Consider the following 57,671-nt stretch of genomic DNA (forward strand, 5'->3'; position numbering starts at 1 on the left):
GTGTTGAAGACGGTAACGGCGAAACCCGCCTCTCCCGTGAGAAAGCCAAACGCTCTGAAGCTTGGGAAGTGCTGCAGAACGCCTTTGACGCTGAAGAAACCGTTAAAGGTTATATCAACGGTAAGGTTAAAGGTGGCTTCACCGTTAATGTAAACAACATTCAAGGCTTCCTACCCGGCTCCTTAGTCGATGTTCGCCCAGTTCGCGATATTGATCACTTAGAAGGTAAAGAACTCGAATTTAAACTGATCAAACTAGACCCTAAGCGCAACAATATCGTTGTCTCCCGTCGTGCGGTACTACAGGAAGCCAACAGCGCCCAGCGGGACGAACTACTGGCAACATTACAAGAGGGCCAGCAAGTTAAGGGGTACGTTAAGAACCTAACCAACTACGGTGCCTTTATCGACCTTGGCGGCGTTGACGGCCTACTGCATATCACCGATATGGCCTGGAAACGTATTGCCCACCCAAGCGATATGCTTACCCCTGGAGATGAGATCACCGTTAAGATCATCAAATTCGATAAAGAGACTAACCGTCTATCTCTCGGTTTAAAACAGCTGAGCGGCGATCCTTGGTCATCGATTAAAGCACGCTACCCCGCTGGCGCAGTCGTGCAGGCGACGGTGACCAACCTGACCGATTACGGCTGCTTTGCATCCATCGAAGATGGGGTTGAAGGTCTGGTCCACGTATCAGAAATGTCATGGACTAATAAAAACGTACACCCCTCGAAAGTGGTTCAGGTTGGCGATGCCATTGAAGTGATGATTCTTGATGTCGATGAAGACCGTCGGCGTATCTCTCTGGGTATCAAGCAGTGCACTAACAACCCTTGGACAGCCTTCGCTGAACAGCATTCTGCTGGCGATAAAGTCAGCGGCGCGATTAAAACCATCACCGATTTCGGCATTTTCATTGGCCTAGAAAATGACCTGGACGGATTGGTTCATATGTCGGATATCACTTGGGATACTGATGCCGAAGTGGCGCTGCGAGAATTCAAGAAAGGCGATGCGGTCGAAACGGTGATACTCTCGATCGATGCCGAGAAAGAGCGTATCTCGCTGGGTATCAAGCAGCTGCAAGGCGATGCTTTCTCTGAATACACGTTGGCACACCCTAAAAATACCATCGTCACCGGCACCGTTAAGTCTGTCGATGCGAAAGGAGCCAACATCGAATTGGCTGAGGGTATCGAAGCTTATCTGAAAGCCGCTGATATCAGTATCGATCGTATCGATGATGCCTCAACAGTGTTTAAAGTAGGCGAAACAGTCGAAGCGAAAATCATTAACCAAGATCGTCGTAATCGCTCAATCAGCCTATCGATCAAAGCCAAGGATCAAGCCGACGAAAAAGCCGCAATCAAAGCGATGGCGGATGCTCCAATTGAAACCGCTGGACCAACCACCATTGGCGATCTGATCAAAGCCCAATTGGCCGCTAAAAAGTAAAACGCGTCAATTAGCAATTAAATTGATCAAAAAAGGAGCGTCACCCGCTCCTTTTTATTTTTCTGATTAACTCACAAACTAATTAATCGAGCAGATAATCAAAATACTCATCATCACTTTTCAGCTTATCATCGGTAATTTCATACCAATCTAGCACTGAAGCACCCGCCTCTTTTACCGATTCACGACGTCCACTCACCAACGGATGCCACTCGGGAAGATCCTTACCTTCATGCACTAAACGATAGGCGCAGCTCGGCGGCAACCAATGAAATTCCTGTACATCTTCAGGGTGCAGCTTGACGCACTGAGGCACCAGCGAACAACGTTTCTCATACTGAGTGCAGTACAACGTTTCCATATCCAATAGATGACAAACCACACTGGTGTAATGCACCTGGCCGGTATCTTCATCTTCAAGCTTATGTAAACAACACAGTGAACAACCATCACAGAGTGATTCCCACTCCGGTTCGGACATCTGCTGCAAGGTTTTAGAACGCCAAAATACCTGATCAGCCACTAACGCACACCTGTTTGTGGACGATCCTTAAACAGATCGAGTAGATAATCATCTTTAGGCGGCGGCATCTGCAGGAAATAGCCCTTTTCACGGATATCATCCAACACCTTAGCCGCATCGACCCGAGACAACTCTTTTTCAGGGGTTAACAGCATATCAAACACATGAATCGGCGCACCAAACATCTCTTTTAGTGTGTCGGGCACACGCTTCAACTTGTCCGTTTTATCAACGTAAAGATACATTTCATCTTTTTTTGAGCTTCGAAACACACTACAAATCTTTTTCATAGACACTCTGCTTAAATATCCAGGCTCTGCAGTTTTTCCAACAGTGCATCACCAATCACCTCTTTACGCCAACCTGACAGGCTGGGCGGGAGGCTGAATTGACCCTGATCTTCCGTTCTAATCAGAGCATCGAGATCGCGTTTCCGCAGCAGAATCTCCGGCGCTATATTAAGCGCCTCGGCTTTGCTACGTGCCATCGCCTTCAACACCTTAAGTGGTTTATTCCACTGATAACTTAAGGGACGTTGAATTGGCGCTGGCGGTTTTTCGGCAGCGGATTGGGCGGCCATTTTAAGATAACCTAAAATAACCTCACCATCCTGCTTCACCTGTTGCATCCTGACCTCAGGCACCCGGGCAAGTTCACGGGCATCTTTAGGCCAACGATTAACAATTTCCAGCAGCGCATGATTTCTCAGCACTCGGTTGCGGGGCACATCCCGCTGCCGGGCGATTCGCTCCCGCCAGGCGGTCAAATCACGCAGGGCAGCCATTTTTTCTGGCGGCAACTTCCAGGCCTGACTAAAGCGCTGGTAATAACACACCCCGTCCGGGTCATCATCCGGAACATGATCCAGCAGCAGCGCCGTTTCTTCCTCTGCCCAACGGCTCATGCCTCGTTCGGCTAACTCAGCCATCTGTTGCTGACAAAGCACGGGCAAATAAGCAACATCGAGGGCCGCATAGTGCTCCTGCGATGTGGTTAAAGGACGCTGCAACCAATCGGAGGTTGTCTCGCCCTTTTCCAGCTGCACATCCAGTGCATATTCCACCAAGCGCTGATACCCCATTGAGAACCCCCACCCCAGAAAACCGGCGGCGACCTGAGTATCAAAAATGGGCTGGGGCATCTCGCCTAACATATAGAAGAATAGTTCCAGATCCTCATTGCCAGCATGCACTATTTTAAGCACGCTAGGATCACGAAACAATTGCACCATGGGGGCATAATCTTCGATCTTAAGAGGATCGATCAGATAACAGGCTTGATCATCGGCAATCTGGATTAAACCGGGCACCGGGTAAAAGGTATCTACCCGGATAAACTCCGTATCCAGCGCAATCAACGGCAAAGCCTGCCACTGCTGACAGTAGCGAGCCAGTGTTTCATCATCCGTAATCCAGATCGGCTGATCTGCAGCGGCTTCCAGTCGTTGCCAATTATACGCGTGTGTCATGATTCCCTCAGTTCATCGACCGACGACCGGCCATCGCATGGGCCAAGGTGCCGCCATCAACATATTCAAGTTCGCCCCCCACCGGCACACCATGGGCGATACGAGTCACCCTTATATCAAGATGCTTAATTTGTGCGGCGATAAAGTGCGCGGTCGCCTCACCTTCAACGGTTGGGTTAGTGGCCAAAATAATCTCTTTAACCGCTCCGGATTCGAGACGACTAAATAGCTTATCGAGCCCGAGATCATCCGGCCCTACCCCATCAATCGGTGACAGGTGGCCCATCAGCACAAAATAACCACCGTTAAAGCCGCCGGTCTGTTCAATCGCCAACATATCCACCGGTGATTCTAATACACAGATCTGACTTTCATCCCGACCAGTGTCGGCGCAGATTTCGCACAGTGTATTTTCAGACAGCGTGCGACAACGATCACAATGACCAATCTTATCTACCGCCTGAGTCAGCGCTGAAGATAGAGTATTGGCGCCATCACGATCCCGCTCCAACAGATGAAATGCCATCCGTTGTGCGGTTTTCGGCCCCACCCCCGGCAATACCCGGAAGGCGTCAATTAATTCCTGAATCATCGGGCTAAACGACATAGTCTAACCGCCTCAGAATGGCATATTAAAGCCGGGAGGCATCGCCATACCACCGGTTACTTTAGCCATCCGTTCCTGAGTTGTGCTCTCAACCTTGCGCACCGCATCATTGATCGCAGCGGCAATCAAATCTTCGAGAATCTCTTTATCTTCTTCCATCAGACTATCATCGATGGCAACGCTACGAACATCATGACGACCATTCATCACAATCTTCACCAGACCCGCGCCCGATTCACCGTTGACCTCAGCCTTAGCGATCTCTTCCTGGGCTTTCTGCATATCAGCCTGCATCTTCTGGGCCTGCTTCATCAGGTTACCCATACCACCTTTCATCATACTCTTCCTCGTCTGTGTTAAAGACCGGCAATCATATTGCCGATAACCAGGTTGTTGTCATCGTATTAATCGATCGGCTGAACCGACTCAATATCGATTCTGGCGCCAAACCGCTCAATCACGGTTTGTACCACCGGATCATTCTGAATAGAGCTCACCGCCTCAGCCAAACGCTCGGCCCGTTTCCGGTCGCGATATTGGCTGGGGGTTTCGCGGCTATAATGGCCAAGGCTGAATTCTACCTCAACCGGGGTATTAAAATAATGACCAATCGATTCGCGAATGCGGCCGATATGGGTTTCGTTCACCAGCGCTTTTTGCTCATGCATATAATGAAAACGCCAACAATTCCCCACCGCTTCCAGTGAGGTATTCGAGGCAATGCTATAAGTCATACCACTGAGCCCAATCAACTCGACTAACAGAACCCACTGATCGGGATTAAATTGCGTAATATCTTGACTGACATTCGCCGCCGGTTCAATCACCGCCTCAGCAATACCACTCGCCATCGTCGCTGGCGACTGCATGGTATTGTTGACTACAAGGCTTTGTCGCTCGCCGTTTTGTCGTTCTGCGCGTACCTCTGGCTGGGCTACTGGAGCGAGCGCAACAGACGGCACTTCCGATTGCGGTGGCGCTGCGCTTTGAGCTTCGCGACGTTGCCTGTCTACTTGTTGCCCCGTCACACTGGGCGGCGGCTGATTCGTATGACGCTCACCTGATGTCTTAGCCGATGAAGTATTATCTTCCCAAGGCAGATCAACCGGTGCGTTTTGCGTTACAGCAGCCGACCCCGCAGCCCCCCGCGGTTCAGAATCAGCGTCAGGCTTTTTTCCGGGAAGGTCCTCAGAAGGACCTTGGAGATATGACTCATCATAATCCGGAGGTGATGCCTGATGTTGTGGTGGTGCATCCGGATAAGCGTTGGCGGAGATATTAGTGGCCGGCCCAGACGATGCCATTGCGCCATGATTTTGAGTCTCAACCGCTGCCGCGACTGGCTGCGCTGGCTGGGGCACAGCCGATACTGGCTCAAATGCTGGTGCCGCCAGCGCAACGGGTTTGCTGTCGGCATTTGGCTGACTTAACCCTTGATGGCTCACCGATACCGGACGGAACGCCAGCATCCGCATCAGCGTCATCTCCAGTCCTTCACGGGCATCCGGCACAAAGGGTAGGTCTTTGCGTCCCATCAATGCGGTTTGATAGAACAGCTGCACGTCTTCAGCGGTTAATTTACCCGCCAGATCCAGCACCAGTTCTCGATCGCCCAAGCCATTGTCCACCGCATCCGGCACAATCTGCGCCAGTGCGATACGATGCATTAAACTAATCAGGTCGCCCAACACCGCATTGTAATCCGGTGAATAACGGGCCAGTTCGTCCACCGTTGCTAACAAGGCTCGTGCATTATGAGCCGCTAGGTTATCCACCAAGCTATAGACTAATCGCTGATCGATCGTTCCCAGCATCGCCCGCACATCGGCTTCGACAACGGCGCCTGCACCAAAGGCAATCGCCTGATCCGTCAGACTCAGAGCATCACGCATCGATCCATCAGCAGATCGGGCTAACAGCCATAATGCGGGTTCTTCGTAAGGAATCGTTTCCGCCGTCAACACCCGACACAGGTGCTCAACGATCCGCTCAGGGATCATATTTTTCAGATTAAACTGTAAACAACGGGACAGGATAGTAACGGGTAGTTTCTGTGGATCGGTGGTTGCCAGCAAAAACTTAACATGCGGCGGCGGCTCTTCTAAGGTTTTCAGCAGCGCGTTAAATGAGTGTGTGGACAGCATGTGCACCTCATCGATGAGATACACTTTAAAGCGTCCATGAGTCGGCGCGTACTGAACATTTTCCATTAGCTCACGGGTGTCTTCCACCTTGGTGCGCGATGCCGCATCCACTTCGATCAAATCAACAAAGCGACCTTCACTGATTTCACGGCAAGCAGAGCATTCACCACAGGGCGTCGACGAAACACCTTTCTCGCAGTTAAGTGACTTAGCAAAAAGCCGTGCAATCGACGTTTTACCTACACCACGGGTGCCGGTAAACAGATAAGCATGATGCAAACGATCGTCATCCAGCGCATTTACCAGAGCCTTGAGCACATGCTCCTGACCGACCATTTCTTGAAACTTTGCGGGACGCCACTTACGCGCCAGTACCTGATAACTCATCGCTGCAAATCTATATGAGAGGGGTGTTTATTCATGGCTACCAATGCTAACGGGAACCGCCTGATATCGCCAGCGAAACCGGCTATTTAGTGGCAACTAAATTGCGATGACTCATGCACATCGGCTTTTACATGAAAACTGTTCTTCGCTAACTCAGGATTAATGAACTAACTTACATAGACAACAACAATCTTCTCACCGACGAGGATAAGAGGATGGAAAAAGCAAACAGTGCCAACCAATACGCCGTCAGGCGTCACCGACTGATTGAACAAGACGAGATCATTCACTTTCAAGATCAGCACTGCCCTATCCAGGTCCTCACCGAAGAGGCGATCAATTGGGTAACGGTCAGTGATGAGATGATCTCACTGGAAAGCAGTCACTTCAATTCTCACTAACCCGCTACACGAACACCCACCGGAGGTGCAAACGCATCTCCGTCTATAGCATCCCGCTGCAAATAAAACATGCGCGACATCCCGCTGCTGATGAAAACTCATATAGTCCATCGTAAAAATAAAAAAGCTGGCGGCATTTCCAGACGCTATAAGTCGTTTCAACACGCTCACCGCGCCCCGACAACAGGACTTTCCATTAACGCCTTTACCCAATTCGACCATAAAAACGTCAAGAATAAGACACATAGCTGGGCTACCCGATGTCGCAGCAGCGTTTAAAAATGACATTTTGGGTACTTTCAGTCTAATCCACAATAAAAGTAAGACTTTTTCCTATAGGCAGACAAAGTGCTTATCTATACCCTCGCATGCACATAGACCATTGATATAAAAAGATTTTATTTTCGCTTAAAGGACTTATCATGCGAACCAAAGGGATTTCTAAACCCGCTTCACTTCTTTTCTCCGCCATTTTACTAAGCGGCTGTAACGCCATCCAGACAAAACAAAAATCCGCTGATTTTGATCAGCAGTTTGAGGCAGGCCAATTTCAAGCCGCTGCTGACACCGCCTTAAGTGCAGGTGAAATAACACCAGACGGTGAATCGAATAGCCTGCTCTGGTCGCTGCAAAGCGGTTCAGCACTCAGCGCCGTGGGTCAATATGAGTTTAGTAACAAGGTCTTCGACTCGGCTGAATTAATGATGAAAGCTGAAGATACTGAGAGTCTTGGCCGAAAAGGGGTGGAAAGAATCTCCGCAGCATTCCTCAATAATAGTGTTAACCGTTACTCCCCCACTGTGTACGACGGTGTCATGACGAATACCTACAAAGCCGTTAATGACATGTTCTTACATGATTTTCAGAATGCCAGGATAGAGTTCAACCGCGCTGCAGATCGCCAACGGCGAGCTGAAGAGGCCTTTAAAGAGAAACTGGCAGAGAAACAGAAAGAACTCGCAGAAAAGGAAGCCGAAGCCAAGAAATCGGGCGCTTCTAAAAATAAAAGCAACCCTTTCGATTATCAAAAAAGCAGCGCCCAATCCGAATCAGCTGTTTATGAGCAATACCCCGAGCTAAAAGAGTGGCAAGCCTACCCCGATTATGTAAACCCCTATACTGATTACCTGCATGGCCTCTACTTTATGCTCTCTAGTCAGGACAAATCAGATCTCAGCAAAGCTCGCACCTCAATGCGCAGAGTTGCAGGCATGAGCCCTAATAACCCTGCAGTGAAAACAGACCTGAAAGTAGCGGATAAATTACGCCGAGGACAGTGGAGTAAAAAACGCTTAAACCCCGCCGTTTGGGTTATTTTTGAAAATGGCCTAGCCCCGACCGTCGAAGAAACACTCATCCCTATTCCCCTTTTCCTAGTTAACAACGATATCGATTACGCCCAGATCGCCTTACCAAAGCTAAACCACCGGCCTAAAGCCTACCCCTATCTGGAACTTTTCGATGGTAAAAAATCATTAGGTAAAACAGCACAATTAGCCGACATCGATCGCGTTATTCAAACTGAATTTAAAAAAGAGTTTCCACTAAAAGTGACTGAAGCGATCAGCAGTTCGTTAGTCAAAGCATTGATCCAATATCAGGCACAAAAAGAAGGCGGCAGTCTCGGCGGATTAGTCGCAGCAATTTATCAAGCCGCCACCACCCATGCGGATACCCGTAGCTGGAGTGCCTTGCCAAAAGAGGTACAGCTCGCACGGGTCAAAAAGCCCAAAAACAACACCATAAGCATCAATGCTCCTGGCTTCACCGCCCCTATAAACATAGACCTACCTGATAGCCGCTTTACCGTTATCTATGTTAAAGCAACCACGCCAGGCAGTACTCCTGCTTACAAACTTACCAGCTTCGAAGCCTGAGAATAAGGAACCCAATGAAGACATTAATACTGACTGCCTTGCTCCCGTTAATACTCTTAACGGGCTGCCAAACACAGCAGGTCAAATCACCTAATTACCCACAACTCGTCTTTGGCCAAGGAGCAAAAAGCTTTTTAGCCGTCGAATCTGTCGTCGATGGCTATACCTCAGGGCAGTTATTACGGGTCTCTATCCAAGCCTTTAATACCAGTACCCAAGTTAAAACCTTACGCTATAAATTCACTTGGTTTGATGAAAATGGATTTGCAATAGATAGCCTCACGTCACGTTGGGAAGCACTAAAAGCCGGTCCTAAAGAACCGATATCTATCCAGCGTATCGCCACTAGCCCGAAAGCCCTCAGCTATAAAGTATTTTTATCTGATGCTCACGCCGCATCCCCTCAACCTCAAGGAAACAACCAATGAGAACACTATTCTCAGCTCAAAAAACTAAAGTTATTGCTCTGTCAGCATTGGTACTACTCGCCACTGGCTGTACACCAAAAACGCAGATGCTAACGCCTGGTGCGGTAGATGAACCCATCACCATGGGGCTGAGCGGAACAGACTTTGAGCAAGCGTCTGTCGATGCGGTGCAATCTATGCTGTCCTCTGGAGCAGTAGATCGTAACGATGGTAAAAAGAACATCATGGTGGTCTCTTCGATTATTAATGACACCATGCAGCGTATCGACACCGATCAGCTGGTCAAGAAAATTCGTATTGAATTATTAAGAAGCGGCAAGGTAATGACAACAACAGCCATCGGCCTGCACGGCGCTGAGGACGAAATGAACTCGGTCTACAGTGAACTAAGCCAATCAAAAAAAGTTGATCGTAGCAGCGTTGTTAAACAAGCCTTTACCGCACCGAATATGAGTCTTTCAGGCAAGATCATTCAACGTAACAACCGCGTCGATAATGACCGCCAACTGGTTGAGTATTACTTCCAACTATCACTCACAGACCTCAAACATGGCCTAGCTGTATGGGAAGGCGAAACACCGATTCGCAAAATTGGTAGCGCCAAAGGAACCTCTTGGTAAGTAAGGTAAAGGAATACGATGATGAAAATGCTATTCAAACAAACCGCACTAGCACTGGCCATCAGTAGCATAGCGGTCGTAACTCAAGCACAAACAGACGCTAACCAACCAGAAATCGAAACAACAATCCAAGTAGAAACAGCGCAGTCAATGGATCAGACTGAAGCAGTTGATCTTGCAGTGGCAGAGGCCGCTGAACTGGCACCGGTCGACTCAGGCATGATGCTGATGGAACAGATCGAAAAGTGGAAACAAGGTGCAGGCGCAGGTTTGGCTCAACGGGCTGAAAATGGCGATATTTTTATGGCGGAAGGAACCTCCTTTGTAAAAGTTACGCCAGATGCGGCTGACTGGGCCGACCATCGACTATTGGCCTATAAAGAAGCGCTGATGAATGCACAAGCACAATTTATCGAGTTTGAAGGGATCAGCTCTCGAGCCGAAACCGTCAGTAAACTCTTTGAAGATAAGAGTCAAATGCCATCATTCTCGCCTGAGGAGCTACAGAGCTCGAACAAGCTCGAAGAGGTGCTTAATAAAGCCGTCGCATTGGCCGGTGGTAAACTGGATGAACAACTTAATGAATTGGGCATAAACCCGGATGAATTTAATGCCGCACCTCCCGCGAAACGTGCCCGCCTATTTGAGAACTCCATCAGCGAACAAATTACAACACGAGCACGTGCTAGCCTGACAGGCTTAGTACCGGTTAAAACCTTTGAAGCCAATGATGCCGAAGGCCGTCATGCGATCGCTGTCATGGTGGTTGCCTCGGATAAGATGCGCCAATTTATTTATGATATGACACAAAGCAAAGGCGACTTAGCCCCTAACCCTAAAAAAGTGGGCGGGCCATCCCTGCGTGAACGCTTCACCGAGAACAAAGCCGCCCTAATTAATGAGTTCGGCATCCGCAAAATATATGATGAAAACGGCTACCCTGTGTTGGTATCTTTTGGTCAAGCAGGAACAGGTTATAACGGTGCCGACTTCAATCGTAAGATGAATGCCCGCAAAGGAGCCTTTTTATACGCAAAAGCAGATGCTTACGCCAACTTTGCTTACCTTTTGAATGCCGTCGGCAATGCTGAATCTAGCACCAGCAAAAAAAGCACGGATGTAACTGAAGGTATCGTGCAAGCCGAAAAAAATGGCGTGCTGACATCTGAAGAAAGCCGCATTGAGATGGTGAAATCAATTAACAATGAAATTTCAGCCCGCGCCAGCATCTCAGATCTAGCAGGCACCCGTCAGCTACTGCGCTGGACGGCTAAACACCCTCAATACGGTAACGAAATCAACGGTGTTATCTATGTCTGGCACCCGGTTTCAGAGCAAAACGCTCGCAATATGCGTAACTTCAAACCCAAACATCAAGCACAGGCTAAGTCTCAGGAGCGCAACAGCAAGGCTCACTCAACCGGCACGAGTCAAAGTCGCGACCTAATGTCGGCCGATGATTTCTAAGGACAGAAGAATGCACTCATCATTACTGAAAACACTACTGGTATTAACCGCTCTGCTCTGGAGTAGTTGCAGCTTCTCCGCTGAACAGGTTGTCGATACTGTTGGTTATGGCAACAATCGCAATCAGGCGATCAGCGATGCCTTAGTACAGGGTCTGCGGCAAGCTACCGGTGTCAGCATCGACAGCCGTGAGGTTATGCAAACCTTATCGGGTCATGCCAGTAGCAGCAACAATGAAGGCGAGCAGTTCAGCAACTCGTTCGAGGTCGCTCATCGTGGCGACCTCAGCCTCAAAACCAAGGGACTCATTTCACGCTATGACGTCCATTCGGTAGAGCAGGAAGCGGATGGCATCTACCGCGCCGATGTTAGTCTGCATGTGCTCAAGTACGACAAACCGGGCCTGCCCACTGATAGCCGCCGTACACTGGCGATAATGCCCTTCCACAGCGATAAGGGCAGCTACTCACTCTTAGGAGACCGCACCTCTGCGACCAAAATTGAATCAGAGCTGCGTAACCGCGCGCTGGATCAGTTTATTCAGTCCCGCAAGATGAACGTGTTAGATCGTGAGTTTGGTGCCGAGTTTCAACAAGAGAAGGCTCTCTGGCTCAGTGATGATGCTGCACTAGCTGAAAAAGCCAAGACCGGTAATGTCCTAGGAGCCGACTACATCGTTGTGGGTAATATTCGCAATGTACGCAGTACTCGGCATACAAAAACCTTGCAGCTAACCGGTGAAACTATCGTCAGCTATAGCGGTAGTGCTCAGTTGGATTACAAAATCATTCTCGCCTCTACCCGCCAAGTAAAATGGTCTGATTCCATCAACCTCAAGTTCAGCGATCGCGACATCCGCGCTATGTTGAAAAAATATGGCTCATCCCAAGCAGGTATCATCGCTGAATTGGCTGAACAATTAGCACAACAAGCCTTGGCGAATATTTACCCTATGCGGGTAGTGGCTGTTAAAGGCAAAACCGTGGTGATCAATCAGGGAGGTAAAACCTTAAAAAAAGGCGATGTGCTGAATGTTTTCTTGCTAGGCGATGAGATGTTTGATCCCTATACCAAGGAATCACTGGGTCAGTTAGAAGAACAGATTGCGACCGTCAAAGTGTTACGGACCACCGCAAAAATTTCCTATGCGACCACTCTCTCAGGAGAACCCGAGCTGATTGAGCCAAACTTTATACTGCGACGTTAGGTCATTGCTATCACCGCTGACGATTAGGCCTTTCAAGCCTAATCGTCAATCGTCTCTGCTTGATTAAGCAGCAGTGTAATTACAGCGCTGCTACCCTAAGGGGCGCTGACAATACCTAATATCTTATCTCTGCTGGATACCCACCAAGTGATGTAAGACCAGTCGTTTAACCATATTATTGATCAAGAACCAGACGATCGCATAGCCCCACACGATAAATGCTAATGTCCAACCGATCGGCTCAACAAACCAGCCATAGACGGCAGCGAAAGTCCCCACCACTTGAGTCAACTCGGTGGTGATAAACAGTTTCAAACTTGGGAACGGACGATCCCAGAAATGACCGTCATTACGGGTCAGATAGATAGTCAGATGACCCGCGACTAGTAATTTAAGGAAGATCAGTGTTTGAATTGTCGGACGCGGTAATTCCCAGATTGATTCTGCTATCCAGAACATCCCGAAGCTCGAGATAACACCCAGTGTACCGAGAACGCTCGCCAGAATAAGCACCCTGCGCATATCCCAGCGCACCGGTCGTGGCGCAGGCCGCGCATTGTCATAAGCAATCATCATGATGGGGAAATCATTCAGCAGCGCCAGCAACACTATCATTGCCGCCGTGACCGGATAGAAATCAAACACCAGAATAGATAGCGTCATAAACAACAGCACGCGAACGGTTTCACTGATACGGAAAATAGCGTAGGCCGTCATACGCTCGAAGATACGGCGTGCCTCTTCCACCGCGTGACGAATAACCCCCAGTCCCGGCTCAGTTAACACCAGATCCGCTGCCGCTCGTGCCGCATCGGTTGCCCCACTGACCGCAATCCCCACATCCGCCTGACGTAATGCCGGAGCGTCGTTCACACCATCCCCAGTCATACCCACCAGATGATCACTGGATTGCAGTGTCTCGACAATCTCGAACTTATGTTCAGGAAAAACCTGGGCGTAGCCATCCCGCTCAAGAATCTCGCTGGCGGTCATTTTATGTTCTTTGGCAAACGCTTTATCGGCAGTGATAAAGTTAGATCCAATCCCCAATTGTCCAGCGATCTGCCGAGCAATAGCGATATGATCACCAGTCACCATTTTAACCGACACACCCAACTTCGTTAGCGCAGAAACCGTCTCCGCACTGTCTTCACGCGGTGGATCGTACAATGGCAGCAAACCCAATACTTCAGCAGGCTGATCACCGATACGTTCAGCCACCGCCAAGGCACGATAACCACCCGCCGCTAAAGTATCAATCTGCACCTCAACCGCCGCCTGTGTTTCTGACGAGGCGTTAGCCCAGGCTAAAATTGACTGCGGCGCCCCCTTAGCGATATACCGCGCTTGGCCATCCAGCGTCACTTCCACTTCGGCGATTTTACTGACCGGATCGAAGGGCGTGAACTTATCAATCTGTGCCCTTGCTAGGTTATCAACCCCTTTAACCGCAGCCAAAATTGAAGTATCGATCGGGTCATTACTTTCCGGCTCGCACGCCAGCGCAGCGGCAAACAGTACCTGTTCAGTATCCTTTGCCTCGATTAATGCGAGAGTACCCACCACCAATCGGTTTTGCGTCAAAGTGCCGGTTTTATCCGAGCAGAGCACATCAATCCCAGCCAACTCTTCAATCGCGGCAAGGTGTGACACGATCGAGCCCAGACGACTCAGCGTCATCGCCCCCACTGCCAGTGTCACCGACAGTACTGCGGGCAATGCCACGGGGATCGCTGCAATGGTTAAGATCAGGGCAAACTGCATTGTTTCCAGGAGTGGATCCCCCCGCAACCAACCGTAAGCTAAAATAATTGCCACCAGCACCAAGGTGGCAACAATCAAGGCATTACCAATTTTCAACACCGCTTGCTGAAAATGCGATGGCGCACCAGCCCGTTCGACCAGCGCGGCGGTCTTACCAAAATAGGTGTGCATCCCGGTCGCGGTTACGACTGCGGTCATCTCGCCAACCCGCACGATTGAGCCTGAATAGGCTGGATCAGATGCACTCTTTTCAACGGGAAGTGATTCACCGGTTAATGCGGACTGATCAATTGAAAGGCCTGATCCCTTCAATAGTTCAACATCGGCTGGCACTACATCACCCAGTTTCAAATGGATCAAATCCCCCGCAACCAGCTCTCGGGCAGGCAGGTCCTGCCATCTGCCATCACGCAATGCCCGCGCCCGCGTGGCGAGTTTTTTCTTCAGTAATTCAACCGCATTATCGGCCTTACGTTCCTGCCAAAAAGCCACCCCAGCGTTAACCGCCAGCATGGTCAGGATGATAAGGAAGTCAGGCCAGTCCCGCGCTAACGCCGACAACACCGCCGCCGCTTCAATCATCCAAGGGATTGGCCCCCAGAAATAGGAGAGAATCTTTTTCAGCGGCCCCTCCCGCTGTTCAACGATTTCATTAGCCCCTTGCTCAGACAGCCGACGCGCAGCCTCTTCAGAGGATAGCCCGCCATCGCGTTGTTCGGGGGCTGGGCCGGTATTCGCATCATTAAGCATCATAGTTCCCCTCAATCCTGCATAACATAGGTTCCAGGTGCGTCACAGATAGGCTTCAGCCCACGTTGAGTGGCGTCAGATGGCACGGCCGTTTGATCGCCCGAACGTTGTTTTAACCAGCCAGCAAACTCAGGCCACCATGAACCCTCTTGGGCATCATTGTCAGCAAACCAAGTATCAGGGTCCTGATAGCGGTCATCATGTTTCTGAGTGGCGATACGATAATGCCGCCGGGGATGGCCGATCTCAGAGACAATCCCGGCATTGTGACCACCACTGGTCAACAGAAAGGTGACTTCGGTATCAGCCAGTAGGTTAAGTTTATAAACCGAACGCCAAGGCGCGACATGGTCTCGCTCCGTGCCCACCATAAAAATAGGCGCGCGAATATCTGACACAACAATTGCCCGACCATCCACGGTATAGCGACCTTCGGCCAGCATATTGTTAAGAAATAGCTGACGCAGATACTGTGAATGCATTTTGTAAGGCATACGCGTTGCATCACTGTTCCAAGCCATCAGATCATTCATTTTGGCTCGCTCACCCATCAGATAATCGTGCACCATACGGGACCAGATCAAATCGTTAGAACGCAACAACTGGAAAGCACCCGACATCTGTTTGGTATCGAGATAGCCCTTTTCCCACATCATATCTTCGAGGAAAGTCACCTGGCTCTCATTGATAAACAGCATCAACTCTCCGGCTTCGGTGAAATCGGTTTGGGCGGCAAACAATGACAGAGTTTTTAAGCGTTCATCACCGTCACGCGCCATCGCTGCAGCAGCAATAGACAATAAGGTGCCGCCCAAGCAATAACCAACCCCGTGCACTTGCTGCCCACCCGTAATAGTCTCGATAGTATCGAGTGCATCCATAATACCGAGGGTACGATAGTCATCCATACCCAAATCACGATCTCCCACATCAGGGTTCTTCCATGACACCATGAAGACAGTAAAGCCCTGTTCGGTGAGGTATTTAACCAGTGAATTTTCCGGTGATAGATCAAGAATGTAATACTTCATGATCCAAGCAGGGACGATGAGGATAGGCTCAGGATGAACCGTTTCAGTGACCGGGTCATACTGAATCAACTCGATCAAGCGATTGCGATACACCACCTTGCCGGGGGACACCCCTAGATTTTTACCGACCTGAAAGGCTTCAGTACCGACCGGTTTTTGACCTTTAATTGCGCGCTCAAAGTCATCAATAAAGTTTTTCATGCCGCGCTGTAAATTCAAGCCCCCCTCTCTTTCAGTTTGCTCAAGCAGCTCAGGATTGGTCAGCAGGTAGTTCGATGGCGACAGCACATCCAACATCTGGCGTGCAGCGAACTCAACCACATTTTCATGCTGTTGCGTTACCCCGCGTACACCCGTGGTGGCGTTGTACCACCATTGTTGGTTAAGTAGGAAAGATTGATATAACACATTATATGGCCACTTCTGCCAAGCCTCGCCTCTAAAACGTTTATCCTGAGGCAAAGGTTCGATACAAGGCATCGACGTATCTTGGGCAATACCGGTGGCACAAAAGCTCGCGTAATTAGCCAGATTGAGTGCTTTCTTAATCGCTTTTTCAAGAAGCTGAGCCTGTTTCCCGGGGGCAGTCGCAAGATGTACTGCCCAATCGGCATAAGCGCCGGCTAACCCACCCGGCGACAATCCCCCAGTAACGCGCGCCATGGTGGCATTAACCGTCCTATCCATTGTTTCCTGCAGCGAAACCGGCGTCGAGGTATCTCGCTCAAACAGATGGGTTAGGTACTCAGCCACGCTCGCCGGCAACTTGAGCGTTTGCACCCCATAAGATGGGTCAGCAGCACTTGCCTGTGATTTAACTGGGGACGGTAATGTTTTTGTTTCATGCACATCAACTGAATCAGCTTGATTATTATCTGCATGTTCTAAGGGTTGCGATTCCATCCTAAATCCCTCTCATATTAATGATATGAACTACTCTCTTTAATACTTAGAGTATAGCCTAAATGCTGCAGCGCAGTATTGATCCAAACTGTCTTTATAGAAGATTCTATTGCTTATTAAAAACAATTTTTTGTGCACAGCAGCATGAGATGATCAATACGCTGATATCAACCTGACAGAGCAAAGCTCTAACCATCCGTTAAAGCTATACTGGACGACAGAGATCGATAATCTATGGACGCTTGAGCAAGCAGCCTAGCTTGCTCAAACGATTTAATGACTGACGGCAATTGATCGTCTGAATAAACCAAGGCTGGCACTGAAGAACACCACCCCTAGCCCTAGAATATTCAACAATTCAGGCCAGACGATACTGAGATCCGCCCCGCGGAAAACCACCGCCTGAGCAAATGACATATAGTGTCGCGATGGCAGAAACCAAGTAAGCGGTTGAATAATCTCAGGCTGACTCTCAATCGGCGTTAAGCCACCGGACAGCATGATAATCGGCACGATCGCCATGATCATCAACAGCGCAAACTGCGCCATGGTGCGGGCGATGGTACCCAAAAAGATCCCAATGGCCGCCGCCGCAAACAAATACAGCGTCGTCCCCACCAACAGCAACAAGCGCGAGCCACTGATCGGCACATCAAGAATCACTTCCACCACAAACCACATCGCCAAGGCAAAGGCGACCAGAATAATCAGCCCATTAGCCCAGACTTTCGACATCACAATTTGAAAGGAACTCAGCGGCATAACCAACAGGTGTTCAATCGTACCGTGCTCCCGTTCCCGCAGCAGCGCGGCTCCGGTGAGAATAATGGTAATCATCGAAATCTGATTAATCAGCGCATTAATCGCCCCAAACCACATCCCCGTGCCGTTTGGGTTAAAAGCGCGCCGCTGAACCAGTGTCACGGCATAATCGCTGGTTTCGTCCGAACGATTGATAAAGTGGTTAACCTCATCAACCACGATATTTTGAATATAACTGTTGCCAAGGCTAGCCTGAGTAACGGCAGTCGCATCAATATTGATCTGCACGCTTGGCTGGCGACCACGGCGTATATCCTCTTCAAAGTTTGGCGGAATCTCCAGCACAAACATATAGCGATCTAAATCCATCCCCTCATCCAGCTCGGCAGGCGAGATCTGCTCTGGGGTCTTAAAATAGGGCGGATAAAGCGCATTCGCGATGGCCCGTGAGAGCGCCGAATGATCCTCATCGACAATCGCAATCGACGCGTTATTGACCGATTCACTGGTCGCGGTGGCTTGGGAGTAGATTGCCAGGCTGAACGAATAAATAATCAGCACCACCATCACCACATCGCTAAAGACGCTACGCAGCTCCTTAGTGCCAAGCCAGAAGATATTGATCCAAGTTCGCATCACTCAGACCTCCTGCTTTTTCAGAAATGCCGCTGCGATAACCACTAAAATGGGGCCGAACAGGGACAGCACCATGATATCCCCCATCAATTCGGTAAAGCTCAAGCCTTTGGTAAAGGCGGCAACACTGAGATGCATATAATAGGTCGCTGGCCATAAAACACCGATAAGATAACCGCCCCCCTCCATGGTTGAGGTGGGCTGTACCAAGCCGGAAAAGTTAATGGTCGGCATGATTAACAGAATCGCAGTCGCAAACACGGCGGCAACCTGAGATTTAGTGATCGTTGATACCAACAAACCAAAACTGGTTGAGGTAAAAACATACAGCAACGCACCGAGGGTTAAACCCGCCAAACTCCCCTTCAAAGGCACATCGAGCAAAAAGACCACCAGCAAGGTCAAAATCACGAAATTGACCATACCGATTGCGATATAGGGCAGCTGTTTACCAATCAAAAACTCAAACCGGTTGGTCGGGGTCACATAGAAATTGGTAATCGTGCCGATCTCTTTTTCCCGCGCCAGACTCACCGCCATCAGGATCGCCGGAAATAACAACAGCAGCATCGCCGGTGTTTTCGGGCCGATCGAATACATGGTTTCGAAGGTCGGGTTGTAACGATAGCGAGATTCCTGTGACACCTTGCTCATGGCGCTGGCATCGATGCCGACATTGGTCGCCAGTTGGGTCAGGTAGTGAACATGGGCGCCGTTAACATAACCGGCAATCGTATTCGCCCGGGTGGTGTTAGCGCCATCGATCCATGCCGAAATACTGGGGTTCTCCCCCTTTTTCAACTGCCGACCAAAGCCCGACGGTATCTCAATCGCAAGGGTGATATCGTTCGATCTCAAGCGTCGCTCAAGTTCCTCTTTACTCTGTAACGCAGGCTGTTCACTAAAATAGCGAGAACCTTCAAAATTACTTAAATATTCGCGACTCTCGGGGGTACGATCGTTATCTAGCGCCGCATAGGTGAGGTTTTCAACATCCAATGAGATCCCGTAGGCGATCACGATCAGCAGCATCGAACTGCCGAGAAAAGCAAATGCCATCCGTACCGGATCACGCATGACCTCCATGATTTCACGATAGCTGTAAGCCAGCAGTCGATTAAGACTGAAGCCATGCAGTTGCTCAGTTGTAGCTTGAGGAGCTAGCGCTTCGGTGTCTTCTTCAGCACCCGCTGTCAACGTTGTTGTGATGGCCGTTTGATCGGCCTGCACCGCAACATTCGACTCCTTCTCAGCAATAGCATCTTCAAGGTAGCTAATAAATGCATCTTCCAAAGAGGCAGCACCCTTGGCTTCCACCAGATGTTGCGGCTCATCATAGACCAGCACTTGGCCGGCATGCATCAGAGAGATCCGGTCGCAGCGCAGCGCTTCGTTCATAAAGTGGGTCGAGATAAAGATTGTCACCTTATCTTTCCGAGATAGCTCAACCAATAGCTCCCAGAAGCCATCTCGGGCAACGGGATCGACACCGGATGTTGGTTCATCAAGAATCAGCATTTCCGGCTCATGAATCACCGCCACTGCCAATGAAAGTCGCTGACGCATCCCCAAGGGCAATGATGAGGCCAAGGCATCCATATGCTCACCTAGGCTAAAACGCTTAACGAGGGCAGCAATACGGTCGCTGGCTTTTTCCGGCGGCAAATGAAACAGCCGAGCATGCAAGGTTAGGTTTTGCGCAACCGTCAGCTCGCCATAGAGGGAAAAAGCCTGGGTCATAAAGCCAACCCGTTTCCGCGTTTCTAAATCACTGGCATTGACCGGCTTGCCGAACAGAAACGCCTCACCCTCGGATACCGGTAACAATCCGGTCAACATCTTCATGGTGGTGGTTTTGCCGCAGCCGTTTGAACCGAGGAAACCAAAGATCTCGCCGGCTTGAATCTCAAAGCTAACGTTATCCACCGCGGTAAAGCTACCGAAGCGACGGGTTAAGCCTTTTGCGACAATCGCCGGGGTCGCTGCACTTTTTTCCAGCGGTGGGATGACCAGTTCAGTCATATCGCCGCGTTTGTCTTCCGGCAAAAGCCGCACGAAAGCGGTTTCTAAATCATCAGCACCTGTACGTTCCTTAAGTTCTGCTGGTGTACCAGTATCGAGCACTCGCCCAGCATCCATCGCAACCAGCCAGTCAAAGCCTTCAGCTTCATCCATATAGGCGGTAGACACCAACACACTCATACTTGGCCGTTCTTGACGAATCGTCGCGATCAGTTGCCAAAACTGCCGCCGAGACAGTGGATCAACACCGGTGGTTGGCTCATCTAAAATCAACAGGTCAGGGTCATGAATCAATGAGCAACAAAGCCCCAACTTCTGTTTCATGCCCCCCGATAAATTGCCCGCTTGGCGTGACAGAAACGGATCAAGCCCCGTCGCTTGAGTTAACCTAGCGATACGAACCTTGCGTTCAGCCGGCCCTTGGCCAAATAGCTTGCCAAAGAAATCAAGGTTTTCCTCAACACTGAGTTCGGCATAAAGGTTCTTGCCAAGCCCTTGGGGCATATAGGCAATCCCAGGACCAACCAGATTACGATGTGCAGCCAATGCCATATCACCGCCGAGCACCTCAAGATGACCTTGCTGCAGTTTGCGCGCGCCAGAAATAAGCCCCATCAGGGTCGATTTGCCAACACCATCCGGCCCTAGCAGCCCCACCATCAAGCCTGCGGGAATATCCAGAGTAATATCATCGACAGCGGCGACCTGTTTATAGGTGTGCGTAACACCTTGAAGCCGGGCGATCGGGCGATCTTGTTGAGCCATTATTGGCACCCGTTAGTTATTGCTAGTGGCTGGATTGACCATCGGGGGCAGCTTCTGAAGAAATTCGGGCCATTCTGAAGACTGTTCACCCGATAGCGGAGCAAGACGAATATACGCCACCCCACGTACGCCGGTTTTAACACGATCGATATAGGCCTGTACTAAGGCTTCTGGCACCCGAACCTTGACCCGGAACATCAGTTTTTCCCGCTCGCTTGCGGTTTCGACCTCTTTCGGAGTGAATTGTGATTCCGGTGACACGAAGCTAACAGTGGCGGGAATAGCCACATCGAGAATATCCAGCTTAACCCGAGCCTCGGCACCGATAGAAACACGATATGCTTGGGATGAGGGTAAAAAAGTTTCCATATAGACATCGGCTAGATTTACCAGTGTTAGCACCTTACCGCCGCTGCCCAACACTTCACCGGGCTCCGCAAGACGATATAGCACTCGGCCAATACTCGGAGCAACCAGTGTTGCATCGTCAATCTGTGTTTGAATGCCTTGAGCATCCGCCCGCGCAGCATCCACATTGCGTTGTTGCGAAACCAAGGTTGCCTCAGCCGCTTTAAGGTTAGCCTTCGCCACAGCCACCGCACTCACGTTGGTATCATATGATTCCTGACTAGCGTGGCCTCTTTTCAGTAATTCCCGTGCGCGAGCGAGTTCTTGTTGCGCTAACACCAGCCTAGCCTTAGCCTGAGCAATCGACGCTTCAGCGGCTGCCACCTGACTTTCAGCACTAGCGATCTGAGCATCCGCCCGTAACCGCTGCGCACGTAACTGTGCGGTATCAATCATGGCAACCGTTTGCCCTGGCTGGACTAGATCACCCTCTTGTGCCGATATAGACTCTACACGACCCGCAATCTTTGTTGAGATATCCATTTGCACCGCTTCAATGCGTCCATTACCCGAAGCGATATCCGCCGGTAAGCCAGGCGCTTGAAAGTACTGCCACAGCAGCCAGCTTGCAGCAACGGCCAGTATTAAACACACACCGATTATGACTCGCTTCACGTTATTCTCCATTATCCAAACATCGCCAACTGATTATCGTTGAACCTGCTGTCCATCAACCTAGCAGCCATTGCCATGATTCAATCGCCCACCAGCCATATTTAAACCATACAAAGGGGCGTATAAATCTATCCCAACTAGCATTCAAACATACATAACACACCGTCTGAGATGCTGTTATGCGAGCTAATACCCGCCTCTGTTAACTCATGTGAATAGAATATCAACAATCTAAGGGGGATTTCATCGACCTCAATCAACCATGGGCCCAGTAAACGCTAAACCACTGCCCCATATCGGTGATAACGGTAAGTTGTGACAGAAATTTAAATTAGCATACTCTAAATTAGCATTCAAACCATACTAATAAGCGATTCATAGCAAAAGATTCACCTAGCAGACAACCATGACCCAGTGAAACTCGCTAATTAAAGGATTAGTGAAAGGGTTAGCCGAAAAAAGTAGAGCGACCAGCCCCGATTACCCATCACTTTTACAGTTTGATATTTCCTTGATGTTTCCTTGATACTGGCATGACGATACCTCTTCGATAATCCCACTTCCAATCTTACCTCTGCGGTAAGACAACTATGAATGTGGGTTTTCCAGCTATGTCGTTCGCCATTAAAAAAATCTTCCAGAAACTGCCTAACCAATGCTCCAGTTGGCTAATGACGCTACTGGTATCAACCTATTTAATGGTGATGTTCAATGCCAGCTTCTTTTCCGCTGTCTACGAAATCCATGGCGTCAACAGCCTTAAAGACCTGCTTTTTATGGTGGGTTTATTCTTTTTCTTCATGGCGATTTTTAATTTATTTCTGACTTTATTAGCGCTTCCCTGGGTGTTGAAACCGGTGCTTATTACGCTGTTAATCACCGCATCAGTAGCGACTTACTTCATGCAGACTTACAACATCATGATCGATAAAACCATGATCATGAATATGATGGAAACCGATGTTAAAGAAAGCACCGAGTTATTCAGTATCAGTCTATTGGTCTACGTTACTCTGACGGGCGTCTTACCTGCCCTATGGGTTTGGCATGTACAGATCAACTATGGCTCGCCACTACGGTTCCTGCTAACGAAAATCACGACATTCGTTACCATTACTCTTGTTATTGGTCTTATCGCAGTGACCTTCTACCAGGACTACGCCTCACTTTTTCGTAACCACCGATATGTGCGAGACCTGATCGTCCCCCTCAACTATGTGTACTCTTTGCAATCCTATGCGCAGCATTTTCTGCCGAAAAATAAACGTGAATTTCAAACTGTCGGTAGCGATGCACACCTAGGCTTGAGTTGGCAGTCTAAGGCACAGAAAAAGGTAGTCACTATTCTGGTTGTAGGTGAAACGGCGCGTCGGGCTAACTTTTCACTGTACGATTATCAACGGCAAACAACACCTAAATTGAGTCAGCAAAATATTGTCAGCTTTAGTGATTTTTCATCTTGCGGAACATCCACCGCGGTCTCTTTGCCCTGTATGTTTTCCAACATGGACCGCTCCAATTATGACCATGATCAGGCAATCAATTCCGACAATTTATTAGATGTATTACAACGGTCGGGACTTAGCGTTATCTGGGAAGATAATAATTCAGGCTGCAAAGGCGTTTGCAACCGTGTTGAGAGTATCAATTTAATGGACGCCGATAACCCGAATCTGTGCCATGACGGTGAGTGTTACGACATGATTCTACTGGAAAAACTAGAACAGACGATCAGCGCAGCAGCTAACAATGTGGTCATTGTCTTGCACCAAAAAGGAAGTCATGGCCCTAGCTATTTTATGCGCACCCCTGAGGCGTTTAGAAAATTTTCACCTATCTGTGACACCAACCAACTGCAAGAGTGCAGCCAGCAGGAAATCATCAACGCCTATGACAACACCATTCTCTACACCGATTATTTTCTTTCTGAGGTGATCAACTTTCTAAAATCGAGAAGTGATCAATATGACGCCAGCATGCTGTATCTCTCTGATCACGGTGAATCACTGGGTGAAAACAATCTGTACCTGCACGGAGTGCCCTATATGTTGGCGCCAAAAGAACAAACCGAGGTGCCATTCATCTTCTGGATGGATGATGGTTTCGCCAATCGCTTTTCAATCAGTAAAAGCTGCGTAGACGGCAAACGTAAACGTCATTTTAGTCACGACAATCTGTTTGATTCAATGCTGGGATTACTCGATGTGCAGACTGACGCTTACCGCCAAGAAATGGATATTTTCAGCAGCTGTCGACCCGTTAACAAAGCATCCACCATTGCCGCCACATCCCATGAATAGAAGAGTCATCATGTTAAAAACTGAACAACAGCCGCTAACCACAGATGCATCGGCTTTTAAAGGTATCAAAGGCGTCAAGCGGTTAGTGTTAGCCACAGGCTATTCCATCAAAGGCTTGCAAGCGGCATGGCAGCATGAGGCAGCCATTCGACAAGAAACACTCTGTGCACTGGTACTGATCCCTTTGGCACTTTATCTCGGTCAGGATTCCATCGAACGCATTTTATTGATCGCCAGTGTTCTCTTGCTGATCCTTGTTGAGCTACTGAATTCGGCGATCGAAGCTGTCGTTGATCGTATCGGTGTCGAACTCCATGAACTTAGCGGCAGAGCAAAAGATATGGGTTCTGCTGCGGTTTTGCTGGCATTAATGATTGTACTCATGACATGGGGGCTAATCATTCTATGAACAGATCTTTGTCTTATCACTGGGTCATGCCTCTGCCGCTGTTACTGATCGCGACCTACCTGCTCGACGTGCAAGGCTTAGATTTACGGCTAGCCGATGCCATTTACGCTTTCGAGGGAAACAGCTGGAACCTGCAAGATAGTTGGTTATTAGAAACGGTTATCCATAAGGGGGGACGAATGCTCGTCGGCGCTCTCATTCTTTTAAATCTAGGGGCGCTAGCCAGCACTTGGCTAAGTCAAAGTATGCGCTCCTATCGGGCAGGCCTAGGGTACCTGTTTGGCGCGGTGATAACCTCTTTGCTGATCGTTTCTGGTTTGAAAGATATTACCCATATCTCGTGTCCGTGGGATTTCCAACGCTATGGCGGAGAGCAGTTTTATGCCCCGATCGTTAATGCTATATTCGGCTCGGGCACTGTTCGCTGCTTCCCGGCGGGACATGCTAGTGGCGGCTATGCCTGGGTCGCATTGTATTTCTTCTGCCGTCTCTATAAGCCCCAATGGCGCATGGCGGCACTTTCTGTTGGCTTATTACTGGGTATGGCGTTTGGCCTGTCGCAACAATTTCGCGGCGCTCACTTCCTTTCCCATGACCTTTGGACATTAGCAATCTGTTGGTATACGGCCTTAGCAAGCTATCAATGGCTGTTTCGCCACCGTACAGCCGCAGCTTAATATGCTATAAGAACATCTCAGCATCACAATGCAGATTACCCCTGAGCTATATAAATTTATCCGTCTTCTGACCCACGAGAACAGCGTTATGACACCGCCATCGAACAATGCCAAACGAAGATTGCTTATCGTTGAGGATAATAAACGACTGGCGGAAAACCTCTTTGAATATCTAGGCGAAGATAATTATGAGCTTGATTATGCCGCTGATGGTCTAACAGCACTCCACTTACTGGCGAGTCATCCCTATGACGTGATCATTCTCGATATTATGCTGCCGGGGGTAAACGGGTTAACCATTTGTCGCCGAATAAGAGAGGACCTAAATTCTTCAGTTCCCGTGTTAATGCTCACGGCGAGAGACTCGATTGAAGATAAAACCCAAGCCTTTGATAACGGCGCAGATGACTATTTGGTCAAACCCTTTCATATGAAAGAGCTGGAGCTGCGCATACAAGCATTATGTCGCCGCCGGCAAACGAATAACGACTGTTTAACGGCGAACAATATCCGCTATTACCCCGGCACCTTAACCGTCAAACTGCAGGATCAACGCGAACTGAAATTAATAGGTTATGCCGCAACCATCTTTGAAACATTGATTAGAAAGTATCCCGACTATGTGACTTATCAACACCTCAGTACGGATATCTGGGGTCATCCGGATGGGGATATTAATGTCATTCGAACCCATGTCTACGTGTTACGAAAAACGTTAAAGAACACTTATGGCCAAGACATGATCAAAACACTTCATGGACGCGGGTATTGCCTTGATCCCGCCTAGTGCATAGGTAGCTATATGGAACGCTCGATCTCCAGCCGCATTAAAAAACTGTTTTTCTGGACCTATACACTCAGCGTCCTAGCAGTACTCTTCACCGCTTGGCTCTTTCTGGAGTTTATGGAAGGCACCATGATGAAAATGGACAAGCAATCGGAAATAGAGCACCTACTGAGCCGCCACGATACAGATCAAGTGGTACACGTAAAATCAGCGATGTTAACCCTAACCTACCTGCCAACCCATACGTCTGAAATAGAAAACCTCCCCATCATTTTTCGCAATCTATCCATCCCTTATGAAGGTGAAGTCGAATTTTTAGACAAAGAGTATATGGTTATTATCGATAAGGTCCCTGGAGGTACTTTCTTTCTTGCAAAAGACCAGTCACTCTTTGGTCAATATGAAGCCCTGATGATATCTGTCTTATTGAGTCTGCTGGTGATAGCCATCCTATTGGGATATGGCCTATCGATAATGATTAGCCGTATGGTCTCGAGCCCCGTCACCCAACTGACACAAGACATTCAGTCTATCGATAACCTCACCTGTCTGCCGGAAACCTATAAAGATGCAGAATTAAACCGGATCTCCGCTTGTTTCAATGCCTTTCTGAGTAAGATCGATGCCCTGATCAAGCGAGAACGCTCCCTTATCACAATGGCCAGTCACGAACTAAGAACCCCCGTCGCGGTTATTCTTGGCGCCGCAGAGGTCATTGAACATAGACAGCAATTACAGGCCGACGATCAAAAAACGCTGCAGAGAATCATCAGTTCAGCAGAGATAATGTCTGATAATATCAAAGCACTATTAACCATCGTACGTCAGACAAAAGACACCGCCGTTAACGAATCTTTCTCGCTACTAACACTTGCAAATGATGTAACCGCAAGCATCGCGGATGCCACACCCAACGCAAAAGAACGAATAGAGATTCAATCTCTGAAGGGCGATACCTTAATCGAAGCCGACAGTAGTATTGTGAGAATTTTACTGAGCAACCTCATCAATAATGGGCTGAACCATAATGAGGGGAAAGTCATTGTCGTCATCTCTGATCAATTTATTGAGGTGTGGGATGAGGCCGAAAAATCAGTCGTCAACACGCTGGACAGCGCATTAGTGAGCGATGCAAAAGAAAGCCATGGACTAGGTCTCTATATTGTCACACTGATCTGCGAACAACTGGAATGGAGATTCACCTTGGAACACACGCCAACCCGAGGCACCTATGCCCGCATCGTCTTTCAACCGTAAAAACCGATGCTCTCAACGCAGGAATTTTTTGCTAATTGCATACAGAGAGACAAACAAGCTTAAAAATGGTGCAGGAAAAACAGTTAACAGATCACGACATAGCGCCGAAACGGATTATCTTCAAACTAGACAGAATGATGATTTAGACAAATAAACAAGATGAGGTAATGGGGGCAGCCCCACCAGCCACATCCCGGCACACGAATCCACCGCTGTGGCTGCTCCCTTCCAGGCCTGACCAGGTTCACGGTTTATCGTTGCGGGAGGACCAATGGAGCCACCATAACGTGACCATTAAGGTCGTCTCGAACGAGACAGGCGGGCAGTATAACAGCCTGTTCGGTAGATGCAAACCCGATTATAGCCGCGACCGAAAACTAATGGCGCAGGCTGTGAAATATGTTTAGAAAACAACCATTAATCATCGGATTTAAACTCTTTGGTAATACGCCGTACATACAGCCAAACTAATAACACCACCGCCGGTAATGAGTAACTTAGCCAGTGAATAGCCGTATCCTGCGGCGCGCCGGTGGTTAGATGACGAATGGTGCGTTCAACCAAATCAAATACATAGTAGGTCACAACAATAATTGAGAAAGTTTCTAGCTTCGCCTGCAGTGTCAGTTGACGACGGGTGCGTTTATTCATCGAACTAAGCAAACCGTGGATTTTCTGTTCGGTCGACAGATCGATCCGCGAACGTAATAGGTTGCTAGCCCGAGCGATACGCTGGGATAATCGCTCTAGCCGTTGAGCCGCCGACTGCCAAGTACGCATGGCGGGATCGACCCGACGCTCAATAAACTGTTCAAAGGTTTGTAGCCCTTCGATACGCACCTCCTCCAATTCAGAAATACGCATACGTACCAATGCATAATAAGCATCCGATGCAGAAAATCGGTTAACCGTATTCGCCGAGATCTCTTCCGCCTGTGCCGATAAAATCATCAGGGCATCTAGGCTATCAGATTCTTCACCCTTCTCCAGCTCACTTAACTTAACGGTGATAGCCGCCAGCTCACGATCCAGTAACGAAACTTGTTTCATCGCTTGGCGGGCCGGCTCTAAACTGAGTAATGCGACTGTTCTATAAGTATTAATTTCACACAGACGCTGTATCAATCGACCACATTGATAACCGTGCAGATCATTATTCTTCACTAACACTCGATCCAGCGCGAATACGCCTTCGGCACGAAAGTCGGTCCAAACCCTCGCAGCACCCCGCATCACATCGGAACCGACCACTTGGCGGTTGTGAAATAGTTGTTCAACCTGTGTGGCATCCGATTGATCACCGGCATCAAGCATCTGTATCTGCACACCACTGATCAACTCACCGGGAAGCTGTTCATGCCAGTTATCAGGTAAGCCTGGTAGGCTTTGCTGCCAATGCTCATCCAGTTGAATATGATACAGGGTCAAGGTGTAAAACTCTGTGTGCGCCTCCCACCGGAGCGCCAACGCGCCCAACTGCTGATAACAGAAGCTGGCCATCGGATCTAACCGCTGACCGCCACAGAGTTGGTAAAATGCCGAGATCTCGTCGTGTATGTCGGCGATGCTCTTATCCCCTAACATCAGCGCAAAGTGCAGTACTTTTAACGGCGCACTCAATTGCTGAAACGGCCGAGCATGAACTTCATCGGCTACCATTTGACGCTGTGTATGAAACTTCACGGTATTCACTCCACTGTACGCTGATGCAACCGACGCTGGCCTTCATCCACCATGAAAGGGTTTGCGACTCTGCCCTCTTACGCCGAAACCCTGATAATATTGCCCTAGTCGCAACGCGGCAGGGATTCAAACGTCAACATCAGACTAAAGTCTAAAGCGGTCTAATATACAGGAGCATTATGCAACAGGATAGCAGCCGACGTTTTATCGCTCGCCTCTTTACCCATCTCACTTGGATTATCATACTGGGGCTGTTTTATCTGTTTTTTCAGGATAAATGGCTACAGCAGAATGATCCCAATCATGGGCTGATGAACATCAACAACAATGCGCCTGTGGTATTACAGCGTAACCGTCAGGGACACTATGTAGCTCCGGGCAGAATTAATGACCACCCGGTACGCTTTTTACTGGATACAGGTGCTACCAACATCAGCATTCCGGGGACGCTGGCCGACAGTCTCAAGCTCACTCCCGGCCGAGCCGCCTATGCCAACACCGCTAATGGCACAATTAAGGTCTATGCCACCCAATTGGATTCCGTTGCACTCGGAGGCCTTTCGCTAAAACAGGTGTCGGCCCATATTAATCCCCATATGCAGGGCGAGACAGTTTTACTCGGCATGAGCTTTTTACAACACCTCGAACTGATACAAAAAGGCGATACTCTGACACTTAAATATTAATAATGTCGTTAATCGCCCTATCTTTTACAAGGCTGTCTTGCGCGAAACCCGCCATTGCCTTAAAATTGCGGCTGAATTCGTTTTTATACATTTTTTCAACATCAAGAGAAGGGCTGACGTCCTCGCCAACCTGCCTGCCTGGGTAAGGTGGTTGTTTTGCTGCTGATTTATCGCAAAACGATGTGGTCATTACCGACAATTTCAGGTAACCCCCACGCACAACGTCAGCTCTCATGAAAATGGGAGCAGATCCATGTTTGAAGCACATATTTATACAGAAGCGGCCAACCCCGACGCGGGTTTGCATCAGCGTTCTGTTAAACCTAATACACCAGCAAACTGTTGGCACACTATCTATCAGTGCAATGTTCGTTATTGGATGGCTGAAGGTAAGCGCCAAACTCGGCCAACACTGTTTCTCTACATTGAGTACTGCAACAAAGATAACAGCCACGGCTATAAGCTTATTGAGATACCACAAACCTCCTTAACGGTTGAGGATGCACAGCGGATTATCTCTCAAGCCTTACTCAGCCCTCAGCTAGACCCGATTAAGACAGAACAGTGGTGTAAAACGCTTTAACCATCGCTACCCCGAAGCTGCCTGAGACCTTCGATAGGCAGCTTATCTCTGTGTGCTTTCATCGTTATCTCGTTTTAAAAGCCTCGCGCTGAAACAGCCAGCTGCACTTATTAGTCCGATAAATGACTTTATAATCAGCCCCTTTTACCGATACTATGAATTATTCGCTCAGCAATAATCAGGTTGGCCATGCGCGCTATACGTAAACTGACGTACGACACCCTTGAGACGGGTAAAAATCACCACGGCTTTGGGAATATCATTCAGATTTTTCTCGTCGCACTGATATCCCTCAATGTCCTCTGCGTCATACTAGAAACCATGCCCTCAAACAATATCGAAGAGCAGCGTTGGTTTAGTCAATTTGAGATTTTTTCGGTCATCATTTTCAGCATTGAATATCTGGCTAGGGTCTGGAGCAGTGTTGAAAATGAAGAGATAAAGCATGGCCACCCGTTATGGAGCCGGCTACGTTATATGCTCACCCCCCTAGCACTGATCGACCTATTAGTTATTCTGCCGTTTTATCTCAGCATGATGATGATCGTCGATCTACGTTTTATGCGGGTACTACGTTTACTGCGGGTATTCAAACTCACCCGTTATTCAGCCTCGATGTCTCTGTTATTACAGGTGTTGCGGCGCGAAGCCCGATCAATCGGTGCTGCGCTATTTGTGATTTTAATGCTGATTATTCTGGCTTCTAGCCTGATCTACTATGCCGAACACCAAGCCCAGCCAGAAGTGTTTAGCAGTATCCCGGCGGCGATGTGGTGGGCCATTGTGACCATGACCACCTTAGGTTATGGCGATGTTATTCCCATCACCGTGGTCGGCAAAGTTCTGGCGTCCATCATCAGTATCATGAGTTTGGGTATCGTCGCCCTCCCCGCCGGTATCCTCGCATCGGGTTTTAACGAAGCGATTCGAGAGCGGCGTACGACCTATGAGAAGATGGTGCATATGGCCATTCAGGATGGCAAGATCGATACCATTGAGCAAAATGCACTCAATCAAATGCGTGAAACATTGGGTATCAGTAAAGAGGATGCGGCCAACATTCTACATGCCAGCCTAAATCGGAATATGGAAAAAGACTTAGAGCGAGATATGGGACGCTTGCGCAACGAGATCGACTCGGTACTGCACGACCGCTGTCCCCATTGTCACTACAAGGTTAAGTGGCTTGAACGTCGTAACCATAACGGCGATAAACATAACGAAGGTTAGCCTCCGTTATCGATCGGTTGAATAGATCTAGTGAATAACTCGCCTGTATAGTCCAACTTAAAGGTCAACTTAAAAGGCCAACTCAATTGATATTCACTAAACTCATTTCATCTTAATCCAACCCGTTAAACTCATCCTCATGCAACCAAGCGGCATGTTTAGGTGCCTTTTTAGTCCGTGACCACTCTTCCAACATCAATGGCGCGACTCTTTTTAGCTCAGCCATCTGTGCATCACTGCCCTTAGTATGGGTCAGTTCTAGACGATGGCCATTGGGATCAAAAAAGTAGATCGAACGGATAATACCGTGCTCTGTTGGCCCAATTACATCGATACCCTTCGCTTCAATATCCGCTTTGGCGGCCAATAACGCCGCTTCATCTTTCACCCGAAAAGCGATGTGTTGCACCCAGGCAGGGGTATTCTGATCACGATCCATTTTCGGTTTAGTTGGCAGTTCAAAAAAGGCTAGAATATTGCCATTACCCGCATCCAAAAACAGATGCATATAGGGATCAGGCTCTTTAGTTGAAGGCACGCGATCTTCAGCAATCGCCACCAAAAACTCCATATTCAGCACATCTTGGTAAAATTCAACCGTTTCTTTGGCATCATTACAGCGATACGCAACATGGTGTATCTGTTCAATTTCGATCATGGGTCAACCTCATAATAATCGTTATTCTTGTTATCGAGCCGTTATCTAGCTGTTGTGTCCAAAGTAGCATTTCGCTTTCAACCTAGCTATATCAGTAACATTCGTTACTATATGGCTTAAGTTTTTTAGACTTTTAACCTTTTGTTTTAATTGATTAAATTTAGAATAACACCGATTATTCGGTAACTGGAAATTGTCTTTTTCACCAATAGCCTTATAGAATATACGCCATTATTATCTCTTTTATGGATGAACCTCAGTGAATGACCCATCAACCACTCAGGATAAGGTCGAGCCGATATTTGAACTGAACCAGTTTTTTCCTTATCAGTTATCCAATTTGGACTCGGCCGTCAGTCAATCAATGTCTCAGCTTTATCACGGTCGATTTAAGTTAAATCGCCAAGAATGGCGAATACTGGTGGTACTGGGTGCTAACCCGCCGATGTCGGCAAAAGCCATTGCCAGCACTTGTAAACTGGAGAAAATGCCGGTTAGCCGTGGCATCAGTCGCCTCACGGACACAGGTCTGATACAGCGACAGGAAGATAGTCAGGATCGACGTTACTCCCGTCTGAGCCTGACCGATGAAGGCCGTTCAATCTATAAAAAATTAGTGCCGCTGATCTTGGCGCGGGAAGCCTTTATTCTTTCCGCACTATCCAGTGAAGAACAGCAACAGCTACAGGATTTAATGACGAAAGTCCGGCAAAAAGCGGAAGAGTTGCAACTTTGTGGTTAAGACTTAATCGCTGCTTGACGAACCTGTTAGCTAGCAACACTCGACTGGCCGACAATGCCGGTCAGTCGAGGACGACCTCGCGAGTTCACACGACTAACACCAAGCGACGCTTAGTCGGTTAACCGTGTAACAATATTAATCTCGCCTTCCAATGTTCGATGCACAGGACAACGATCGGCAATCTCCAATAAACGTTGACGCTCTTCATCAGTTAAGTCTCCAGAGAGGGTGATACGCCGCTCAAACTGGTCGACCTTGCCGCTACGCTGCTCACAGCTGGCACAATCCTGCGCATGTACCTTGTCATGGGTAACATCCACCTGCACATGCTCCAAGGCCAGCTTTTTATGCCGAGCGTACATTCTAATCGTCATCGCTGTGCACGCGCCCAGACCCGCCGCAACCAGTTGATACGGGGATGGGCCGAGATTACTACCGCCATAACTGAGCGGCTCATCGGCAATCAAATGATGACCTGCAGCACTAATATCTTGGGTAAAGCTATCCGGGTCGGCTTCACTGATCCGAATAATACCTTCCGGTGCATTAATATATTTGGGCAAGATCTGTACATCAATATAGCGTTGCGCCCAAGTCGATATCACTTCCGCCGCATAGTCAGCATCCTCCTGTCGGCTGAGAAGATGGTCGGCAGAATCCAGAGTAACAAAACTCTTAGGGTGTTTAGCCATCTGAAAGATCTGAGCGGCATTATCCACCGGTACCGTTTCATCTAACGGCGCATGCATCACCAATAGTGCCTTACGTAAGCCTCTAACCGCTTTTTCGAGCGATGCCGATGAGATATCTTCAAGAAACTCGCGCTTAATGGTAAATGGACGACCGCCAAGACTAACATTAGCCTCACCTTCCGCGCAGATGGTATCGATATGCTCATCAAAGTTATGCAGTAGATGTTTTGGGTCAGCCGGAGCACCGATGGTCACCACCGCCTTTGCCTCTGGAACTTGGCCAGCAATCGCCAGCACCGCAGCACCTCCAAAGGAGTGGCCAATCAACAACTGAGGGGCTGCGTAATGCTCACGGAGAAAATCCACTGCTAACAGCAGATCCTGGCGATTGGAACTAAAGCCGGTATTGGCAAACTCACCTTGGGAATGCCCTAGCCCAGTAAAATCAAAGCGTAATACCGCGATACCCAAAGAAGCTAAACGCTGAGCTATTCGACGGGATGCTTGTAGATCTTTTGAGCAGGTAAAGCAGTGGGCAAACAGCGCATAAGCTGCCGGCTTGCCCACCGGTAGATCCAATCTTGCCGCCAATAACGAGCCATCATGGCCAGTAAACTCTAAACGCTCCGTCTTCATCGCACCTTCCTCAATTGTCTTCGATACACAGTATTAATCAGACAGAGGCGATGAGCTATTTATTTTTCGCTATGGAGCAGATTGGTAAGATAAATTAGAACAACCGACCAATCGGCATCCCTTAGTGGTGATGACCTCCCGCACCGTGTGCGTGACCATGGGCGACCTCTTCGGCCGTTGCATCGCGAATATCAAGAATATCGATATCGAAGGTCAGCTCCTTGCCGGCCAGCGGGTGGTTATTATCCACTGTCACCATAAATTTACCCACCTTAACCACAGTCACTTGGCGCTGCCCCTGCTCGGTCTGAACAGTGCCCACCATACCCGGCCGCCATTTTTTTGCGCCCTGTAGATGTTTAACTGGGATACGTTGCTCCGAATCAGGCTGGTGTTCGCCATAAGCGTCTTTTGCCGCGAGAGTAACGGAAAAAGTATCGCCCACCGCTTTGCCTTCCATCGCCTGTTCGAGACCTTTAATCATATTATTATGACCGTGCAGGTAAGCCATAGGAGAGCCACCCCGGGTGGTTTCTTCAACCGTTTTGTCAGCATCGTGCAGCGCGTAATGAAACTGAACAACTTTGTCTTTGGTAATACTCATGGTAATTCCTTAAGTAACTGAGCGATTAAACAGCTCATAAAACGATTGGCGCTGATTATACGGCATCAGCGTAGATTGGTAATCTCAAATTCACCCTGCGGCAAACTTATCTGGTCACCGATATAGCGCCCTATTAGTGCGGCTCCTAAGGGGGCTTCCGGCGTTATGACCGTGACCTTAGACGCGTCGAAGTCAATTTGCATTCCCCCACCGGCGACCCCAATAAATAGCTGTTTTTCTACGCCACGACTGTCTTCTAGGGTAATGAGTGCCGCTAACCCCGCGGAGGTATCCTCGTTGAACGCGCGAACCGGCATCTGCCCATAGGCGGCGATATCATGCTCGAGTGCCTGCACTCGCATAGACTGGCCGTGGGCTAAATAGGACGCTTCAAGACCGAGGGTGTCATATTGATTCTCCGCCACGCTCTCTTCATGGGTTGCCGCTTCATGTGCTTCATTCGCCGCCGCGACATTCATTTCGAGGTCTGTCTGCAGCTGACTAATGATCTGCGCGATTAACCGTTGTTTATCCATACATCCACCTGTAACTCAACCGTTGCAGTATCTCCATTTAATTATCAAAAAGAAACACTCTATTCACACACTTTAAGGGTGATTTGTGGGACAATACGGCGCTTATTTTTAACCTCAACGTTTAGACTGATGGATTCCTGTTTTGCTGACTACCGCTAATATCACTATGCAGTTTGGTGCCAAACCACTGTTCGAAAATATCTCTGTTAAGTTTGGTGAGGGTAACCGCTACGGCCTGATCGGAGCGAACGGTTGCGGCAAATCCACCCTAATGAAAATCCTCGGGGGAGATCTGGAGCCCTCGGCCGGCAACGTCAGTAAAGACCCGAACGAACGCATCGGTAAGCTGCGTCAGGATCAATTCGCGTTTGAAGAGTTTAGCGTGATTGATACCGTCATTATGGGCCATGCCGAACTGTGGGAAATCAAACAGGAACGGGACCGTATCTACAGCCTGCCTGATATGACCGAAGAGGAAGGCATTAAAGTTGCCGAACTGGAAGTTGAATTTGCCGAACTGGATGGCTATACCGCTGAATCCCGTGCTGGCGAATTACTACTCGGTCTGGATATCCCAACCGCACAGCATTTCGGCCCGATGAGCGAAGTCGCACCCGGCTGGAAACTACGAGTATTACTGGCTCAGGCACTGTTTGCTGATCCCGACATTATGCTGCTGGATGAGCCGACCAACAACCTGGATATCAACACCATTCGCTGGTTGGAAGGGGTGCTAAACGATCGTAACAGCACCATGGTGATCATCTCCCACGACCGTCACTTCCTCAACTCAGTCTGCACCCATATGGCCGACTTGGATTACGGTGAGCTACGACTTTATCCCGGCAACTATGACGATTACATGATCGCATCGACTGCTCTGCAAGAACGCCTGCAATCGGACAATGCCAAGAAAAAAGCCCAGATTGCTGAACTGCGTAGTTTCGTTAGCCGCTTCTCCGCCAACGCCTCGAAAGCCAAACAGGCCACGTCGCGGGCGCGTCAGATTGAAAAAATCGAGCTTAACGATATCAAGCCCTCCAGTCGTCAAAGCCCCTATATCCGCTTTGATCAAGAGAAAAAGCTACACCGTTTAGCGCTCGAAGTAGAAGGTCTCACCAAGGGCTATGGCGGCGAGCCACTCATCAAAGACCTCAGCATGATGGTCGAAGTGGGAGAACGCATCGCGATTATCGGCCCTAACGGTATCGGTAAAACGACCCTTCTGAAGAGCCTACAGGGTGAACTTGAGCTGGACGCTGGGGAAGTTAAATGGTCTGAAAACAGCAATATTGGCTACTATGCTCAGGATCATGCCCACGACTTTGCCGAAGAGAGTAATCTGTTTGACTGGATGTCCCAGTGGACTAAATCCGGCTCAGACGAACAGGTTATTCGTGCCTCTTTAGGCCGGATGCTGTTCTCGCAAAATGAGATTAAAAAGTCAGTTAAGGTGCTGTCCGGTGGTGAAAAAGGTCGCATGTTGCTAGGCAAATTAATTCTGCAACAGCCGAATATTCTGCTGATGGATGAACCCACCAACCATATGGATATGGAATCGATCGAAGCGTTGAACCTTGCATTGGAGAACTTTGATGGCACACTGATCTTTGTCAGCCATGACCGCGAGTTCGTTTCATCGCTAGCCACCCGCATTATCGATATGAAAGAAGACGGCCTGACCGACTTCCAAGGCGGCTATGAAGAGTATCTGAAAAAACAAGGCATTGCTGGCTGATCAGGCCCAACTGAGCCGCCCTGTGATAAACGCCAGATAGATCAAACCACTTACCAAAAAGCCAGCCCCTAACCGGGCTGGCTTTTTTTGTTTACCGAGAGACTTACTGACAGGTCTTTGGTTAGCAACTTGCTCAGTGTGCGTTACCCGACATACCCGGCAATGATGCATCGGTGCTCATGCCATTCATACTCACCAGAAGCTCCAGCGTAATCTCGTCGAAACGATACACCTTCCCCCCTTGCGAAGTCGCAAAAGCATCCGCATCAGCCTGAGTTGAAAAACTCGCTAAGGTGGGCCCCATCGCACCACGCTTACCGTGACCGACCACATAAAAGGCTTTTCGAGCATCGATATAGGCCTCATCCTCAGGATGATCCCAAGGTGTTACCGCCATATCATGCACAAAAGCTTCCTGAATATTATGCTGATTCTCAGGGTCGACAATAAAAGCAAACATATCCCGAGTGGAGCAGAAGCGCAGATTGCCATTGATCCCCTTAGTGTAGAGTTGCCCCTTCGGGCCGGGAAAGTTAGTAATAATCATGCCGCACAGATGACATTCTGCGCTACTTTCAATAGCAATCGCCTGATGCACCATCCGCTCCTTTTCATCGTCGGCACAGCCCAGCAAGGCTAGCGGAATCACCAGCAACAGTTTTAACCAATGTTTCATCACAAGCCTCGTTTATTAAAGACCGCTATCGCTAACCCCACCGGTATTGCCAGCCATACCAACAGGCCAGCCAATAACGCGCCAATTGAAAATTGCGATTGCTGAGCGATAGCCATCAAGCCGGTAAGGTTTTGGTCGGCAAAATAGGTGATATTCACTAGACGGAAAATATCCGTCGGGTTTAATAACAGCAGGTATGGAAACAATGTCTCATCCACATTGCCCTGAGTCGTTACCAGCACCCCCAGTAGTCCGAGGTCGAAAACCAGCACAAACACAAACCAAGTGATCAGAGCGATACCGGCGGCCTTCGACTTCTCCGACACCGACACACTGATAACATAAGCAATGGCGATAAAAATCCACCCCAGTAACATCGATGAGAAGATAAACACCGTATAGGGGCCAATCAACTCACCCCAATTGGTGGTACCGGAAAAAATCCCCATCATCATCGCTGACGAACCGAACCCCACCAGTGTTGAAAAGGCCATCACCGCCCCCTGCCCCATCATCTTACCGAGCAGCAACTGCCAACGAGATAACGGGTAGGTCATTAACAGCAGTAGCGTGCCATTTTCATCCTCACCCACGACGCCATCGTAGGCTAGCATCAGCGCAATCAGCGGAATAATAAAGACCGCCAAACTCGCCAAACTGACAATGGTAGAAGACAACGAAGTAAAGCCGACTTTACCTGCGGCGGCGGCACCAAAATAAGCCAATCCGATCGCCAAGACCGCAAAAATCACACAGATCGATAACACCCAGCGATTACGTAAACCATCCCGGAACTCTTTATTAGCAACCGTCAGAATAGCTCTCATTGCACAAACTCCTGAGTCGCTATCGCACCCGCTTGAGTATGCGATGCAATAAAATGGGTATACAGATCTTCCAGTGAAGGCAGCTGTACATCGAAGTTTTGCAAACCCGGCAGCCCAATCAATTGTTGCATCGCTGCCATCTTGTCACGCAGCGGAACCTCCAGCCAGGTACCATCGCCATCCTGCTTAGCGTTGGACATAAAATGTTCCGGTAGCGTTAAGCTCTGCCCCTGTAAGTGAAAGATGGCGGGTAAATTTGCCTGCTGCCGCAAATCATTAATGCTGCCCTCAGCCAGCAGTTTACCCTGTCCTAGAATCAGTGCTCGATCGATATACTTTTCAACCCCAGGCAACACATGGGAGCATAAAATAACGGTGCAACCCTGTTGTTTCAGCTGTTCAATCCGACGATAAAAATCTAGTGTGGCGATCGGATCTAAACCAACGGTTGGCTCATCCAACAGTAACAGCTTCGGCTCGCCCAGCAATGCCTGCGCTAATCCCAGACGCTGACGCATACCTTTAGAATAGGTTTTAACACGACGTTTACCTGCTTGTTCAAGCCCCACCTGCGCCAGCAATCCTTGGCAATTTTGCTTCGCAACACCTTTGAGCCGAGCAAAATATTGCAACACCTCCAGCCCAGTTAACTGATCATAAAAGCTTACATTTTCTTGCAGAAAACCCAGTTTACGACGTAGATTACGGGCTTCCGATTGAGTTGGGTCTTCACCAAAAACTCTCACTTGACCGGAGGTCGCTTCAATTAAACCTAAAATCAATTTAATGGTCGTGGTCTTACCCGCCCCGTTGTGACCAAACAGCCCCAAGACTTCGCCCTGACGTAACTCCAAGTTAAGCTGACTCAGTGCACTCACGCCCTGATATTGCTTCTCAACCTGTTGCAGCTCAACAATGTTATTTGTACTTCTCATATCAATTTTCGACCCACTGTTCGCGGTTTAACACCGGCGCCAAAGCTGAACGCGCAGCAAGTGAAGCCGGAATCGTCATTAATGGATGGCTATCTAACACCCCGGGGGATTTCAATACTGGAAACTGACGCTGCACCCAACGCAGGGTTTCCACAGCCGGGCTGTTAAGCAGCAATTTCGCCGACGGGAATTTCCATAACAACTGATCAACGCTGTCATTCGGCTCATACACCACATCGCCAATGCCATCGCTATCCATATCCCAGCCTAAATAATCACTCCAGAAATTCCCGACACCAGCATCAGACCAATCCTGCGTGGTGGTGGCCACATACTTAACCTGCTCTTTATTGCTCACAAAAGCATTGCCACTAAGGATGTTCTGTTCTGAACCGGCGGTTAAATGGATACCGATATCACTCTGGGCAAACAAGTTGCCACGCAACTCATTGAATAATGAGTTGTAAATAAACAGCGCCTTGCCTTCGAGGCCGGTTAAATTAGTTTGCTGCTGCATATGGGGATTGTGAGCGTTCTGTACTCCGATGACCTGATTATCCTTAAGCACCGAATTGGTAATGTAGTTCATCAAAATGCCATAGTTAGCATCGTTTTCAGAACGGTTACCGATCACCGTCAGATATTTAGACTGCATCAGCGCGTAACCCGTACGGGTGTTACGGGTCACATTATTCTCAATCAGATTATGATAAGAGTACATATAGTGCACGCCATAGCGCAGATCGTGCAGGTAATTACCCACCAGTTCATTCTTATTACTGGTATCAATATAGATACCATCGCGGGTGTGCCACACCTCATTATCCCGAGCGACCGTGCCGGTCACATTATAGAGGTGGATACCATTGCCCCGGTCAGAGGAACGCATGGTCAGATCACCTTCGATGCTGTTGCCGATGATCTGTGTTCCGGCCGTGGCATCAACCCAGATACCAAAGCCGCCCCCTTGCAGGCGATTATTTTCAATCCGGGAACCCGTCGCGCCACGTGAGACAAACACCCCCGCATCAAGGGTGGTCAGATCGACACCCCAATTTTGAATGTTTAAATGATGAATATAGCTACCGGCCGCATCAATTTTCAGCACATGACCCTTCTGATTACCATCAAGGATGGCACCTCCTTCACTGCTGAGTTCGACCGGTTGCGAAATAATGAAGTTGCCCTGATAGATACCGGCCGCTAAGACTAGCTGATCACCGGGTTGGGCCTGATTTAAATACTGTTGCAGATTGTCAGACGGGGCTACATTAATCACCGCTGCCTGGGCTGAAAGCCCCAAAAGGAAGCATACAAGCCCTATCCAGGCAGAACGAAAAGCCATACACCACTCCTTAAAGAACAACGCAGAGCTAAGTTATTGTCGCCCCCAGCCAGCACTCGCATTAACCATCGAGCCCACAGAAGCGGCAAAACAATGCGCCTTAAAACGCAGTTTCACTCAACCCTAACGCCGAGTGAAAAGACAGAACAGCTATACGGCCATGATCTCGCCGTATAGCCTATTCCGTTTAGCTTATGCTGGAGAGACCAACATCCGACCACGCATCTCCATATGCAGCGCGTGGCAGAACCAGTTGCAGTAGTACCAGTGCACCCCAGGTTTATCGGCAATAAAGGTGATGGAAGCCGTTTGCTGTGGACTGATCTCCATCTGCACACCGTGGTTTACCATACAGAAACCGTGACTAACATCCTCAATCTGATCCAGGTTAGTGATGATGACCGTCACTTCATCGCCCTGCTTCACACTGAATTCGTTGAGGCCATAGTTCGGTGCAACCGAGGTCATATAGACCCGCACTTTGTTGCCGTCACGGATCACTTTACTGTCAGTTTCCAGCGTGACGCCATCTTTCTTCGCCATGGCAACTGTCGCTGCGAACATCGCATCTTTACGGTCATACAGCTTACGGGTCTTCACTTTGGAGCGGTGAACAATAATACAGTCATGGGGCTCAGCATAAGCGGGGCCATCATGGATCAATTTCATCTCATCACCGGAGATATCGATCAGCTGATCATTCTCTGGGTGCAGCGGTCCACACTTAAGGAATCGGTCTTTAGAGAATTTTTGCAGTGATACCAGATACTTACCATCCACATCACGGGTTTCACCCATGGATGTATGGTTATGACCCGGCTGATAATGAACATCCAATTTTTGTACGATGTAGTTCACTTTTTCACCGTTATAAAAACGGATCGCTTTCTCGATATCCCACTTACAGATCTGGCTATCGATAAACAGCGTGGTGTAGCCATGCCCACGGTTATCAAACGCCGTATGTAGTGGCCCAAGACCCAGCTCAACTTCAGCGACAACCGTATCACGCGGCTTAATTTTGTCGCTAAACAGATCATCAAACTTAGCCAGTTCAAAGACAGTAACAGTCGGTGATAGCTTACCGTTAGCAACCGCGTATTTGCCACCGGGCGCAGTATTAATACCGTGCGGGTTTTTAGGCACCGGCACATATCGGGTAATCTCAGAGCCTTTACGACCATCTAACACAGGAACATCAGAGCCCGGCAGGGTGGTAAATTTACCGGCTTTAATTGCCGCTTCGATACGTTCAATATTGAAGATAACCAGATGGTCACGTTCGTTACGCATGGACCCTGGCAGGTCAATCGCACCTTCCGAGTTATAACAGGTAGAGAACGCATACTTACCGGTATAGTCCGCATCGGTGTTATCGAGGTTGCCGTCAACAATGATCTGCCAATCGACATCCATCGTCTCCGCATTGATACCGTTAAACAGGGTGTAATAGCCCTCGATATCATCCATATTCAGACCATTGTTAGGATGAGGAATACGGAATTCCGCATTGGCAAAAATATACTTCGTGTAGGGAGCTTTCTGTACTCGTAAACCGTGAATAGCCTGACAGTTAGGCACCGTGGTTATCTTATCGGTCTTCATAATATCACCGCGGATACGCGCCACACGGGTGTTCGCTTTATCGTTGATGAAGATATATTTACCATCATAATGGCCATCGGTCATCGACATGTGCGGATGGTGGGCATCACCATTGAGCGGTGCATTTTCACCGAGGATGGCTTTCGATTCGTTGGTCAAACCCCAACCGGTTGCACAGTCAATATTAAACACCGGGATACGCATCAGTTCGCGCATCGACGGCAAACCCAGAATACGGACTTCACCGGAGTGGCCACCACTCCAGAAACCATAGTATTCATCCAGTTCACCCGGGCCGATCGAATGATGAGTATCGGATGACGCATGAGCCATCGATGGCATCAAAGCACCACCCATGGTTGCCCCCACCGCGCCGGCGCCCATCAGAGCAGCAGAGCCGCTAAGGAACAAACGACGACTTAGCTTCACATGCTCTGAAGCCTGCGGATCTTCAGTATCGATAGTCGGAAGATTCGTATCTTTTGGATCTATCATGGTGTTGATCTCCACACAATATACGCCAGAATTCATTTCTGGACTGGATTTAAGATAAGCGCCCAGCACGTAGCTGATCGTCAATCGACATCACTGGATTTGCACCACAGGGATATCACTTAAAGCGGCGTCTTGTTTTGCTTTCTTACGTTTTTTAAGCACCAGAGGAGGACATTTGTCATCCCGGTAGTAGGTCACTTGGCAATCCAGACACTGGTGGCATTCGTTGGCATTAATATGACCGTCTGGATGGATTGCCTGAATCTCACACTCGTTCGCACACACCTTGCAGGGCTGGCCACACTCCTTCCGACGCTTCAGCCAGTCAAACAGGCGTAGCCGGGCAGGAATCGCTAACGCAGCACCCAGTGGACAGACATAACGGCAATAGACTTTTCGAGTAAACAGGTTGATTACTAATAGGAAGACGGCATAGAACACATAGCCCCAATCACGCTGAAACTTCAGCAGGAAGGTCGTTTTAAATGGTTCAATCTCAGCATAGCGCTCGGCTTCTGCTAGAGATTCCAATGACACGGCAAATAACCCTAATAAAATCACATATTTCAACGCCCACAGCCGTTCATGCACCGCAAATGGAATCTCGAACTGACGCACTTTAAAGTGTCGTGCCACTTCGTTAATCAGCTCTTGCAGCGCGCCAAACGGACATAGCCAGCCACAAAAGATCCCCCGTCCCCACAACAACATGGTCATGGCAACGAAGCCCCAGAGAATAAATAACATCGGATCTAACAGGAACAGATCCCAGCGGAAGTCGTCTTTGAGTGCATGCACAAAGGTAAACACATTCACCACCGATAACTGACCGAGGGTATACCAACCAATAAAAAACACCGTAAACACCAGATACACTCGGCGAATACCGTGCATCAAGCGTGGATAACGTACCAGTACGTCTTGAATAAAGATCACTACAAACAGAATAGCCAGCGCTACACACAGCACCGCAATCTGGAAGGCCCGCTCTTTCCAAATAGAGACCCATAACGCTTCAGGCTCAGGCTCTACCACCGGTTCGGGTCGGTCGAGATATTTCTCGGGGGTTAGATAATCTGCATGAAAGCTGGTAAAAATACTGTCCAGCGCACCGACCTGACGGCGCACTAATAATTCAAGCTGCCAGGGTGTGCCAAGATCAAAATCATATTGATTACGGACAATAAAGATCGCCATCTCCCTAAAGCCGGGGAAGCCCTCAATATAGACATCATCTAAGCGATAGTAATCCGTATCGTGGAAACTGATGACCTTTCCGCCCTGCTGTAGCTGAGTCCGATCAAAAATACCGCCGCGCACATAACCGTTACCTTTGAAGGAATATTGCCCTTCCCCCATCACGGCCAGCGCCTGATCGCCCTCCTCTAACTCCCCCATCAACCAGTTATACTGCTCATCACCCAGCAGGTTACGACCAATTGAGGGGATATTCAGAGGGGCATAAAACATGTCGATAAACATCTTCTGTTGCCGACCTGGGCCATGCTTGCCTTGTGTTGCCGCAGCGGTGCCCTCAAAGGCTTTATCGATATCCGCTTCTACCAACATGAGCCGGCGGATAGAGCCATCTCCGGTCAGCGTTTGCCAATCGGCCGGTGCAAATAGATCCGGTTTTATTGTCGCCGGTGGTGTGGCCGCCTGCTCTGACATACCCGCCAACCCCATAACCTGAGCAAAACGGCGGGCTGAACGCATAATCGATTCATTCACCACCATCACGGTGACTGTGGCACCGGAAATCACATCAACATTGATAACGTCGCTATTATTACCGGCCCCCACACGCACCTTATCGCTAACACTCAAGCCAACATAGGCGGCGACAAAATCAAATAATTTATACTCGGGGATACCCACCAACAGAATTGGCTCATGATGCTCTAGCACGCGAGTACCGCGAATTTTGCCATCGACATCCATCATGACCAGCGTATTAACGGGCTTACCTGAATAGGCTGGAATTTTGACGACATCATTGGTTTCAAAAGCATAACCGAGTATGTCTTCGCCCTTATAGACGGTCCAGGCCAGCGCTTTACCTTCCGCCACCGGCAGCTTTTCACCCACAGAGGTTGCCTGTGAAAAGACCTCTTTAATCGAGTCTAACGATTGGGATTGGCTCACCGGCACCATCGCGCCAACCACCGATGAGAAAACAATCGCGATGAATAGGAATACCGATGAAAAAATTGATTGCGGGAACAAACGGTCAATGAATCGCACTTTTATATCCTCACGGGCAAACGAGGTGAATCAGAATCAATAACAACCTGTAACATCGGCGGCTTTAGCTAAATCCGCTAACGATGAATAGCGATTACTGCAGCCACTGAGTGATCGTAAACCTCATCATATGCTCTTGTTTCAAGCGAAAACGAATCTGCTGACCCGGTTTAACAGCGGTAGCAGACAAACCATCAGCCAAATTAAACTTCATCTGCATGGCTGACATCATCCACTCAGGGATAGGCTCGTGTTGCACAATCAACTGATTGGATTCGGGTAAGATGCGTTTAACGATACCAACAGCGATCACTTCATCGGCCATAGCATTCATATTCATGTTGCCATGCTGGTGCCCGGACTGCTGTGCCATATCAGCAGCACGACTCGGAGGGCTTAGCATGAGGGATACCATCAATGCTAAGAATAGAGCGGCTAATGTTGTGAATGAGTGTTTAACAATAAGTGTCATATCAGGCTCCCGGGCACTGTCCATGTGCGACAATTTGTCACACCCCGATACTAACAAGGTAGTACGCCTATTCACTTGATATTGATCAAGCCAAAAAAAACATCGATAATTAATGAAAAAAAAACGCTAAACAGCGGCGAATGCTTTTCGCAGCCAAGCATATAAGACACTCATAGACTTTACGTTAAAACGCTAACGTTACAACGCCTATGGTTAGTTGAGATCATTAGCATCATGCGACACCGCCAACCATTGCGCGGAAAACTCGTTGGCAGGCATTGGACGACCAAACAGATAACCTTGACAGAAGTCACATCCAATCGCCGTCAGCAGCTGTCTCTGCAGTTCGGTTTCGACCCCTTCGGCAATGACACGAATGCCCAGTGTATGGGCCATGACAATGATGGCCTCACAGAGCACCAGATCTTGCGAGTCGGGTGAGAGGTTGGAGACGAAGCTCTTATCGATTTTAAGGTAATCGATATCGAACTCTTTTAGGTAAGCGAGGGAAGAATAACCGGTGCCAAAATCGTCCAATGCGACCTCGATTCCATGATCCCTAAACTGTAACAACTTATCGGTGATCGTGCTTCCTGCCTCCATCAGCAGGCTTTCAGTAATTTCGACACAAAGATTGGCAGGACTCAAACCATTCGCCAAACCGCTGCCTAAAATATTGCCAAACCACTCGGGTTGACAGCAATTTTCATCCTGATATTGCACCGGAGAAGTGTTGATACCCACCTGTAAATCAGTATTAAAATGCGCCTTCCACACCGATACCTGACGCACCACTTCAGCAAATACCCAGTTACCAATCTCAACAATAAGCCCCGTTTCTTCGGCCAGTGGAATAAACTCCAGCGGTGGAATCTGACCTTTAGGGTGATTCCAACGTAGCAATGCCTCCGCTTTAACAATTTTTCCGCTACTCAGGTCGATGATCGGCTGGTAATAGACTTCCATCTGCTGCAAATTAATCGCTTCACGCAACTCAGACAGCATCCGGCTGCGTCGCTGTGCCGCGGCCTCCATCTCGGGGGTAAAGTAATGTAACCGATTACGCCCCTCGGCTTTAGCGGCATACATCGCTTGGTCGGCATTTTTCATCAGCACTTCAAGGGTCATTGCATCCACCGGATACAGGGTAATACCGATACTCGCTGAGACAAAGGCTCGGTTATCATTCAGGTCGAAGGGTTCGCTAAGCTGTAACAGTATTTTTCTGGCGACCCGTTCAACCACGGTCACGTCACCAATGCTGCCCAGAATCACCAAAAATTCATCGCCGCCTAAACGCGCCACCGTATCGGTTTCACGAACACAGTCGGTCAAACGCTTAGCGGCCTCCTGTAATAGCAGATCACCATAATCATGACCGAGCGTATCATTCACCTCTTTAAAGCGATCGAGGTCAATCATCATCACCGCCACTTGTCCACCTTCTCGTTTAGCACTTTTCATCATCTGCTGTAGCCGATCAGTGAAAGTGCGGCGATTTGGTAGGTGGGTCAAGGAATCATAGTGTGCCATTTGGGTTAACTCTGCCCGAGCACGTTTCTGTTCGATCAAGTTGACATCAATACAATACATATTCTGACTGTAGTCCGCCGCTGTGAGCATCACATGGCTGGAAAAAACCGGCACAGACGAGCCATCTTTACGCAACAACTCTAGCTCTGCCGCAGGGATCGGCAAACCCTCTTGTAGCCAAGCCCGATGAAACTCGACCACCCCTTCGCGCATCTCTGCTGGAATAATAAGATCTTCTAAACGCCTTCCTCTAGCTTCTTCTTTGGTATAACCGTATAGGGTTTCACTGGCATCGTTCCAATAGATCACCCGGCGGTCTTCATCATAACCTTGCACCGCTATCGCGGGCAGACTCTCAATTAACTCCCGAAAGCGGGATTCACTTTCCTGCATCAATAACTCGGCTTTCTTCTGCTGAGTAATATCCAGCATCAGCCCGCGACGCCAGCGAGGCTTACCTTTTTCAATCACCAGCCGAATCATATCTCGAATCCAAACGACTTCACCGCTGGCATTAAAAAAGCGGTATTCGAGCATATGATCCCTTAATGCCGCGGTTTCACTATCGCCGTATTCAAGCACCCACTCTAAATCATCTGGATGTATTCGCTTGGTCCAAAAATCCGGCTGCATCCAATCTTCAATGGGATAACCGAACAAGCGAACCACATTGTCGCTGATGTAGGTCACATCATTGTTCTTACACTCGGCTTCCCAAACTACCCCGTCGGAACTATCTACCAAGCTTTTAAACCGTTGTTCACTCTCTCGATGCGCGGCTTCCGAACGGCGTAGCCGGAAATTCCAATAGATAAAAAATAGAAACGCGAGCATCACAACCGCGCTGATTTTAACAATCCGAGCCACAGGAACGCCCTGAGAAAACTCAAGACCACTCCAATGATCCAGTATCTGCTGACGCTCTTGGTCAGTAATGCTATCCAAGGCTTTCTGAATAATGCCTAACAGCACCGGATTACCCTTAGCCACACCAACGCGATACTCACTCTTATAGTCGGTATGCCCGGAAAAACTGAGGTTCAAAATAGCTTCTTTTTTCATCACATAGCTGGCCGCCGTCGCATCGCCCACAAAGGCATCCGCACGGCCGTCAGACACCATGTTCAGCGCCCCCTCAATAGTGGCCGTATTAATGATCGTGATCTCGGGGTAATCTCGGCGCAGCAGCTCGTTGGTAAAGTGGCCCTTATGAATGGCAACGGTGGCACCCTTCAGTTTATCCAATGTCCCGACATAGGGGCCCTGCCGCCCCACAATCACCGCCGCACTGATTAGGTAAGGCTCGGTAAAGTCCAGATAAACCTCTCGCTTATCGGTTTTAACCAAACAAGAGATCAGATCATATTCACCGTTACGGGCGCTTTTAAGTACTTCACTCCATAACGGTTTATCCGCCATCGGCATGAAAACAATACCTAACCGCTGTTCTAGCAGACGAAAATAATCGGCGGCGATACCGGTATAGCGGCCATCACTATCAATCCACTCATACGGCGCAAATTTAGGGTCCATGCCCATTTTCAACTGCGGATGCTGTTCAAGCCAAACGATCTCATCAGGAGTAAGGTGTTGTTGACGCCAGACAGTGACATCGGTTCCTTGTTGCTCAGCCGCATAGGATGTCATTGAGGCAAACGCCCCAAAAAGACTTAAAGCAAGTACTAGCCAAGAGGCTATTCTGAGCATCCATATCTCCTGCAGCTAAGGCGATGTCATTCAGTGCGCCCAATTAAAACCAGATAAAAATTTTTTATGTTGTCTGGCTGGTAATACCAACCTTAGTGACTCAACCCTCAACCGGATAACTTAAGCATAGATCTATTTTGTTTAAAATGAGTAACATCAGCCCACTGATTTACTATGGCTGACAACACACCTAGCCACCAGCCCTCCTATCAAGGCAAACCCACGACTGCATGCCAGATTAAAAGGCGAGATGAACGGACAGATTAACGCGACGGTTTCTCGCCTCATCGGTCACGGGTTACAGTCTTTTTAGCAGGGGATGTTATGTATTACAAAACTATCAGTCATCAATTTGGGAGGTTCGACACCCCTCGCAAACAGCAAAAAGAGATAAAGCAAAGGGTTAGACAGGATGATAATCGATGGAGAATCGATAACAGCAGTCGACAGTAAACGTAAAAACCAGCACAAGGCTGGTTTTCGTATCCCCAAATCAGCGCAGGGCTGCGCTAATCGGTTTTTTTCTTTTTCAATGGCGCCATACCATCGTCAGAGACAATCTGTCGATTCGCCTGACGGCGGTTCTTACGATCCTGCGGTGCTTTAACAACCCGCTTGGGACGACGTTCCGCCTGTGCTTTCTCCGGCTTAGCCTTCGCCGCTGGAGCGTCTTTAATGCCTTTAAACTTACCTTTCAGCCCTTCCAATTCGCTAAAGTTGACCGACTGTTGCAAAAAGCTTTCAACCCGGCGAAAAGCATCCCAATCTTTCGGGCCGACCAACGAAACAGCCACCCCTTTCGCGCCAGCCCGGCCGGTACGCCCGATTCGATGAACATACTCTTCGGCCTGTTTTGGCATATCAAAGTTAATCACCAGCGAGACCTGCAGCAGATCGAGACCACGGGACGCCACATCCGTGGTAATCAACACCTGCTGTTGCCCTCGGCTGAAACTGTCCATAATCTTGTTACGATCGGTTTGGCTCATATCGCCACTCAAAGCGGCCGTTTTTAACCCTTTAGCCGATAGCAGCTGCGACAATCGCTCAGTATCGGTGCGGGTCGCGGTGAAAATAATCACCTGTTGATAGGTTTCTGTTTCCAGAATCCGTTCAAGCAAAGCCTGCTTGTGATCGAGGTGATCCGCGAGATAAAAGCGCTTTTCAATATCCGCATGTTCAGCATTCGCGGCACCGATAGCGATCCGTTTAGGCGCTTTGAGCAGGGTTTTAGCCATGCTATTCACTGCTGCGTGTTCTAGCGTGGCAGAAAACATCAGCGTCTGACGAAGACGGTGACTGGCCGTTTGGTTGATCCGATTCAACTGTTCGGCAAAGCCTAAATCAAGCATCCGGTCAGCTTCATCCAGAATTAACAGTTCGAGGCCATCCAAAAACAGCGATCGTTCATCCAGATGATTCACTAAGCGACCAGGGGTAGCCACCACCACATGGGGGTTTTTCGCCAAGGCTTTCGCCTGATCGTTGAAGTTTTCACCACCCAGCACCAATGCCGCTTTATAGGTCGTGCCACTAATCAGGCTACGCAGTTGAGCATAAACCTGCTTCGCCAGTTCGCGGGTGGGCGCCAGAATCAGCGCCCGCGGATCTTTTTTACTCAGCGCCTTTTGACGCATCAACCGCTGCATCGTCGGCAGCAGATAAGCCAGTGTTTTACCGGAGCCGGTTTTGGAAGACGCAATCAGGTCATGGCCAGTAATCGCCGTGGGCACTGCCCGTGCCTGAATCTCCGTTGGCTCGGTAATCCCCTGATGATCAAGAATCGTGCTGAGCCGGGGGTCGAGCCCCAGATCGGTAAAGTTTTCAGCGTTGGACAAAGTCTGCTCCGGTTAGGCTAAATTCATCTGTATAACTAGCAATACTAGCAGACATCAAGTGGCTACAATCACACGGATCGCATCAAGCTTCAGTGAAGCGCTATCCAGATGATGTTCCAGTGCGGCCCTATTTTCAGCTAAGTATTCGATCTCTTCCTGACGAATATTAGGGTTCACCGCCGCCAATGCTGTGAGGCGTTCCTGCTCTGAGCCTAACACCCGCGCGACATTTTGCTTCGCCTCAAGCAACATCGCCGGTAGCTGGGTAGCTGCAATATCCTCAACCCGATTCACCATCTTATCGACATCAGGGCGAGTATGCTTAACGATTTCGACCGACTGACGACGTCCGACCCGTTCGGCCAGATTATTAATATGTGCTTCGGTAAGAATTGCACTAAGATCAGTGCCATTGGTATCGACCACAATACGACTCAAGGTCTGCGGCAGATAACGCTGTACCTGCAACGGTTTCGGCGCGGCGCAATGCAGGGTATAGATAGCTTCCAGCAGCAATGTGCCAGGCTTCAACGGCGGCAGTTTGATCGAACAAACCGCCGTATTACCAAAATCACCATTCACCACGATATCCATCGTGCCCAAGACCAACGGATGTTCCCAAGTCATAAACTGGATATCTTCCCGCCCTAGGGCCAGCGCACGGCTATAGGTTGCGGTCATACCATCCTCTGGCAAACCCGGCAGACTTTCATAGTGCATATGTTCGCCCGGGCTGAGAATAATACTCTGACTGCTGTGCACCTGTTGTTCGACGCCGAACTGATCGAACATGCGCTCCATATAACGGCTCAGTTCAATACTATTGCCGGTGACTTCCATACTTTCAGCTATCGCTTGAGCTTTTTCAGGCTGACAGGAGTTTAGTTCAAGTAGCTGATCACGCCCCTGCTGTAACTGCTCTAGCAGGCGGTCGGCTTCAATTCGGGTACTCTCAATTAGCCCTTCGATATTTGCTTCATCATATTCATCGAACAGCGCCGGAATCAGTTGTTCAAGGAACTGATCAAACAACACCTGCCCCACCGGACAAGCCCGTTCAAAACAGTTCAAGCCCCGGTGGAACCAATCCAGTAGCGTCGATTGAGCGCTGAACTCATAGTGCGGCACATGAATCTGAACATCATTGCGCTGACCAATCCGATCCAGTCGACCAATCCGCTGTTCCAGCAGGTCCGGATTAAGTGGTAAATCAAACAACACCAAGTGGCTGGCAAACTGAAAGTTACGTCCTTCACTACCAATTTCAGAACAGATCAACACCTGAGCACTATCATCTTCATCAGCAAAATAAGCCGCCGCACGGTCACGATTAACCAGACTCATACCTTCATGGAACACCGATGAGCGAATACCCTCATACAGCCGCAGGTGCGCTTCGAGAGATTTAGCGGTGTTCGCAAAAGCACAAATCACCAGTGCTTTCTGATCTCGATTTTCTTTTAGCCAATTAACCAACCACTCAACCCGAGGGTCCGCTTCTAACCAACGATCGGCCAAAATCAATTCGGGATGCAGTCGTTCTTCTAAATCAGCCTGCGCCATCAACTGACGCTCACTTTCGAGATAGAATTCCGGTTCCGCTAACGGATAACTGTGCAGTATCCGTTTCGGGAAACCGCTGACGCCATCACGGGTATTACGGAACAGCACCCGCCCGGTGCCATGATGATCCAATAGGTTATTTACCGCATCTTGGATCGCTTGGTCGAGGGAGTCATTGTACAGTTCATCTTGCAGCTGTTGAGCCACCTCATAACCGAGATAGTGACGTAACTGTGAAAACACCTCAGGGGCATCCTGAAGCTGTTCGCGGGCATCTTCAGCCAGCAACTGAGCCACCAACTGACTAACTGGCTGGTAGCTTTCTTCTTCAGCGCGGAACTGTTCTAAGCTGTAATAACGATCCGGATCGAGCAGACGTAAACGGGCAAAGTGACTATCCACACCCAGTTGTTCGGGGGTTGCTGTCAGCAGCAACAAACCTTTTACTTCGCGAGCCAGCGCTTCAATACAGATATATTCAGGGCTCGATTCCTCTTCCGACCAAACCAAGTGATGGGCTTCATCCACCACCAGCATATCCCAGCCAGCATCCAACGCCTGTACTAAGCGGTCAGGGCTCGATTTTAGGAACGAGAGGTTACAGAGTACCAACTGAGCCGTTTCAAACGGGTTAACACCCTCGTCCGATAGCTCCAGTGCTTCACAGCGCAACTCATCTAAAATGGTAAAACGCAGGTTAAAGCGGCGTAGCATCTCCACCAACCATTGATGCACCAGACTATCGGGCACCACGATCAACGCCCGGGAGGCTTTGCCGCTAATCAACTGCTGATGCAGGATAAGCCCGGCTTCAATGGTTTTACCCAAGCCCACTTCATCGGCCAGTAACACCCGCGGCGCAAAACGCTGGGCGACCTGATGGGCGATATACAACTGATGGGGTAATAGTTGTACTCGAGGACCGAGTAAACCATAGCTCTCAGATTGCAGATGATTAAATTGATTCTTGAGGGTTTCAACCCGCAACCTAAACTGTGAAAGCTTATCAACCTGTCCAGCAAACAGACGGTCATGGGGTTTACTGAAATGTACTGCGCTATCGAGATCGCGCTCTTCCAATACCAGCACTTCGCCCTGCGCATCTTCAGCCTGATAGACCATATAGCCATTCAGCTCTTGTTGCGCAGTAATGGTGACTTTAACACCGGCGGCATTACGTACCTGCTCTCCAACCGGATACACCACGCGACTCAGAGGCGCGTTATCAACCGCGTAGGTTCGCTCCTCTTCAACCGCTGGAAATAACATTTCAACACGACGATTTGATACGCTGGTTACCAACCCCAGCCCCAGATTTGATTCGGTATTACTGATCCAGCGTTGGCCGGGAATAAATTCAGACAAAAGACAGCTCTCAAACAGAATTCGATAGAAACAACACCCGTTAAGTGGCGCCAGCGGAAATATCAACACTCATCTCGACACCCGCACCCATTATAACCGGTCAGCGCGGAATGATAGGCGTTGTGAAGGCCTACCTCAAGGCGCAATCTCAATCACTGGCAAATATCGGAAAAAATTCATCAAATAGTGCCCATAAAGTCAGTATTCACCCTTATGCCAAATATCCGGATTGGCAAAAATAAGGTATGCTTGCGCCTTTAATTCTGTGAGTACTCCTCGATGTTCTTTATCGACCTAAACCTGGATCTTGAAATTCTGGGCCCTCTGGCTGACAACAACTTTCTCAGCCCCCGTCCAATCCAGCAACAGGCAATCCCTGTGGCACTGGAAGGTTTTGATCTGCTGGCGTCAGCCCCCACCGGTACAGGTAAAACCCTAGCCTTTGTCTTGCCTGCGCTACAGAAAGTATTTGATAGTGAGCAAGATCGCAGTAGCGCACCACAGATATTGATTCTAGCTCCGACTCGGGAACTAGCAAAACAGATCTATCAGGTGATCCAGCTACAAACCCAAACCAACCGTATCAAAAGCTGTTTGATTGTCGGTGGCGTACCCTTTGGTATGCAAAAAGGGATGCTGGCTGAACCCATCGATATTATGATCGCCACCCCCGGACGCCTACTCGAGCTCAATGCTCAGGAATGGCTGGATCTATCGACAGTGGATATGCTGATTATCGATGAAGCCGATCGGATGCTCGACCTAGGCTTTATCCACGATATCAAACAGATTGCCGATGTGCTGCCGCTAGAACGTCAAACATTGATGTTTTCGGCCACTCTTGAGGGCGAAAAGATTCAACAATTCGCCACCGACCTGCTTAATGAAGATTCGCAGATTGTCGCCGTTGAACAACCTCGGCAAATCCCAACAAATATCGAGCAAACGATCTACCGCGCAGATAATGAGCAACATAAAGAGTACTTGCTCAAAGCCTTGATCCACCAACCAGAACTCAAACAGGGCATTATCTTCGTCAACAGCCGTAAGCAAGTCGAACACTGGGTCAATATCATCCGCAATGCCGGCATGCTTTGCTATGGCCTGCACGGTGATATGCGTCAGAGTGAACGGACTCAACGGATTAAAGAGATGCGTCGTGGGCGGATCAAACTGATCATCGCCACCGATGTGGTGGGCCGCGGCTTAGATCTGCCCGACCTGACCCATGTCATCAACCTCTATCTGCCAATGAAGGCCGATAGCTATGTGCACCGTGCAGGCCGTTCTGGCCGCGATGGCGCCAAAGGCACCGTCTGGTCGATTGTTGAACCGTTAGATTGGCCAACACTGGGTAAGATCGAACGCTTTATTGGCGATAAACTAGCGAGGGCAACCTTCCCCGGCCTCGCACCAAAAAATCCAGAACCCGGCAAGGGCAGTGGCAAAGCAAAACCGAAAAAACCTAAAGTGAAGAACAAAAAAGCGGTTGCCAAAGCCGCCGCTAAAAAGGCTGCTTCGCAGAAGAAATCACCCAAGAAACGGGTGGGACGCGGGCCGAAAAAACCTAAATCTTAAGCACTCGGTTTGAGCGACCGATAAGTCGGCAGACCAATAACTGACCACAAAGCCACCTCGTCGGTGGCTTTGCTGTTTCTAGCGATTACTCACCGACCTCTTAGACGAATTCAATTTACACCCGCAGAACTTAAACCGAGCTTGCGCTTAACTGCTCATCCTCTTCATTCAATTCACGAAGAATATGCGCCATCATCGAATCAATCTCGGTGCGCTCGGCGTCATCCGCACCGTCAACCAAGGCTTCCAACAACATAGCGTTGATCCGTTCCTTGCGCAGAATAAACAGATCACGCAATGAATAGGCAATAGCCAATCGATCATCAGGAAATAACAGCACTAAGCGTTTTATCAATTCCCCAGAGCCTTTAGGCAGCGCCAAGACCATATGGATAGCGACATCCTGAGGTTTCAAGGAAGAACCTTCCAACGCCGTACTGATCAAAATATCGGGATCTTTTGGGTATTGCCCCAACGCCACTAGCAGCAGCTTCAGTTCCGGGTCGCCAATTTCAGCTAGATTGTAGCTCAACTGAGATTCCAGCACCCCAGACCCTACTGAGGTGCCCTGCATGCTGACCTGATATTTCGCACTGGCCTCGAGTGTTTCGGTGCGTACATAGAGCTTACGAATTAACAGGAACACCACTACAAACAGATGTACAGCAACCAAATAATAGTACAGCCAGATAGCATCAAACTCGGTCATCAGAAAGCCAGCAATAATAGGGCCCAAGATACCGCCACAGCCTAACAGGATTTGCATCATACTGGTGGCCGACATCGCATCTTTGAGGTCAATATGATCGAACACCTGAGTCACCGCTAACGGGAACAATGCCACGCCTGAACCACCGGATAACAAAAAGAGTACCACTAACACCTCGATCGGCATCGGTATAAAGCTTTCGGCGATAATCAGTAAGTTACTAAAAACCCCCATGCCCATCAGGCCTGCGGCGACGATACGTTTATCATAACGATCCGCCAGCCACCCCACCGGGTACTGGGTTAACAATCCGCCCAATTGATAGGAACCCAACACCAGTGATAACCAGATACCGGTGATCCCATGGTCATAAGCATACAGGGAGATTAATGAGACACTGGCGGCACTGATTAAACCAGCACAGAAACAAGATAGAGTTCCCGAGGGAGAGTAGTGCCATAACGCTCTAGGTGACATGGGGCGCGGACGGCTCGGCAACTCGGGCAACGGCAACCGACTCATCGACATAATAATTAACGAGACACAGAGAAATACGCCGATCAACCCAAATAAGCGGGGATCCTGTTCATTGGATAAACTAAAGAGAAACGGCGCAGAACCAAAGCCAATCGCAAAACAGATCTGATAAGTACCAAACACCGTGCCTCGGTTGCGTTTATCACTCAGTACATTCAGCCAACTTTCCAAAGTAATAAAACTAGTGACAAAGCAGAAGCCTGCCACCATCCGCAACCCACCGGTAATCCAGATATTAATAAAATAGCTGTGGCACACTGACACAATCGCCAGCATCGCCGCCATCGAGGCAAACGCGCGAATATGTCCCGCCCTGAGCACCGCTCTTGAGCCAAACAAACCGGCCATAATCGCGCCAACCGCGAACATACTCATGGCCATGCCAATATCCGACGAGGCGAAGCCGCCCTCTTTAAGGCGTATCGGCAGCATCACGAAAAATAGATTATGGCTTACCGCCATGGCAAAAATAGCAAACAAAATTGGCTGAATACGAAGCAAAATATTAGTTTGCATTAGTCTGTTAACCCATTGAAATAAACCCTAACGAATAGCCAATGCCCTAAACACAGTCTCATCCGCACCGATTCATTGGCGTCTTTGTCTTGCACGGCCGTTGATATTCCCATGCCACTTAAATGAAACCATACCGGGTTAAAATTCTTTCAGCAAATCGCTCTCCGCAACTGTGGCCTCTCAACCACCAGCTCAGCATATGAAATAAATAGCAGAAGAAATAGAAGTAAAATGAGGAATAATAGAACGGAGAATAGTGACGC

The 57,671-nt window shown here is 49.0% G+C and carries 45 protein-coding genes, 1 other RNA gene and 1 riboswitch (1 of these 47 only partly in view); of the genes, 18 read left to right on the forward strand and 28 right to left on the reverse strand.

Features of this window, described 5'->3' with window-relative positions:
- Window positions 1-1,460, forward strand: the 3' portion of a protein-coding gene (gene rpsA, locus ACN0T0_RS11135; RefSeq protein WP_417226055.1) for a 30S ribosomal protein S1. 220 nt of this gene lie to the left of the window's left edge; 1,460 of the gene's 1,680 nt are visible here — the last part of the coding sequence; its start codon lies beyond the left edge, outside the window; its stop codon occupies window positions 1,458-1,460.
- 82 nt (window positions 1,461-1,542) lie between these two features.
- Here rpsA and ACN0T0_RS11140 read toward each other — a convergent pair whose 3' ends face one another.
- The 6 genes from ACN0T0_RS11140 to dnaX form a co-directional block, all read right to left on the reverse strand.
- Window positions 1,543-1,983, reverse strand: coding sequence for a YcgN family cysteine cluster protein (locus ACN0T0_RS11140; protein ID WP_215952371.1), 441 nt, complete (start codon window positions 1,981-1,983; stop codon window positions 1,543-1,545).
- Window positions 1,983-2,273, reverse strand: a complete 291-nt coding sequence (locus ACN0T0_RS11145) for a YcgL domain-containing protein (RefSeq protein ID WP_417226057.1) — start codon at window positions 2,271-2,273, stop codon at window positions 1,983-1,985. Before ACN0T0_RS11145 ends, ACN0T0_RS11140 begins: the two co-directional genes overlap by 1 nt.
- Window positions 2,274-2,284: 11 nt before the next feature.
- The gene (rnd, locus tag ACN0T0_RS11150; RefSeq protein ID WP_417226059.1) at window positions 2,285-3,451 is read right to left on the reverse strand and encodes a ribonuclease D; all 1,167 of its coding nucleotides are present in this window, start codon (window positions 3,449-3,451) and stop codon (window positions 2,285-2,287) included.
- A 7-nt stretch (window positions 3,452-3,458) separates the two neighbouring features.
- Window positions 3,459-4,058, reverse strand: a complete 600-nt coding sequence (gene recR, locus ACN0T0_RS11155; RefSeq protein WP_417226061.1) for a recombination mediator RecR — start codon at window positions 4,056-4,058, stop codon at window positions 3,459-3,461.
- Window positions 4,059-4,070: 12 nt separating this feature from the next.
- Complete coding sequence (locus ACN0T0_RS11160; RefSeq protein WP_417226063.1) at window positions 4,071-4,397, reverse strand: YbaB/EbfC family nucleoid-associated protein; 327 nt, start codon at window positions 4,395-4,397, stop codon at window positions 4,071-4,073.
- A gap of 65 nt (window positions 4,398-4,462) precedes the next feature.
- Window positions 4,463-6,589 (reverse strand): DNA polymerase III subunit gamma/tau, encoded by a 2,127-nt coding sequence (dnaX, locus tag ACN0T0_RS11165; protein ID WP_417226065.1) that lies wholly within the window; start codon window positions 6,587-6,589, stop codon window positions 4,463-4,465.
- 215 nt (window positions 6,590-6,804) lie between these two features.
- Between dnaX and ACN0T0_RS11170 the strand changes: the two genes are divergently transcribed.
- From ACN0T0_RS11170 to ACN0T0_RS11195, 6 genes are all read left to right on the forward strand, one after another.
- On the forward strand, window positions 6,805-6,990 hold the full coding sequence (locus ACN0T0_RS11170) for a hypothetical protein (RefSeq protein ID WP_417226067.1): 186 nt from the start codon (window positions 6,805-6,807) through the stop codon (window positions 6,988-6,990).
- 422 nt (window positions 6,991-7,412) lie between these two features.
- Window positions 7,413-8,867: a COG3014 family protein gene (locus ACN0T0_RS11175; RefSeq protein ID WP_417226069.1), complete on the forward strand. Its 1,455-nt coding sequence runs from the start codon at window positions 7,413-7,415 to the stop codon at window positions 8,865-8,867.
- 14 nt (window positions 8,868-8,881) lie between these two features.
- The gene (locus tag ACN0T0_RS11180; protein ID WP_417226071.1) at window positions 8,882-9,295 is read left to right on the forward strand and encodes a YcfL family protein; all 414 of its coding nucleotides are present in this window, start codon (window positions 8,882-8,884) and stop codon (window positions 9,293-9,295) included.
- Complete coding sequence (gene lpoB / locus ACN0T0_RS11185) at window positions 9,292-9,915, forward strand: penicillin-binding protein activator LpoB (RefSeq protein ID WP_417226073.1); 624 nt, start codon at window positions 9,292-9,294, stop codon at window positions 9,913-9,915. The genes ACN0T0_RS11180 and lpoB overlap by 4 nt, the downstream gene beginning before the upstream one ends.
- 21 nt (window positions 9,916-9,936) lie before the next feature.
- A complete protein-coding gene (locus ACN0T0_RS11190) occupies window positions 9,937-11,382 on the forward strand; it encodes a DUF6844 domain-containing protein (protein ID WP_417226075.1) in 1,446 nt (481 codons plus the stop codon).
- A 10-nt stretch (window positions 11,383-11,392) separates the two neighbouring features.
- Entirely contained in the window at window positions 11,393-12,589 is a 1,197-nt protein-coding gene (locus ACN0T0_RS11195) for a hypothetical protein (RefSeq protein WP_417226077.1), read from the forward strand.
- Between the two features lie 123 nt (window positions 12,590-12,712).
- Here the strand turns inward: ACN0T0_RS11195 and ACN0T0_RS11200 are convergent, their stop codons facing one another.
- From ACN0T0_RS11200 to ACN0T0_RS11220, 5 genes are all read right to left on the reverse strand, one after another.
- Window positions 12,713-15,106 (reverse strand): plasma-membrane proton-efflux P-type ATPase, encoded by a 2,394-nt coding sequence (locus tag ACN0T0_RS11200; protein ID WP_417226079.1) that lies wholly within the window; start codon window positions 15,104-15,106, stop codon window positions 12,713-12,715.
- 8 nt (window positions 15,107-15,114) lie between these two features.
- Window positions 15,115-16,821 carry a PHA/PHB synthase family protein gene (locus ACN0T0_RS11205; protein WP_417226206.1) on the reverse strand — a complete coding sequence of 569 codons (1,707 nt, stop codon included), beginning with the start codon at window positions 16,819-16,821 and terminating at the stop codon, window positions 15,115-15,117.
- 489 nt (window positions 16,822-17,310) lie between these two features.
- Window positions 17,311-18,435: an ABC transporter permease gene (locus ACN0T0_RS11210; RefSeq protein ID WP_417226208.1), complete on the reverse strand. Its 1,125-nt coding sequence runs from the start codon at window positions 18,433-18,435 to the stop codon at window positions 17,311-17,313.
- A 3-nt stretch (window positions 18,436-18,438) separates the two neighbouring features.
- A complete protein-coding gene (rbbA, locus tag ACN0T0_RS11215) occupies window positions 18,439-21,222 on the reverse strand; it encodes a ribosome-associated ATPase/putative transporter RbbA (protein ID WP_417226081.1) in 2,784 nt (927 codons plus the stop codon).
- A gap of 12 nt (window positions 21,223-21,234) precedes the next feature.
- A complete protein-coding gene (locus ACN0T0_RS11220; protein WP_417226083.1) occupies window positions 21,235-22,245 on the reverse strand; it encodes an HlyD family secretion protein in 1,011 nt (336 codons plus the stop codon).
- 611 nt (window positions 22,246-22,856) lie between these two features.
- Here ACN0T0_RS11220 and ACN0T0_RS11225 point away from each other — a divergent pair.
- The 5 genes from ACN0T0_RS11225 to ACN0T0_RS11245 are packed head-to-tail and all read left to right on the forward strand — an operon-like array spanning window position 22,857 to window position 27,675.
- Window positions 22,857-24,545 (forward strand): phosphoethanolamine transferase, encoded by a 1,689-nt coding sequence (locus ACN0T0_RS11225; RefSeq protein WP_417226085.1) that lies wholly within the window; start codon window positions 22,857-22,859, stop codon window positions 24,543-24,545.
- 10 nt (window positions 24,546-24,555) lie between these two features.
- Window positions 24,556-24,954, forward strand: a complete 399-nt coding sequence (locus tag ACN0T0_RS11230) for a diacylglycerol kinase (RefSeq protein WP_417226087.1) — start codon at window positions 24,556-24,558, stop codon at window positions 24,952-24,954.
- Window positions 24,951-25,631: a phosphatase PAP2 family protein gene (locus ACN0T0_RS11235; RefSeq protein WP_417226088.1), complete on the forward strand. Its 681-nt coding sequence runs from the start codon at window positions 24,951-24,953 to the stop codon at window positions 25,629-25,631. Before ACN0T0_RS11230 ends, ACN0T0_RS11235 begins: the two co-directional genes overlap by 4 nt.
- Before the next feature lie 28 nt (window positions 25,632-25,659).
- Window positions 25,660-26,418, forward strand: coding sequence for a response regulator transcription factor (locus ACN0T0_RS11240; RefSeq protein WP_417226090.1), 759 nt, complete (start codon window positions 25,660-25,662; stop codon window positions 26,416-26,418).
- A gap of 15 nt (window positions 26,419-26,433) precedes the next feature.
- The gene (locus tag ACN0T0_RS11245) at window positions 26,434-27,675 is read left to right on the forward strand and encodes a histidine kinase dimerization/phospho-acceptor domain-containing protein (protein WP_417226092.1); all 1,242 of its coding nucleotides are present in this window, start codon (window positions 26,434-26,436) and stop codon (window positions 27,673-27,675) included.
- Window positions 27,676-27,852: 177 nt separating this feature from the next.
- Here the strand turns inward: ACN0T0_RS11245 and ffs are convergent.
- Together ffs and ACN0T0_RS11255 are read right to left on the reverse strand one after the other, a co-directional pair.
- An RNA gene (gene ffs, locus ACN0T0_RS11250) (signal recognition particle sRNA small type) lies at window positions 27,853-27,949 on the reverse strand.
- A 143-nt stretch (window positions 27,950-28,092) separates the two neighbouring features.
- Window positions 28,093-29,358, reverse strand: a complete 1,266-nt coding sequence (locus ACN0T0_RS11255; RefSeq protein ID WP_417226094.1) for a DUF3422 family protein — start codon at window positions 29,356-29,358, stop codon at window positions 28,093-28,095.
- A 179-nt stretch (window positions 29,359-29,537) separates the two neighbouring features.
- Between ACN0T0_RS11255 and ACN0T0_RS11260 the strand changes: the two genes are divergently transcribed.
- The 3 genes from ACN0T0_RS11260 (at window position 29,538) to ACN0T0_RS11270 (ending at window position 31,857) form a co-directional block, all read left to right on the forward strand.
- Window positions 29,538-30,044, forward strand: coding sequence for a retropepsin-like aspartic protease family protein (locus ACN0T0_RS11260; protein WP_417226096.1), 507 nt, complete (start codon window positions 29,538-29,540; stop codon window positions 30,042-30,044).
- Between the two features lie 93 nt (window positions 30,045-30,137).
- Window positions 30,138-30,257: riboswitch (SAM-I-IV-variant riboswitch) on the forward strand.
- Window positions 30,258-30,297: 40 nt separating this feature from the next.
- Window positions 30,298-30,627, forward strand: coding sequence for a hypothetical protein (locus tag ACN0T0_RS11265; protein ID WP_417226097.1), 330 nt, complete (start codon window positions 30,298-30,300; stop codon window positions 30,625-30,627).
- 189 nt (window positions 30,628-30,816) lie between these two features.
- On the forward strand, window positions 30,817-31,857 hold the full coding sequence (locus tag ACN0T0_RS11270; protein ID WP_417226099.1) for an ion transporter: 1,041 nt from the start codon (window positions 30,817-30,819) through the stop codon (window positions 31,855-31,857).
- 112 nt (window positions 31,858-31,969) lie between these two features.
- Here ACN0T0_RS11270 and ACN0T0_RS11275 read toward each other — a convergent pair whose 3' ends face one another.
- Entirely contained in the window at window positions 31,970-32,515 is a 546-nt protein-coding gene (locus ACN0T0_RS11275; protein ID WP_417226101.1) for a VOC family protein, read from the reverse strand.
- 259 nt (window positions 32,516-32,774) lie between these two features.
- On the opposite strand from ACN0T0_RS11275, the gene ACN0T0_RS11280 reads away from it, so the two are divergent.
- Window positions 32,775-33,257, forward strand: coding sequence for a MarR family winged helix-turn-helix transcriptional regulator (locus tag ACN0T0_RS11280; RefSeq protein WP_417226103.1), 483 nt, complete (start codon window positions 32,775-32,777; stop codon window positions 33,255-33,257).
- 110 nt (window positions 33,258-33,367) lie between these two features.
- On the opposite strand, the gene ACN0T0_RS11285 is transcribed toward ACN0T0_RS11280, so the two are convergent.
- From ACN0T0_RS11285 to ACN0T0_RS11295, 3 genes are all read right to left on the reverse strand, one after another.
- Window positions 33,368-34,585, reverse strand: a complete 1,218-nt coding sequence (locus tag ACN0T0_RS11285; RefSeq protein ID WP_417226105.1) for an alpha/beta fold hydrolase — start codon at window positions 34,583-34,585, stop codon at window positions 33,368-33,370.
- Window positions 34,586-34,706: 121 nt separating this feature from the next.
- Window positions 34,707-35,189, reverse strand: a complete 483-nt coding sequence (locus ACN0T0_RS11290) for an FKBP-type peptidyl-prolyl cis-trans isomerase (RefSeq protein WP_215952399.1) — start codon at window positions 35,187-35,189, stop codon at window positions 34,707-34,709.
- Window positions 35,190-35,254: 65 nt separating this feature from the next.
- Entirely contained in the window at window positions 35,255-35,725 is a 471-nt protein-coding gene (locus ACN0T0_RS11295) for a transcription elongation factor GreAB (RefSeq protein ID WP_417226106.1), read from the reverse strand.
- Window positions 35,726-35,867: 142 nt separating this feature from the next.
- Here ACN0T0_RS11295 and ACN0T0_RS11300 point away from each other — a divergent pair, with 142 nt between their 5' ends.
- The gene (locus ACN0T0_RS11300) at window positions 35,868-37,463 is read left to right on the forward strand and encodes an ABC-F family ATPase (RefSeq protein WP_417226108.1); all 1,596 of its coding nucleotides are present in this window, start codon (window positions 35,868-35,870) and stop codon (window positions 37,461-37,463) included.
- Window positions 37,464-37,596: 133 nt separating this feature from the next.
- Here ACN0T0_RS11300 and ACN0T0_RS11305 read toward each other — a convergent pair whose 3' ends face one another.
- From ACN0T0_RS11305 to rapA, 10 genes are all read right to left on the reverse strand, one after another.
- On the reverse strand, window positions 37,597-38,139 hold the full coding sequence (locus ACN0T0_RS11305; RefSeq protein WP_417226110.1) for a nitrous oxide reductase accessory protein NosL: 543 nt from the start codon (window positions 38,137-38,139) through the stop codon (window positions 37,597-37,599).
- Entirely contained in the window at window positions 38,139-38,966 is an 828-nt protein-coding gene (locus tag ACN0T0_RS11310) for an ABC transporter permease subunit (protein WP_417226112.1), read from the reverse strand. The genes ACN0T0_RS11305 and ACN0T0_RS11310 overlap by 1 nt, the downstream gene beginning before the upstream one ends.
- Complete coding sequence (locus tag ACN0T0_RS11315; protein ID WP_417226114.1) at window positions 38,963-39,901, reverse strand: ABC transporter ATP-binding protein; 939 nt, start codon at window positions 39,899-39,901, stop codon at window positions 38,963-38,965. The genes ACN0T0_RS11310 and ACN0T0_RS11315 overlap by 4 nt, the downstream gene beginning before the upstream one ends.
- 1 nt (window position 39,902) lies before the next feature.
- A complete protein-coding gene (locus ACN0T0_RS11320; protein WP_417226116.1) occupies window positions 39,903-41,246 on the reverse strand; it encodes a nitrous oxide reductase family maturation protein NosD in 1,344 nt (447 codons plus the stop codon).
- Window positions 41,247-41,438: 192 nt separating this feature from the next.
- Entirely contained in the window at window positions 41,439-43,346 is a 1,908-nt protein-coding gene (nosZ, locus tag ACN0T0_RS11325; protein ID WP_417226118.1) for a TAT-dependent nitrous-oxide reductase, read from the reverse strand.
- 90 nt (window positions 43,347-43,436) lie between these two features.
- Window positions 43,437-45,590, reverse strand: coding sequence for a transcriptional regulator NosR (gene nosR, locus ACN0T0_RS11330; RefSeq protein WP_417226120.1), 2,154 nt, complete (start codon window positions 45,588-45,590; stop codon window positions 43,437-43,439).
- A gap of 94 nt (window positions 45,591-45,684) precedes the next feature.
- Window positions 45,685-46,062 carry a copper-binding protein gene (locus ACN0T0_RS11335; protein WP_417226121.1) on the reverse strand — a complete coding sequence of 126 codons (378 nt, stop codon included), beginning with the start codon at window positions 46,060-46,062 and terminating at the stop codon, window positions 45,685-45,687.
- A 213-nt stretch (window positions 46,063-46,275) separates the two neighbouring features.
- Window positions 46,276-49,302, reverse strand: coding sequence for an EAL domain-containing protein (locus tag ACN0T0_RS11340; protein WP_417226122.1), 3,027 nt, complete (start codon window positions 49,300-49,302; stop codon window positions 46,276-46,278).
- Between the two features lie 509 nt (window positions 49,303-49,811).
- Window positions 49,812-51,140 carry a DEAD/DEAH box helicase gene (locus tag ACN0T0_RS11345; protein ID WP_417226124.1) on the reverse strand — a complete coding sequence of 443 codons (1,329 nt, stop codon included), beginning with the start codon at window positions 51,138-51,140 and terminating at the stop codon, window positions 49,812-49,814.
- 54 nt (window positions 51,141-51,194) lie between these two features.
- Window positions 51,195-54,068, reverse strand: coding sequence for an RNA polymerase-associated protein RapA (gene rapA / locus ACN0T0_RS11350; protein WP_417226126.1), 2,874 nt, complete (start codon window positions 54,066-54,068; stop codon window positions 51,195-51,197).
- Between the two features lie 279 nt (window positions 54,069-54,347).
- Between rapA and ACN0T0_RS11355 the strand changes: the two genes are divergently transcribed.
- Window positions 54,348-55,646 (forward strand): DEAD/DEAH box helicase, encoded by a 1,299-nt coding sequence (locus tag ACN0T0_RS11355; RefSeq protein WP_417226128.1) that lies wholly within the window; start codon window positions 54,348-54,350, stop codon window positions 55,644-55,646.
- Window positions 55,647-55,776: 130 nt separating this feature from the next.
- Here ACN0T0_RS11355 and ACN0T0_RS11360 read toward each other — a convergent pair whose 3' ends face one another.
- Entirely contained in the window at window positions 55,777-57,408 is a 1,632-nt protein-coding gene (locus ACN0T0_RS11360) for an MFS transporter (RefSeq protein WP_417226130.1), read from the reverse strand.
- Window positions 57,409-57,671 lie beyond the last annotated feature (263 nt).

Origin of the sequence: Amphritea sp., from assembly GCF_048266285.1 — a bacterium.
GTDB lineage: Bacteria > Pseudomonadota > Gammaproteobacteria > Pseudomonadales > Balneatricaceae > Amphritea.

Coding starts and splice junctions, on each gene's coding strand:
- ACN0T0_RS11195 (WP_417226077.1), top strand. CDS start 11,393: ATGCACTCATCATTACTGAAAACACTACTGGTATTAACCGCTCTGCTC.
- ACN0T0_RS11310 (WP_417226112.1), bottom strand. CDS start 38,966: ATGAGAGCTATTCTGACGGTTGCTAATAAAGAGTTCCGGGATGGTTTA.
- ACN0T0_RS11270 (WP_417226099.1), top strand. CDS start 30,817: ATGCGCGCTATACGTAAACTGACGTACGACACCCTTGAGACGGGTAAA.
- ACN0T0_RS11275 (WP_417226101.1), bottom strand. CDS start 32,515: ATGATCGAAATTGAACAGATACACCATGTTGCGTATCGCTGTAATGAT.
- lpoB (WP_417226073.1), top strand. CDS start 9,292: ATGAGAACACTATTCTCAGCTCAAAAAACTAAAGTTATTGCTCTGTCA.
- ACN0T0_RS11190 (WP_417226075.1), top strand. CDS start 9,937: ATGAAAATGCTATTCAAACAAACCGCACTAGCACTGGCCATCAGTAGC.
- ACN0T0_RS11200 (WP_417226079.1), bottom strand. CDS start 15,106: ATGATGCTTAATGATGCGAATACCGGCCCAGCCCCCGAACAACGCGAT.
- ACN0T0_RS11180 (WP_417226071.1), top strand. CDS start 8,882: ATGAAGACATTAATACTGACTGCCTTGCTCCCGTTAATACTCTTAACG.
- ACN0T0_RS11225 (WP_417226085.1), top strand. CDS start 22,857: ATGTCGTTCGCCATTAAAAAAATCTTCCAGAAACTGCCTAACCAATGC.
- ACN0T0_RS11260 (WP_417226096.1), top strand. CDS start 29,538: ATGCAACAGGATAGCAGCCGACGTTTTATCGCTCGCCTCTTTACCCAT.
- ACN0T0_RS11340 (WP_417226122.1), bottom strand. CDS start 49,302: ATGCTCAGAATAGCCTCTTGGCTAGTACTTGCTTTAAGTCTTTTTGGG.
- rnd (WP_417226059.1), bottom strand. CDS start 3,451: ATGACACACGCGTATAATTGGCAACGACTGGAAGCCGCTGCAGATCAG.
- ACN0T0_RS11230 (WP_417226087.1), top strand. CDS start 24,556: ATGTTAAAAACTGAACAACAGCCGCTAACCACAGATGCATCGGCTTTT.
- ACN0T0_RS11285 (WP_417226105.1), bottom strand. CDS start 34,585: ATGAAGACGGAGCGTTTAGAGTTTACTGGCCATGATGGCTCGTTATTG.
- dnaX (WP_417226065.1), bottom strand. CDS start 6,589: ATGAGTTATCAGGTACTGGCGCGTAAGTGGCGTCCCGCAAAGTTTCAA.
- nosZ (WP_417226118.1), bottom strand. CDS start 43,346: ATGATAGATCCAAAAGATACGAATCTTCCGACTATCGATACTGAAGAT.
- ACN0T0_RS11235 (WP_417226088.1), top strand. CDS start 24,951: ATGAACAGATCTTTGTCTTATCACTGGGTCATGCCTCTGCCGCTGTTA.
- ACN0T0_RS11290 (WP_215952399.1), bottom strand. CDS start 35,189: ATGAGTATTACCAAAGACAAAGTTGTTCAGTTTCATTACGCGCTGCAC.
- ACN0T0_RS11265 (WP_417226097.1), top strand. CDS start 30,298: ATGTTTGAAGCACATATTTATACAGAAGCGGCCAACCCCGACGCGGGT.
- ACN0T0_RS11335 (WP_417226121.1), bottom strand. CDS start 46,062: ATGACACTTATTGTTAAACACTCATTCACAACATTAGCCGCTCTATTC.
- ACN0T0_RS11320 (WP_417226116.1), bottom strand. CDS start 41,246: ATGGCTTTTCGTTCTGCCTGGATAGGGCTTGTATGCTTCCTTTTGGGG.
- rbbA (WP_417226081.1), bottom strand. CDS start 21,222: ATGGCTCAACAAGATCGCCCGATCGCCCGGCTTCAAGGTGTTACGCAC.
- ACN0T0_RS11360 (WP_417226130.1), bottom strand. CDS start 57,408: ATGCAAACTAATATTTTGCTTCGTATTCAGCCAATTTTGTTTGCTATT.
- ACN0T0_RS11355 (WP_417226128.1), top strand. CDS start 54,348: ATGTTCTTTATCGACCTAAACCTGGATCTTGAAATTCTGGGCCCTCTG.
- ACN0T0_RS11205 (WP_417226206.1), bottom strand. CDS start 16,821: ATGGATAGGACGGTTAATGCCACCATGGCGCGCGTTACTGGGGGATTG.
- ACN0T0_RS11175 (WP_417226069.1), top strand. CDS start 7,413: ATGCGAACCAAAGGGATTTCTAAACCCGCTTCACTTCTTTTCTCCGCC.
- ACN0T0_RS11295 (WP_417226106.1), bottom strand. CDS start 35,725: ATGGATAAACAACGGTTAATCGCGCAGATCATTAGTCAGCTGCAGACA.
- recR (WP_417226061.1), bottom strand. CDS start 4,058: ATGTCGTTTAGCCCGATGATTCAGGAATTAATTGACGCCTTCCGGGTA.
- ACN0T0_RS11160 (WP_417226063.1), bottom strand. CDS start 4,397: ATGATGAAAGGTGGTATGGGTAACCTGATGAAGCAGGCCCAGAAGATG.
- ACN0T0_RS11305 (WP_417226110.1), bottom strand. CDS start 38,139: ATGAAACATTGGTTAAAACTGTTGCTGGTGATTCCGCTAGCCTTGCTG.
- ACN0T0_RS11315 (WP_417226114.1), bottom strand. CDS start 39,901: ATGAGAAGTACAAATAACATTGTTGAGCTGCAACAGGTTGAGAAGCAA.
- ACN0T0_RS11170 (WP_417226067.1), top strand. CDS start 6,805: ATGGAAAAAGCAAACAGTGCCAACCAATACGCCGTCAGGCGTCACCGA.
- ACN0T0_RS11210 (WP_417226208.1), bottom strand. CDS start 18,435: ATGCGAACTTGGATCAATATCTTCTGGCTTGGCACTAAGGAGCTGCGT.
- ACN0T0_RS11245 (WP_417226092.1), top strand. CDS start 26,434: ATGGAACGCTCGATCTCCAGCCGCATTAAAAAACTGTTTTTCTGGACC.
- ACN0T0_RS11240 (WP_417226090.1), top strand. CDS start 25,660: ATGCAGATTACCCCTGAGCTATATAAATTTATCCGTCTTCTGACCCAC.
- ACN0T0_RS11145 (WP_417226057.1), bottom strand. CDS start 2,273: ATGAAAAAGATTTGTAGTGTGTTTCGAAGCTCAAAAAAAGATGAAATG.